The 57,671-nt window shown below is 53.2% G+C and carries 53 protein-coding genes and 2 rRNA genes (2 of these 55 cut by a window edge); 24 read left to right on the top strand and 31 right to left on the bottom strand.

Annotation, left to right across the window (positions count from 1 at the left end; all coding sequences use genetic code 11):
• From IPQ00_06880 to rpsT, 3 genes are all read left to right on the top strand, one after another.
• Positions 1–364 carry the 3' portion of a biopolymer transporter ExbD gene (locus tag IPQ00_06880; GenBank protein MBL0240283.1) on the top strand. The gene continues 107 nt to the left of window position 1, outside the view, so only the last 364 of its 471 coding nucleotides appear in the window; its start codon lies off the left edge, out of view; the stop codon is at positions 362–364.
• A gap of 68 nt (positions 365–432) precedes the next feature.
• Entirely contained in the window at positions 433–1,269 is an 837-nt protein-coding gene (locus IPQ00_06875; protein MBL0240282.1) for a DnaJ domain-containing protein, read from the top strand.
• A gap of 83 nt (positions 1,270–1,352) precedes the next feature.
• Entirely contained in the window at positions 1,353–1,616 is a 264-nt protein-coding gene (gene rpsT, locus IPQ00_06870; GenBank protein MBL0240281.1) for a 30S ribosomal protein S20, read from the top strand.
• Between the two features lie 335 nt (positions 1,617–1,951).
• Here the strand turns inward: rpsT and IPQ00_06865 are convergent, their stop codons facing one another.
• The gene (locus IPQ00_06865) at positions 1,952–2,206 is read right to left on the bottom strand and encodes a hypothetical protein (GenBank protein MBL0240280.1); all 255 of its coding nucleotides are present in this window, start codon (positions 2,204–2,206) and stop codon (positions 1,952–1,954) included.
• Between the two features lie 414 nt (positions 2,207–2,620).
• On the opposite strand from IPQ00_06865, the gene recG reads away from it, so the two are divergent.
• The 7 genes from recG to IPQ00_06830 all read left to right on the top strand — a co-directional run bounded on the left by recG (position 2,621) and on the right by IPQ00_06830 (position 10,468).
• Entirely contained in the window at positions 2,621–4,921 is a 2,301-nt protein-coding gene (gene recG / locus IPQ00_06860) for an ATP-dependent DNA helicase RecG (protein MBL0240279.1), read from the top strand.
• Between the two features lie 54 nt (positions 4,922–4,975).
• Positions 4,976–5,527 (top strand): 16S rRNA (guanine(966)-N(2))-methyltransferase RsmD, encoded by a 552-nt coding sequence (gene rsmD / locus IPQ00_06855; protein ID MBL0240278.1) that lies wholly within the window; start codon positions 4,976–4,978, stop codon positions 5,525–5,527.
• Positions 5,527–6,456: an EamA family transporter gene (locus IPQ00_06850; protein MBL0240277.1), complete on the top strand. Its 930-nt coding sequence runs from the start codon at positions 5,527–5,529 to the stop codon at positions 6,454–6,456. Before rsmD ends, IPQ00_06850 begins: the two co-directional genes overlap by 1 nt.
• Positions 6,457–6,526: 70 nt before the next feature.
• Entirely contained in the window at positions 6,527–7,693 is a 1,167-nt protein-coding gene (gene aroC / locus IPQ00_06845) for a chorismate synthase (protein MBL0240276.1), read from the top strand.
• A gap of 84 nt (positions 7,694–7,777) precedes the next feature.
• Positions 7,778–8,866: a tetratricopeptide repeat protein gene (locus IPQ00_06840; GenBank protein ID MBL0240275.1), complete on the top strand. Its 1,089-nt coding sequence runs from the start codon at positions 7,778–7,780 to the stop codon at positions 8,864–8,866.
• 53 nt (positions 8,867–8,919) lie between these two features.
• Complete coding sequence (locus IPQ00_06835) at positions 8,920–9,429, top strand: transposase (protein MBL0240274.1); 510 nt, start codon at positions 8,920–8,922, stop codon at positions 9,427–9,429.
• Positions 9,407–10,468 carry a hypothetical protein gene (locus IPQ00_06830; protein MBL0240273.1) on the top strand — a complete coding sequence of 354 codons (1,062 nt, stop codon included), beginning with the start codon at positions 9,407–9,409 and terminating at the stop codon, positions 10,466–10,468. Before IPQ00_06835 ends, IPQ00_06830 begins: the two co-directional genes overlap by 23 nt.
• Before the next feature lie 29 nt (positions 10,469–10,497).
• On the opposite strand, the gene purD is transcribed toward IPQ00_06830, so the two are convergent.
• Complete coding sequence (gene purD, locus IPQ00_06825; GenBank protein ID MBL0240272.1) at positions 10,498–11,769, bottom strand: phosphoribosylamine--glycine ligase; 1,272 nt, start codon at positions 11,767–11,769, stop codon at positions 10,498–10,500.
• A gap of 189 nt (positions 11,770–11,958) precedes the next feature.
• Here purD and IPQ00_06820 point away from each other — a divergent pair, with 189 nt between their 5' ends.
• Positions 11,959–12,321, top strand: coding sequence for a zinc-ribbon domain containing protein (locus IPQ00_06820; GenBank protein MBL0240271.1), 363 nt, complete (start codon positions 11,959–11,961; stop codon positions 12,319–12,321).
• Between the two features lie 6 nt (positions 12,322–12,327).
• On the opposite strand, the gene IPQ00_06815 is transcribed toward IPQ00_06820, so the two are convergent.
• The 5 genes from IPQ00_06815 to IPQ00_06795 form a co-directional block, all read right to left on the bottom strand.
• On the bottom strand, positions 12,328–14,343 hold the full coding sequence (locus IPQ00_06815; protein ID MBL0240270.1) for an amino acid transporter: 2,016 nt from the start codon (positions 14,341–14,343) through the stop codon (positions 12,328–12,330).
• A gap of 343 nt (positions 14,344–14,686) precedes the next feature.
• Positions 14,687–15,955: a matrixin family metalloprotease gene (locus IPQ00_06810; GenBank protein MBL0240269.1), complete on the bottom strand. Its 1,269-nt coding sequence runs from the start codon at positions 15,953–15,955 to the stop codon at positions 14,687–14,689.
• Positions 15,956–15,977: 22 nt separating this feature from the next.
• On the bottom strand, positions 15,978–16,178 hold the full coding sequence (locus tag IPQ00_06805) for a hypothetical protein (GenBank protein ID MBL0240268.1): 201 nt from the start codon (positions 16,176–16,178) through the stop codon (positions 15,978–15,980).
• Positions 16,179–16,253: 75 nt separating this feature from the next.
• Positions 16,254–17,231, bottom strand: coding sequence for an SLBB domain-containing protein (locus IPQ00_06800; protein MBL0240267.1), 978 nt, complete (start codon positions 17,229–17,231; stop codon positions 16,254–16,256).
• 310 nt (positions 17,232–17,541) lie between these two features.
• The gene (locus tag IPQ00_06795) at positions 17,542–18,489 is read right to left on the bottom strand and encodes a hypothetical protein (GenBank protein ID MBL0240266.1); all 948 of its coding nucleotides are present in this window, start codon (positions 18,487–18,489) and stop codon (positions 17,542–17,544) included.
• A 143-nt stretch (positions 18,490–18,632) separates the two neighbouring features.
• Between IPQ00_06795 and IPQ00_06790 the strand changes: the two genes are divergently transcribed.
• On the top strand, positions 18,633–18,800 hold the full coding sequence (locus IPQ00_06790; protein ID MBL0240265.1) for a hypothetical protein: 168 nt from the start codon (positions 18,633–18,635) through the stop codon (positions 18,798–18,800).
• Between the two features lie 8 nt (positions 18,801–18,808).
• Entirely contained in the window at positions 18,809–19,054 is a 246-nt protein-coding gene (locus IPQ00_06785) for a hypothetical protein (GenBank protein ID MBL0240264.1), read from the top strand.
• On the opposite strand, the gene IPQ00_06780 is transcribed toward IPQ00_06785, so the two are convergent.
• The 3 genes from IPQ00_06780 to IPQ00_06770 all read right to left on the bottom strand — a co-directional run bounded on the left by IPQ00_06780 (position 19,045) and on the right by IPQ00_06770 (position 21,029).
• On the bottom strand, positions 19,045–19,821 hold the full coding sequence (locus IPQ00_06780) for a 3',5'-cyclic-nucleotide phosphodiesterase (protein MBL0240263.1): 777 nt from the start codon (positions 19,819–19,821) through the stop codon (positions 19,045–19,047). The genes IPQ00_06785 and IPQ00_06780 overlap by 10 nt on opposite strands.
• A gap of 29 nt (positions 19,822–19,850) precedes the next feature.
• Complete coding sequence (locus tag IPQ00_06775; protein MBL0240262.1) at positions 19,851–20,612, bottom strand: SDR family oxidoreductase; 762 nt, start codon at positions 20,610–20,612, stop codon at positions 19,851–19,853.
• Positions 20,613–20,813: 201 nt separating this feature from the next.
• A complete protein-coding gene (locus tag IPQ00_06770; protein MBL0240261.1) occupies positions 20,814–21,029 on the bottom strand; it encodes a hypothetical protein in 216 nt (71 codons plus the stop codon).
• 348 nt (positions 21,030–21,377) lie between these two features.
• Here IPQ00_06770 and IPQ00_06765 point away from each other — a divergent pair, with 348 nt between their 5' ends.
• The 7 genes from IPQ00_06765 to IPQ00_06735 all read left to right on the top strand — a co-directional run bounded on the left by IPQ00_06765 (position 21,378) and on the right by IPQ00_06735 (position 29,597).
• Positions 21,378–22,067 (top strand): hypothetical protein, encoded by a 690-nt coding sequence (locus IPQ00_06765; protein MBL0240260.1) that lies wholly within the window; start codon positions 21,378–21,380, stop codon positions 22,065–22,067.
• Entirely contained in the window at positions 22,028–22,699 is a 672-nt protein-coding gene (locus IPQ00_06760) for a hypothetical protein (protein MBL0240259.1), read from the top strand. Before IPQ00_06765 ends, IPQ00_06760 begins: the two co-directional genes overlap by 40 nt.
• A gap of 50 nt (positions 22,700–22,749) precedes the next feature.
• Positions 22,750–24,507 (top strand): HAMP domain-containing protein, encoded by a 1,758-nt coding sequence (locus IPQ00_06755; GenBank protein ID MBL0240258.1) that lies wholly within the window; start codon positions 22,750–22,752, stop codon positions 24,505–24,507.
• Between the two features lie 93 nt (positions 24,508–24,600).
• Positions 24,601–25,923: an amidohydrolase family protein gene (locus tag IPQ00_06750; GenBank protein ID MBL0240257.1), complete on the top strand. Its 1,323-nt coding sequence runs from the start codon at positions 24,601–24,603 to the stop codon at positions 25,921–25,923.
• Between the two features lie 42 nt (positions 25,924–25,965).
• The gene (locus tag IPQ00_06745; protein ID MBL0240256.1) at positions 25,966–27,165 is read left to right on the top strand and encodes an amidohydrolase family protein; all 1,200 of its coding nucleotides are present in this window, start codon (positions 25,966–25,968) and stop codon (positions 27,163–27,165) included.
• A 336-nt stretch (positions 27,166–27,501) separates the two neighbouring features.
• A complete protein-coding gene (locus IPQ00_06740; protein ID MBL0240255.1) occupies positions 27,502–29,082 on the top strand; it encodes a peptidase S10 in 1,581 nt (526 codons plus the stop codon).
• Positions 29,083–29,108: 26 nt separating this feature from the next.
• Positions 29,109–29,597, top strand: coding sequence for a hypothetical protein (locus IPQ00_06735; GenBank protein ID MBL0240254.1), 489 nt, complete (start codon positions 29,109–29,111; stop codon positions 29,595–29,597).
• 78 nt (positions 29,598–29,675) lie between these two features.
• Here IPQ00_06735 and IPQ00_06730 read toward each other — a convergent pair whose 3' ends face one another.
• From IPQ00_06730 to IPQ00_06695, 8 genes are all read right to left on the bottom strand, one after another.
• A complete protein-coding gene (locus tag IPQ00_06730) occupies positions 29,676–30,155 on the bottom strand; it encodes a MogA/MoaB family molybdenum cofactor biosynthesis protein (GenBank protein ID MBL0240253.1) in 480 nt (159 codons plus the stop codon).
• 68 nt (positions 30,156–30,223) lie between these two features.
• Entirely contained in the window at positions 30,224–31,111 is an 888-nt protein-coding gene (locus IPQ00_06725; protein MBL0240252.1) for a DMT family transporter, read from the bottom strand.
• Positions 31,112–31,153: 42 nt separating this feature from the next.
• Positions 31,154–32,668: an efflux RND transporter periplasmic adaptor subunit gene (locus IPQ00_06720; GenBank protein ID MBL0240251.1), complete on the bottom strand. Its 1,515-nt coding sequence runs from the start codon at positions 32,666–32,668 to the stop codon at positions 31,154–31,156.
• On the bottom strand, positions 32,665–34,023 hold the full coding sequence (locus IPQ00_06715; GenBank protein MBL0240250.1) for a TolC family protein: 1,359 nt from the start codon (positions 34,021–34,023) through the stop codon (positions 32,665–32,667). Before IPQ00_06715 ends, IPQ00_06720 begins: the two co-directional genes overlap by 4 nt.
• A gap of 4 nt (positions 34,024–34,027) precedes the next feature.
• Positions 34,028–34,384 carry a cupredoxin domain-containing protein gene (locus IPQ00_06710; GenBank protein ID MBL0240249.1) on the bottom strand — a complete coding sequence of 119 codons (357 nt, stop codon included), beginning with the start codon at positions 34,382–34,384 and terminating at the stop codon, positions 34,028–34,030.
• Positions 34,381–37,503, bottom strand: a complete 3,123-nt coding sequence (locus IPQ00_06705; protein MBL0240248.1) for an efflux RND transporter permease subunit — start codon at positions 37,501–37,503, stop codon at positions 34,381–34,383. The genes IPQ00_06710 and IPQ00_06705 overlap by 4 nt, the downstream gene beginning before the upstream one ends.
• A 15-nt stretch (positions 37,504–37,518) precedes the next feature.
• Complete coding sequence (locus tag IPQ00_06700; GenBank protein ID MBL0240247.1) at positions 37,519–37,956, bottom strand: FixH family protein; 438 nt, start codon at positions 37,954–37,956, stop codon at positions 37,519–37,521.
• A 156-nt stretch (positions 37,957–38,112) separates the two neighbouring features.
• Entirely contained in the window at positions 38,113–38,490 is a 378-nt protein-coding gene (locus IPQ00_06695; protein ID MBL0240246.1) for a hypothetical protein, read from the bottom strand.
• A 297-nt stretch (positions 38,491–38,787) separates the two neighbouring features.
• Between IPQ00_06695 and IPQ00_06690 the strand changes: the two genes are divergently transcribed.
• Positions 38,788–39,438, top strand: a complete 651-nt coding sequence (locus IPQ00_06690; GenBank protein ID MBL0240245.1) for a four helix bundle protein — start codon at positions 38,788–38,790, stop codon at positions 39,436–39,438.
• A gap of 175 nt (positions 39,439–39,613) precedes the next feature.
• Entirely contained in the window at positions 39,614–40,609 is a 996-nt protein-coding gene (locus IPQ00_06685) for a Fic family protein (GenBank protein MBL0240244.1), read from the top strand.
• Between the two features lie 454 nt (positions 40,610–41,063).
• Here the strand turns inward: IPQ00_06685 and IPQ00_06680 are convergent, their stop codons facing one another.
• From IPQ00_06680 to glnA, 9 genes are all read right to left on the bottom strand, one after another.
• Complete coding sequence (locus tag IPQ00_06680) at positions 41,064–41,219, bottom strand: FeoB-associated Cys-rich membrane protein (GenBank protein ID MBL0240243.1); 156 nt, start codon at positions 41,217–41,219, stop codon at positions 41,064–41,066.
• Between the two features lie 124 nt (positions 41,220–41,343).
• Positions 41,344–43,341, bottom strand: a complete 1,998-nt coding sequence (gene feoB, locus IPQ00_06675; protein MBL0240242.1) for a ferrous iron transport protein B — start codon at positions 43,339–43,341, stop codon at positions 41,344–41,346.
• A 22-nt stretch (positions 43,342–43,363) separates the two neighbouring features.
• Positions 43,364–43,585: a ferrous iron transport protein A gene (locus tag IPQ00_06670; protein MBL0240241.1), complete on the bottom strand. Its 222-nt coding sequence runs from the start codon at positions 43,583–43,585 to the stop codon at positions 43,364–43,366.
• A 159-nt stretch (positions 43,586–43,744) separates the two neighbouring features.
• Positions 43,745–45,265, bottom strand: coding sequence for a DUF3108 domain-containing protein (locus tag IPQ00_06665; GenBank protein MBL0240240.1), 1,521 nt, complete (start codon positions 45,263–45,265; stop codon positions 43,745–43,747).
• Positions 45,266–45,281: 16 nt separating this feature from the next.
• On the bottom strand, positions 45,282–46,019 hold the full coding sequence (gene pyrF / locus IPQ00_06660) for an orotidine-5'-phosphate decarboxylase (protein MBL0240239.1): 738 nt from the start codon (positions 46,017–46,019) through the stop codon (positions 45,282–45,284).
• A gap of 27 nt (positions 46,020–46,046) precedes the next feature.
• On the bottom strand, positions 46,047–46,334 hold the full coding sequence (locus tag IPQ00_06655; GenBank protein ID MBL0240238.1) for a 2-nitropropane dioxygenase: 288 nt from the start codon (positions 46,332–46,334) through the stop codon (positions 46,047–46,049).
• Between the two features lie 18 nt (positions 46,335–46,352).
• Positions 46,353–46,961 carry a hypothetical protein gene (locus IPQ00_06650; protein ID MBL0240237.1) on the bottom strand — a complete coding sequence of 203 codons (609 nt, stop codon included), beginning with the start codon at positions 46,959–46,961 and terminating at the stop codon, positions 46,353–46,355.
• Positions 46,951–47,547 carry a GNAT family N-acetyltransferase gene (locus IPQ00_06645; GenBank protein MBL0240236.1) on the bottom strand — a complete coding sequence of 199 codons (597 nt, stop codon included), beginning with the start codon at positions 47,545–47,547 and terminating at the stop codon, positions 46,951–46,953. The genes IPQ00_06650 and IPQ00_06645 overlap by 11 nt, the downstream gene beginning before the upstream one ends.
• Positions 47,548–47,616: 69 nt before the next feature.
• Positions 47,617–49,038 (bottom strand): type I glutamate--ammonia ligase, encoded by a 1,422-nt coding sequence (glnA, locus tag IPQ00_06640; protein ID MBL0240235.1) that lies wholly within the window; start codon positions 49,036–49,038, stop codon positions 47,617–47,619.
• Between the two features lie 239 nt (positions 49,039–49,277).
• Between glnA and IPQ00_06635 the strand changes: the two genes are divergently transcribed.
• The gene (locus IPQ00_06635) at positions 49,278–50,558 is read left to right on the top strand and encodes a beta-lactamase family protein (GenBank protein ID MBL0240234.1); all 1,281 of its coding nucleotides are present in this window, start codon (positions 49,278–49,280) and stop codon (positions 50,556–50,558) included.
• A 56-nt stretch (positions 50,559–50,614) separates the two neighbouring features.
• A complete protein-coding gene (locus IPQ00_06630; protein ID MBL0240233.1) occupies positions 50,615–51,871 on the top strand; it encodes a M20/M25/M40 family metallo-hydrolase in 1,257 nt (418 codons plus the stop codon).
• Positions 51,872–51,940: 69 nt separating this feature from the next.
• On the opposite strand, the gene rimO is transcribed toward IPQ00_06630, so the two are convergent.
• From rimO to IPQ00_06610, 4 genes are all read right to left on the bottom strand, one after another.
• The gene (rimO, locus tag IPQ00_06625; GenBank protein ID MBL0240232.1) at positions 51,941–53,314 is read right to left on the bottom strand and encodes a 30S ribosomal protein S12 methylthiotransferase RimO; all 1,374 of its coding nucleotides are present in this window, start codon (positions 53,312–53,314) and stop codon (positions 51,941–51,943) included.
• Between the two features lie 360 nt (positions 53,315–53,674).
• Positions 53,675–55,846, bottom strand: a complete 2,172-nt coding sequence (locus tag IPQ00_06620; GenBank protein MBL0240231.1) for a DUF3488 domain-containing protein — start codon at positions 55,844–55,846, stop codon at positions 53,675–53,677.
• 121 nt (positions 55,847–55,967) lie between these two features.
• Positions 55,968–56,083 (bottom strand): 5S ribosomal RNA (gene rrf / locus IPQ00_06615).
• Between the two features lie 123 nt (positions 56,084–56,206).
• Positions 56,207–57,671: ribosomal RNA gene (locus IPQ00_06610) — 23S ribosomal RNA — on the bottom strand (it continues 1,421 nt past the right edge of the window).

Raw genomic sequence — 57,671 nt, 5'->3', positions numbered from 1 at the left:
CATCCCGTCGAAACCGATTTCGGACGACTCAGTTCGCCCGCACCCCGATACGCTCGTCGTATCGGTTGACGGCACCGGCGGACTGCGGCTTAACAAAGAGACCGGTCTGGGAAGCATCGACAACCCGGCACAGATGATCGAGCGTCTCCGTGAGACCTTTACGGCCAGGGCCGCAAATGGTTCCCTTTCGGAAAGCCACGCCGATGACTCCGATCGACCCTTTGCTGATCGGATCGAGCGAACTGTATTCGTCAAAGCTCCGAGCACCATCGAATATGGCAAGGTTGCCCGCGTCGTCGATCTGCTAAAGATCGCGGGAGCTTTCCCGATCAGTTTGCAGATCGATGATTTAGATACTCCGTAACGAAGTCCTACGGTCGGCCGTGTTACAATTTGTTTTTCCGGGCGGCTCAGCCGTCTTTTCGGGAAAATTTGCGATCGGCACACCCGCTTCGTTCGATGGTCAACTACTACGACATACTCAAAGTCTCGCCGCAGGCGTCCAAGGCCGACATCAAGTCCGCTTATCGGCGGCTTGCCCGTAAGCTTCATCCCGACTCCAAGGATGGCTCCGAGGAGACCGCTCTGAGGTTTGCCGCCATCGCCGAGGCCTACGAGGTACTGGGCAATCCGAAGGATCGGGCGCTCTACGATCGCCGACTACTGGACATCCAATACAGCGACCCGAGCGCGGATGACAGCGTTTTCACCTCCGGCAACCGACACGCAAAGCGTTGGCGGCAGATGGTTTACGAAAAGCGATATAACGACATCATCGACCGAATGCTGGCCGAGGAGCGGCTCGAGGCGTTGGCGTTCCAACGGGTCATTTATCCGATCGTCGGCCTTTATGTAGCGGCAGCGATGTCGACGGCCTTGAGGCCTATGATATTCATCTCGACCGGCGTTATCGGAAAGATAATTATGGTCTCGCTCTTCGTCATTGGATTGATCCACCTCGGCGGACGTGCCCGTGACGGTTTTCTTCGATATACGGATGCCGAAGACAATATTCACGATTCGATCCTCGACGGTGCCGAACGCACGCACAAGCCATATTCACGGATATTAACAGTAGGAGTGTTGATCGCCGGCTTTCTGATTTGTCTGGGCATCGGCTATCTCATCGGAACTCAGGTAACATTTATGTCGCAGATCTATCCGGATATGTTCTCGACCGAATTCGAGCCTGAGTTCTTTATGTATCCGCCGATCGTCGCCCTATTTGTCGACATTATGCACACTCTTGTTTTGAAGTTCGAAAAGTGATCATTCGTACGCCCACCGGCATTTGACAAATATGTTCACGGTCTATACAATTTGGAGTTTGTCTTAACTGACTGGAAATAAAGATGGCTAATCATAAATCAGCAGAGAAACGCGTTCGCCAGAATGCCAAACGTAAAGAGATCAACCGCAGCAATCGCAGCAAATTGCGCACGTCGATCAAAAAGCTTCGCGGAGCCGTTGCCGGCAACGACAAGGCGGCAAGCACCGAGCTGCTTTTCCCGACTGTTTCGCTGATCGATAAAGCGGTAAACAAAGGGATAATCCACAAGAATACGGCAGCCCGCCACAAGTCGCGGCTGACCAAACACGTGAACGCACTAAGCTAGGTTCACTGCGGCGTCGGAGTCTCGCTCCGATAGTTCTATCGCCAAATTTGTATCGAGAGGCTGTCCTTACCGGACAGCCTCTTTTATTTTCCACACCTTATTTCTCAACTCGATACCTTCCCCCAACCTGGACGAAACTTCCGGAGCACCGTAGCTTGATCTATGTTTTTGGATTACCGAAAAATGATTTACGTTATAGTGCTAAGGTCGCAGTTAAAGCTGATCAGCAATTTTGCAGAATAGACGTCGCAAATTGAGGATTTTTGATCTACGGCAATGATTGAGTCCTCCGGCCAAAACGGCCAGATTTCTCGGCCAACTTGTACGAATTTGCGTCATACTAACGGCATTTTAGGAATCACGTCTTTAAGGCTAATAGGTGAGAGAATGAAAATAGTAAATCGAGCGGCATTGGCTGCTATCATTGCAGCATTTTCCTTCGGATTGTTCGCTTTCGAACCAAGTCCAACGGAAGCGAAATTAAGCGTATCCCCATCAGCGACACCGACACCGCGGAAACTCAAGAAGCGTGTCGCCCGACATCCCGGAGTTTTTGACGAAGGATATTTACCATTGACGGTTAAAGCCAAAAGTAGACGAAAACGGCATAGTCGACCGATTCGCAGAGTTAGATCAAAACATCACTCGGTGAATTTCAGTGATTCTATAACCCGCGAATCAGCTCGAGTGTGACAAAAAAGATCGATTTGGATAAATCGCGATGTTGCGGCCTCTGGCAGCCGTAAAGTTACTGCTGGTATTGGAAGCGATAATTTAAAAGATCATCGAATTGATCTGAATGTTCAAATTCGATAGGCGACCTTTTGTCCGCCATCACCGACCGGTCACGCTTGTTTGTCCTACATCGTCGGCACCGGTGTTCCCTTCTTTTCGCGCATTGGTGTATTCGGCCACTCGCGAACGATCCCTAACGCCACGGCGGCCCCGATCTCGTTGCTGAAAAAAGTCCTTTGCAAAGCCACCTCTGTGCTAAAATTCGCTCAATGGGGCTGACCATCTCAACACCAATTATTGACCTGCATAATTACGGCATCGGAAAATTGTCCGCTCTAACGGCACGTAAACTCGCCGTTGCGGTCGCCGGTGTTGCGGCAAAGGTCGACGTTAACACCGTCACGGTCGAAGATCTGCTCAATTACTATCCCGCTCGCTATGAGGACCGTTCAAATTTTATCTCGATCGACAAACTCGAAGAAGGAATGGAGGCAGCGGTTGAGATATACGTACGAGGCTCGGGCGGCAAGCAGGTCGGCCGCAACCGCGACCCGCGAAAACCACCGCTCTTTATTTTTGAGATCACGGGTGGAGATGCCGAGAGACTCTGTAAACCGGTCGTCGTAAAATGGTTTATATCGGGCCGGAGTGCCAAGGCGATACTCGAGTATTACACCGAGCGATTTGCACGAGGCACTCGGTTTGTAGCTTACGGCCTCTGGGAGTTCGACGAACGTAAAGGAACATTCGCTCTAAAACTCGCAAAGCCCGACGAACTCGAGATACTTCCCGCTTTGGGGACCGAACTTTTTCCCGACAAAGCGGCCAAGTCCAAAAAGATCAAACGAACCCCGGACGAGAATGACGAACTCGACGAAGATATTGCAAGTCCCGAGTTTGCCACCGTGCATACCGCACGCCGCGTGCCAGTGTACCGCAAACTAGGGCCATTCCAGACCAAACGCCTTCGTGAGATAGTGCATAGCGTCCTCGCCAAGCTTGATCGAGGCTCGATCGCGGATGGATTGCCATTGGAGGTTCGCGATCGTCACAGCCTTATCACACGTGCCGATGCAGTTGCAGATATCCATTTTCCGCCGGAGAGTTCGACTATCGCCGAGTACGAGATGTTTCGCAGTGCCGCTCAACGCCGCTTAATATTCGACGAGTTTTTTTGGCTTACATTTTCTATGCAGCTACTCCGCGGCGGCCGTCGGCGGGAAACGAAAACCACCGTGATCGAGGTCAGTGAGGCGATGAAAGGCCGGCTCAAGAACATCACGCCATTCGCCCTCACCGGCGCTCAGAAACGCGTTGTCGGCGAGGTCTTTGGCGATCTCAAGTCCGGCTCTATGATGAATCGCCTGATCCAGGGCGATGTCGGCAGTGGTAAGACCATCGTCGCGTTTTTAGCGATCTTTGCAGTAATGGAAAATGGCTATCAGACCGCATTGATGGCTCCGACCGAGATTTTGGCCGAACAGCACTTTCGCAATGCCGTTAAACTTTTTGCCGATACCGGATATCGAGTGGAACTGCTCGTCGGCAGTACGCGAGCCGCACAAAAGCGAAAGATCCACGCGGATCTCGCCGCCGGCGACATAGACTTGGTCATCGGCACGCACGCGATCATTCAGGACGCGGTCAGTTTTGACCGCCTCGCACTGGCAGTGATAGATGAACAGCACCGTTTCGGCGTGCTTCAGCGTGCTCAGCTCACCGCAAGCGGTATGAACCCCGACATTCTGGTTATGACCGCGACGCCGATACCGCGATCACTGGCGATGACTGTCTATGGTGATCTCGACGTTTCAATAATTGATGAGCTCCCGCCCGGCCGAACGCCTATCAAAACTGTTGTGGTCGGCGAAGACAAACGCGACGGCGTTTATCAGGGTATCAAACGCGAGATCAAACTCGGACGTCAGGTCTATATCGTCTATCCGTTGATCGAGGAGTCAGAGAAATTAGATCTGAAAGCCGCCACTATAATGTATGACGACCTTCGTTTGAATCGATTTCCTCAATACACGGTCGGGCTTCTGCACGGCAAGATGAAGTCCGCCGATAAGGAAGAGATAATGCGTGAGTTTGTCGCCGGCCGACTCGACATTCTCGTGTCGACCACCGTCATCGAGGTCGGCGTCGATGTCCCCAACGCATCGCTGATGATCATCGAGCACGCTGAGCGCTTTGGGCTCTCGCAATTGCATCAATTGCGTGGACGCGTGGGACGCGGAGCCGATCAGAGCTTTTGTGTGCTGCTGACGGACTTTAAGAAGACGGCAGTGGCAAAGCAACGGCTCGGAATTATGGAAGCGACGTCCGACGGCTTTAAGATCGCCGAAAAGGACCTCGAGATACGAGGACAAGGCGAAATTCTCGGCACGCGGCAGTCAGGCTTGCAGAGCTTTAAGATCGGCAACATCGTCCGGGATCTGGACATTCTGATCGCTGCCCGATCTGAGGCCGAAACGTTTCTCAATGAACATCCCGACTCAGAAGCGACGAGGACAATGATCAGGATCGCCCGGACCGACAAAAAGGTCCGACTTGGGACCATTGCTTAACTCATTTGCACGACGGCTTTGCCCTAACAATTCGATTTTTCTACACTTTAACCTATGCGAGTGATCTCGGGTATTTACGGCGGCCGCGTTCTAAAGAGCCCCACCGACAGCAAGACGCGGCCAACCTCCGACAGGCTTCGCGAAACTCTCTTTAACGTATTGGCTCCACGGATCGACGACGAAACTCGATTTTTGGATCTTTGTGCCGGAACGGGTGCGGTCGGGATCGAAGCTCTTTCGCGAGGTGCTGAGTTTGTAACGTTTGTTGATCGCTCGAAAAAGTCCTGTTCACTGATCGAAGAAAACCTCGACAAACTCGGTGTGCCGGAATCACAGACCGAGATCCTCGGCCTCGAAGCCGACAATTTTGCCGGCCGCGATCATCCGACCGGTTGGGATATCGCTTACTTTGATCCGCCGTATGAATCTGACTACGCGATCGTCATTTACGAATTCGGACATAATTCGACATTGCTCAACGAAGGCGGAATCGTGGTCGTCGAACATCATTCTAAAAAACACGTACCCGAAGAGGTCGGCAGCCTGCGTCGCTGGCGCCTGCTCAAACAAGGCGAGACGACCCTGAGTTTTTATACCCGCGACTAATGAAAACCGTTATAGTTTGGCTAATTCTGTGTCTGATATGGGGCACTACCTGGATTTTTATCAAGGTCGGCCTCGAAGACTTGCCGCCGATCGCATTCGCGGCATCGCGGTTTTTGCTGTCGGTGATCGTACTCTTTGCTGTGATCCGATTTCAAAAGATCATATTGCCGCGGACGTGGCGAGAGTGGCGTCTAATCGCTATCACCGGCTTGCTTCAGTTTTCGGTAAATTACAGTATGGTCTTTTGGGCGGAACAGCACATCACGTCCGGCTTGGCAGCCGTGCTGCAGGCGATGATCACTGTTTTCGGGCTGATACTGGCGTGGGTCTTTTTGCCGAACGAACGTATCACAAGGCTTAAGGTATTTGCGGTCATCGTCGGTATCGTCGGAGTCGGAGTCATCTTCTACGACCAACTCAAGGTGCAGAGCCTTCTAGCTTTTTTCGGATGTGTTGGCGTCGTCATCGGTTCGTACGCGGCGGCTCAGGCGTCGATCCTCGTCAAGGCCAAGGGCGGTGCCTTTCATCCGGCGTCATTGCTCTTTTGCCAGATGATCTGCGGTTTACCGGCGATCCTCATATACAGCCTTTTGGCCGAGGGCAACCCGCTGTCGTTTCATTGGACGTGGCGGGCGGTCGTGTGCGTGCTCTATCTCTCTCTGGTGGGGACAATTGCTGCATTTTGGCTATATTATTGGTTGCTCGGCAAGATCGAATCGACCAAAGCGATGATGATCTCGCTGGTCACGCCCTTGCTAGCCGTGGTGATCGGTTGGATCTTTCTTGACGAAGTGCTGCCGCCCCAGACCATCCTCGGCGGGATTCTGATCATAGGCAGCATCGGTCTGATCGTGTTTAAGAAAAAGTCTGTGCCACTTGCGGTCCAGCGTGAAGATCTTAAAACGGAAGTTAACGCTGATAAAGGCTGATGTGACAGAATAGTTGTAAATCACCGAACCGTCTTTGTTTAGTGGCGTCGATCTGCGATAAATACTTCTTATGTTCTTCAAATTTACAACTTCCGGCGAATCACACGGTAAGGCTCTGGTTGCGATAGTCGAGGGCGTCCCGGCGGGATTGCCGATCGATGTTGCCGCGATCGATCACGAGCTTTGGCGTCGGCAACAGGGTTACGGACGCGGCGGACGTATGAAGATCGAGACCGATAGCGTCGAGATACTGTCGGGCGTCCGTCACGGCAAATCGCTTGGGTCGCCGATCGCCCTGATGATCAAAAATGACGATTTCGTCCATTGGGAAGACGTAATGTCCGCCGAACCGCTTGATGAACAGCCCAAAAACCCTCGGATCGTGACGCGACCGCGTCCCGGCCACGCCGATCTGCCCGGCGGCCAAAAATATCAGACACGCGACCTCCGTGATATTTTGGAAAGGGCGTCGGCGCGTGAAACGGCGGCCCGCGTCGCTTGCGGTGCCATTGCCAAACAGCTGCTTGCGGCGTTTGGGGCGGAGGTCCGTAGCCACGTGATCAAGCTAGGCCACGTCCAGGTCGTCCCCCTTTGGCGTTCGTGGGATGAGATAGTCGCTATTCCGTCCGATTCCCCGCTAAACTGCGTTGACGATTTGAGCCAGAGCGAAATGATCAAGCTTATCGACGAAGCCAAAACAGTGGGCGACACGCTTGGCGGCATCGTTGAGGTCGTCGCCAAAGGGTTGCCGGTCGGCCTCGGTTCGCACACCGCTTGGAATGAGAAGTTGGACGGCCGCATCGCTCAGGCACTGATGTCCGTACACGCGATCAAGGCCGTTGAGATCGGCACCGGAGTCGCTAACGCCGGTAAGCTTGGCTCGGAGGTCCACGACGAGATATTCCATAACGCATCCGGGTTCACTCGCCCGACGAACCGTGCGGGCGGCCTCGAGGGCGGCATCACAAATGGCGAGGAACTCCGCGTTCGAAGCTATATGAAGCCGATATCGACACTTCGCAGAGCTCTCAGCTCGGTCGATATAGACACAAAGGCTACGAGCGACGCTGCCTTCGAACGCTCAGACATCACGGCAGTTCCGGCCGCCGGAGTCATCTCCGAAGCAATGCTAGCCGTCGTACTCGCAAACTCAATGAGAGAGAAATTTGGCGGCGACTCGCTTGCCGAAATGCGGAGAAATTTTGACAGCTACGCGGCATCGGTCGCCGATTATTGATATTTTTCCGTGGTGGGAACTTTTTCAGATCTATGGCATCTTAGTTAATGCTCGCCCAAACTTTTGATTATAGGAGTCCGAAAAATGAGAAAGCTAATTTTCCTGATCCTCGCTGTTTGTGTCCTGGCGATGGCCGTGACTGCACAAAAGCTGCCCAAACCGACGCTTTTGTCTGCGCCGCTGTCCGCTGAGGAAACCAAGATACTCAACGCCGGTATCGTTCACCACGACGCCAAACGGTACGATGACGCGATCGCCCAATACGATAAGATCCTTGCCGGCAATGCCGATGCGACTATCGCCCTGTATGAAAAGGCACTCAGTCAATACGCCAAAGGTGACCGCGAAAAGGCAATGGAAACCGCCTATGTCGGAGCCAAATATAAGTCCGACGAACTCGCGATGTTTTACTCGATAATGGCAAACTGCCTCGATGACGTCGGCAAGAGCGATGATGCCCTAAAGATTTACCGTGAGGCCGAAAGTATGTTCAAAGGCGACATCGGAATGGCCCGGCATCTCGCGAGCGTTTACTACAACATCGGCGTCACACTTGTTCGGCAAAAGAAATATGCGGAAGCCCGAGCTGAACTAAAGAAATCGGTCGAGACCAATTTTTCGTACGCGAGCCCGCACTATCTACTGTCGGTGGTCTATCAGGGGACAAAGTACAAGATCCCCTCGTTTGTTGCCGCAGCCCGATTCCTGACACTTGAATATAATTCCCAGCGTGCCAAAACGGCGGCCTCGATCCTCACCGATGTGCTGAAACCCGCGGGCAAGGACCCCAAAACCGGAAGCATTAATATATTTTTGGATCTGAACGCCCCGACGGACGAAGGCGATTTTGGGATGTACGATCTGCTTTTGGGAACATTGACCACTTTTAAGGACGAAAAGGACAAGAACAAGACCGAAAATCAGATCTTCGTGGATGCCGTCGGCACAGTCATCGGTCTTTTGTCCGAAGATAAAAAGCTCAAATCGACGTTTATCGGAAAGGAGTATGTTCCGTTTCTGACACAACTCAAAAAGAACGGGCACCTGGAATCATTTGGATATATGGTGTTGTACATCAGCGGCAAAGAGGACGCGATGAAGTGGCTTGACGCGAATAACGTGAAATTCGGAGCGTTTCTGGAGTGGGCTAAGGCGTATCAGCCTGCGAAATAGCGAGACGTGTCAGTACCACCTGCGGTAGCGGGTGGGGATGTGATTGTTTGCATATGTGGAACGACTCGAACCACCCGCTCGCTTTCTTGATCACATTCCGGTGTTATGGAACTTGGCTTCACGGCGACGAGCGCGGATCGATCGATCGGCGTAATAACATTTACGGCGATGCAAAGATTGCGGCGAACGATCATTGGAAAGTGATAAGTTCGAATAGAATGAAGCAGCGGCCCGTTCGGCTAGATGCGGCCAGTCGCGATGCTGTCGAACGGGCAGTTAGAGATACTTGCGAGCGGAGGAAATGGAAACTGTACGCCACTAACATCCGCACCAACCATATTCACGTAGTGACCACAACCGCCGGAAAACTGCCGTCGGTCGCTCTAAACGCATTTAAGGCAAATGCAACAAGATGCCTTAGGGAGTCCGGACTTTGGCTATCGGATAGAAGACCTTGGGCGGACAAAGGGAGTGAACGCTGGCTTTGGACCGACGACCATATTTTCAATGCCGTCGAGTATGTCCTTAAGGGTCAAGGAGATGAATTACCCAAATTTGATTAGATCTGCAAAGCTAAAACCCCACCCGCTACCGCAGGTGGTACGGACTCGTCGCTTGCAAGCCTCAGCAGAACTTCGCCCGCTACCGCAGGTGGTACTGACTCGTCGTGCTCTCGGTGTACTTGTAATTACTTTTCTGGTCGCTCTTCTCGTAACTTCTTGCTACACACCTGAGGATACCCCGGCGTCAAATATGGCCGCGGCCCGTGAGGCGAAAAAGGAACGCAAGGAGCTCCGCGATAATCTCCCTAAGATCGCTCCATTCTTTAAGACGATGGCAAAGCCGGAATCTTTCGATTGGCTAGCCTCGCACAACGAACCCGGCCAGACATTTGAGGAGTATCTGGATGCTGATCCGGTAAAACCGACTACGGAGCGACATACGATCTACGTTCTGCCGCTCGGCACTTTTACGCCGCAGCAGAAAAAGATCGTGGATATTTCTGCGGGATATATCGAGGCATTTTACGATCTGTCGGTGAAGATGCTGCCGTCGCACGCGATCAAACGGCCGCTTCGGATCAAGGACTCTCGACGAAATCCCTACACCAAAGTTGAGCAGATCCGATCCGGCTATATTCTCGACGACGTTCTGAAACCCATGCTACCCGCCGACGCGGCGGCACTGATTGCCTTTACGCCGGACGACCTCTTTCCGGATGCGTCGATGTCGTACGTTTTTGGCCAAGCAAGCCTGGAGAATCGCGTCGGTGTCTGGTCGCTCGCCCGTCTGGACGACAATGCCGACTTTGCCACTTTTCTACGCCGCACACTCAAGATCGCGGCACACGAAAGCGGACATATGTTTTCGATGCGGCACTGCACCAAGTACGAGTGCGTGATGAGCGGCACCAATCACCTCGGCGAAACAGACCGCCGCCCGATAGACGCTTGTCCGGAGTGCACCGCGAAGATCTGTTGGCTCTCAGACGCCGATCAGGCCGCCCGGTATGATAAATTAGTGGTTTTCTGCCTTAAAAACGGGCTTACAAAGGAAGCTGAAGATTTCAAACGCAAGGCCGATGCGGTCAGAAAGGCCTGACTGGCAAAAAGCTGCCGATCGTGTCCCGGCTACTTACCGATATCCCTGCGAAACTGCATTCCCTCAAATTTTATCTTCCCGGCGGCGGCGTAGGCTGAGGCTAGTGCCGACGTAAGATCGTCGCCGGTTGCCGTTACCCCAAGTACTCGCCCACCTGCGGTATAAAATTCGCCGATGGCCGAGGCCGACGTCCCTGCGTGAAATACCTCTACATTTTCCATCGCTGCTGCCTCGGCGACGCCGTAGATCAGATCGCCGGTTCGCGGTTTTGCCGGATAATTCTGGGCGGCGAGGATAATACAAGCCGAATTACCCTTGCGCCAAGAGATCTCCAGTTGGCCGAGCGTGCCATCGATCATCGCTTCGCATATATCGATCAGATCAGTTTCCAGCCGGATCAGGATCGACTGCGTTTCCGGATCACCAAAGCGCACATTGTATTCGAGCAGTTTCGGCCCGCCGTCGGTAAGCATTAGCCCGAGAAACAATATTCCGCGAAAGCGAAACCCTTCCGTCTGACAACCTCGCAGCGTCGGCCCAATGATCGAATCTGCGATCAAAGCCAATTGATCGGGGGTCAAGAGGGTTGCGTCGGTAAACGTGCCCATACCACCCGTATTTGGCCCTGTATCGCCTTCGCCGATTCGCTTATGGTCACGGGTCGGTGACATAAGGGCAAAGTCCTCGCCGTCCGCAAACATCAGCAGCGACACTTCCCTGCCGAACATACACTCTTCCAGCACGATCTTTTCGGCTGCGTGTGCTCCGACCAGATCAGCCATCTCATTTATGGCGGCGATTGCGACAGCCCGATTTTCGGCAACGACGACGCCCTTTCCGGCCGCAAGCCCGTCCGCCTTGACCACGACGGGGACATTTTCATCGCCGAACGCACCGCTTACAAGTTCCGATACCGCGGCCGCGGGTGATAATGCCGTCACGTATTTGGCCGTCGGAACCCCGTGCCTTGCCATAAAGTCCTTGGCAAAGGCTTTACTGGCTTCGAGACGGGCGGCGGCGGCGGTCGGGCCGACGATCCGAAATCCGTGTTTTTCAAATTCATCGACGATGCCCAACGCCAAAGGCGTTTCTCCGCCAACAAATGTCAGATCGATCGAGCGATCACGGGCAAAAGCCGTCAGAGCGGCAATATCGTCCGGCTTGATATCGACACACTCGGCAAGCTGTGCAATACCGGCGTTACCGTTTGCACAGTACAACTTGGTGATTTTCGTGCTTGTGCTGAATGCCCTGCAGATCGCGTGCTCGCGTCCGCCCGAACCGATCACTAAAACTCTCATAATTCGATACTACTTCACTCGCCCCGTATTACCATTTTGCTTGACACGATATTCGCTTGGTTGTAATGTCATTTCCATCAACCTTGAAAAACTCGCGCCAGCGTCAATTGGCAATATGGTCTCGCCGGCGCATTCAACTCGGCCGCTTTAGTTCAAAATAGCGGCAATGACGATAGTTGATCAGCGATTATGAACGACGCCGATCCGAAAATAGTTAGGGAGACCACTGAGTTCGACGATAAGCCGATACCTTGCGTCGACTGTCATAGGGAGTTTGTCTGGACGGCCGGCGAACAGCTATTTTATCGCGACAAATGCCTCCAGAATCCCCCGAAACGCTGCAAACCCTGTAAAAAGTTAAAGAATGCACGTCTGGCTGCGATCGAGAATGCTCAGGCGACCGGATACAAGCGCTACGTCGAGGTTGCCGCCGAATGTGCGTGTTGCTCGATCATAACGACGGTGCCGTTCTACCCGTCACAGGGTCGGCCGATCTATTGCCGTGCTTGCTTTCTTAACCAAACGGAATCGGGCAAAGGCTCCGGTGCCTGACCGCCTCTAACCGCCCACGTGCACGCTGGGGCGCATTTCCGGATCGGACTCAGCTTGCCTCAGGATCTCTCGTGTTACAGGTGCCGTATCGCCTTCGCCAAACAAAATATATCTGGCTAGGTACATTATCGGATTTCCCTCGCTCCATCCAAAGTACACGTGCGGTATCTTGCCTTTGGTGTCGCGGATGTACAGCAGAAAAGCAGCGATCGCATTCGGCACGGCAGGTGCCTGCGTACGCAGTACCTTGTAGCCCTCGATATCCACGCCGCGAATAAACAGCTTGCCCTTAAATTCGGACGAATCTCCGGGCTCGATCTCGTAAAACAGTACGGGATCAGACGACGGAATATGGTTATCGACGCGTTTTTCGTGCTCCTTAAATCGATATTCCGTCACGTCGCCGGTCTCACGCCGGTTCGTCACGATACGAAACTCGCCTTCCTCGTCGAGTTCGTCCAGAAATGCCTTGGCCGCGTCGTCCAGTTCGATCTTATCGATCCGTATCTCTGTAGAGCGCATCGCCCGTGAGATGAATGATGCCGCAATAATACCAAAAATGAACATCGAAGCGATCTTGATGCCGTCCGGCCGTTCGATTATGTTAGTTATCGTCGTATAAACGAACACAGCCGAGATCGCACCGAATCCCAACGTCCAACGGCTATGTCGCCGCCGTGCCGATAGTGTCACAGCTATCGCCGCTGAGGTCATTAGCACCAATACACCGGTTGCATACGCACCGCCCTGGGCATCGACGTTAGCTTCAAAAAACCACGTGACCGCAAAACAAATTCCGGTAAAAACAAGCACAAGCGGTCGTGTCGCCCTCGCCCATTCGGGTGCCATACCGTACCGCGGCAAATACCGAGGTACGATATTAAGCAGTCCGGCCATTGCCGAAGCACCGGCGAACCAGAGGATCAGGATCGTGCTGAGATCATAGAATGTGCCAAAAACATCGCCCATATAACGATGTGCGATATATGCGAGTGCTCGGCCGTTAGCTTCGCCCGCCGGTTTTACAAATCTCGATTCGACCTGCTCCGGACTGCAGGCACAGTGCAGCGGAACTCCGTGTTCACCTGCCGCAGCACCGCACGAAACTTTCGGGCAGAATTCATCTGCCGGGATCATCACGCTGGTGACGAAACTACTGGCGATCAACATTCCGCTCATTATTAACGCCGCCGTCATCAGCAGTTTGCGGGTATTGGCGATCCGGTTCGGGCTCTTGACGAGCGGCATAACCGCAACGCCGGTCTCAAACCCTGAGAGTCCGAGCGCAAGTTTGGGAAATACTAGGAGCGAAAGCCCAACGATCACAAAAATTCCGCTATAGCCACCGCTGGTCTTGGTAGCGAACAATGCCGTTTTCCAGTCCGTGATCATTTCGGGATGGTTGAATGCCTCGAACAGCCCGACACTGATCACGACCACGTTAAGCATCAGATAGACCGCGACCAGAAAAACCGCAATGCCGATCGCTTCTTTGAAACCCTTCAGGAATACCAATCCCAAGCCCAAAAGCAACGCCAACGTCACAATCACCGGGTGATCGAGGAACGGTACAGTCACTTTTACAAATGGATTTTCGAGAATGTGGGCCGTAGCGTCGGCGGCCGAAAGCGTGATGGTTATGACAAAATCTGTAGCGACAAAACCTAGTAGTACAAGGACGAATAGCTTGCCTTTCCAACGTGAAAGCAGGGCCTCGAGCATCGCGATCGAGCCTTCGCCCTTCGGACTCTCTTTGGCAACGCGGCTATAGATGGGCAATGCACCGAACAGCGTCAGAAGCACCAGTACGAGTGTGGCGACCGGCGATAGCACTCCGGCCGCTAGAAAGGCGATCCCGGGCTGATATCCGAGTGTCGAGAAATAGTCGACACCGGTAAGACACATCACCTTCCACCAGGAGTGCTGCTGATGCCGACCCTCAGGCTCCGATGGCCCCTCCATCTCAGCGACGCTACCGCTGTAGAGCCATTTCTTGAAACGCCCTTGAATTACTGTCTTCATAACCAAAATCAAAAATACCGCAGAGCCGTAACCGGCCGCGGCATATTTCGGGTAGAGTTTATAATCACCAATTGATCAAGTGAAACCCTTCTGTCACCTACTAGGCTGAACCAATGTATGATTCTACGCCGTTATACTAAGAGGTCAAGCGGTGAAACGCCTGATCGGTCGAAATAGAAGAGGGCGACGTCTCCCACACCGTCGCCCTCGCGCTACACGTCCTCACAGCGTGTAACATGTTCACCTTTTGGGGGGTGAACAACCCTGATTATGCACAATCAATATCAAAAAGCAAACAATCTGTACCTGACGCCTCGTAAAAAATGTACCGAATAACTCTGCTCTATCGCCCATTCCCGGCAGTGACCGTCATTGCGCCTACAAGAGCATCGATCGCTCCTGTTCGGTCAGCAGCAAAGATCGAATAGTTTCCCATCGGAGCGGCCTCATTGACGGTGATATCAAAGCTGATCGCCGTGATCCCATCGCCATATTCCAGATCGCGAATGGTCGAGCGGTCTATGGAAAAGTACGGCGAAGTGGCAAAAACATTCAGGCCGTCTGCCTTGAGCTTATATCCACCCATAATCACATTGTACGTTTGCCCCGGCGTCATTCTCAGGGCAGAATCGCTGAGCAATCCGTTCAGCCCGAGTGCAACGATCGAAAATCCGCGATTCTGGCGCTTGGTCCGTTTGGAGATGGATGCTTCGACCGTACCGAATTTGATCTCGCCGATCGAGTTGATCGAGTACTCGGTCGTTCGCCCTGACGGCCGTGCAAATATCGAGACAGTTTCCGCGTCGATCCCGCCCAGTTTGAACGTGCCGTCCGGCACGGCTGTCGTTTCAGCAACGACCCGCCCGTCCCCGGCCTCCGCCCATATTTCAGTCCCTGGCACGCCCTTCGGCGTCGCCGACAGCCTGCCGCTGACCGTACCGCAGCAGGTGCTGCTGTCCGCTTGCGAATACAGTTCACGCAGATTCGCCGCGTCAACCTCAGCGATCTCTCTAACCAAAATGCCGGGGATGCCGAGCGAACCGTTCCTTGCCGTCGTGGGGTACATTATCGACCCAACGACGTTAGAATGGCGCAGGCCGAGCAGATGGCCGACCTCGTGTGTGACGGTCGATTCGAGGTCAAATGCCCCGTACGTTCCATCGGTCGAGAACTGTTGTGTCGGATTGAGTACGATGTCGGCTTCGGTGATAGAACCTTTTCGGTTGTAAAATATGCGTGTTTTCGCAGCAGCATCAAGGTCATTCCGGCCGAAAATAAGCATATTTTCGGCATTCGGAGCAACAGTGATCAGATTCACACCATCACCCGCAAAACCCGGCCCACTTGAGCTCTCTCCGTCGGTCAGCACGATGTCAAACTTGATGCCCGAACGGCTTTCCCACACCCGAATACCGCGTTCCACGGCGTCAAGGGCGTCGGCACCGTTGATATTGGCAGCCGAGACGAGTGACCGCGAGATCGCGATCCGGATCGTTTCCGTGTTCCAACGTAATTTCTTTTGCGGTATCGTTCCCAACGGTTCGCCGAACGCAGTCTGGGCGACTACGAGTACGGCAAAGCCGATTACAAGATATTTGCGAAAGATAGCCATCCTTAAGATCGTGGCCCGAAAACTATTCGCCCTGATCGAAACCTATGTTTTCGAGATCCGCAAAGGCCACAACAAGCAATAGAGCAGTAAGTGAAAACGTCGCGAGTACATAGAGCACTGAGATCTGCTCAAAATAGATGAGCACGCCGACCACAATGCCGACCAATACTGCCCAAAGAAGAGCCAACTTTCGCCGGCTGATTTTTTGTTCTTTTTTTGCCATAACGCTTAAGTATATGATTGTCACACTCCGTTGACAACCAAAATCGTAAGTATAGTTGAATTTACAAGCTTTTGGCTATTCGACGATCCTGAGCGGCAGGGTCAGCAGAGCCTTCGTCTGTGTTCCTGTCAGAACGGGCGGATAACTGCGCTTTCCGCTCCCTTTTTGGCCGACTTCCACAATATCGAGTGGCCGCAATTCGATATCAGGCGATGTTCCCGCCGCGATCTTGTCGATATCGACGTCGATCGAACGCGTTTCGCCACCGTCGCGCCGAAATATGACGATGTTTTGCGTGTCAGCTTCTTTCGCCAGTCCGCCGGCGGCGGCGATCGCCCTCGTCACGGTCATTATTGTCCGGGCACCGATGTTTCGCGGATTATTGACACCGCCGATCACGTAGATCGGAGTCGTGCCAAGCACCGTGATCAGATCACCACTGTTAACGATCGGATTGGCTGCCGATTTTCCACTTAAAAGATCTGCAATTGTGATGACCTCGACCACACCCGCGTTGCCCGTAGGTGCCTTCGACCCGACACAGCTTAGATTTGGCGGGCGAAATAAACGTATCTCACCACCGGCGTCGTCAGTAATTCCACCGGCCAGCACGATCAGCTCTAAAAGCCTTGCGGGGCGCCGCATCTGAAATCGCTGCGGCAATTTAATCGCTCCATCGATAGTGGCGACCGCTCGATTCGACCGATCGATCACGCGTACGATCACCACCGGATCACGCAGCAAACGCTTATATACTTTTACCACGTCGGCCGCTATGTCCGACTCGCTCCGGCAGAGTCCGTAAACCGGATCACCGTATGTATTTAGTCCGTCAAGAAATCCTTCGGGATTTAGTCGCCCCCGCCAGTCAAATTCGAAACCGCCTTCGACGTCGAGGTCGATCAGATCGCCGTAATGGACCAGTTCAGGCGTCGGCGTCGGCGTCGGCGACAATTGTGCCCGCGAGACGGTGGCCATTGATGCAAAGGTCAGCCCCAAGCCGACAACGGCGATTATCCGGCTCAAATGCTTCAGATTGACTCGGGATCTCATTCGCGACTCAGTGTTAAATGGTACTAGACTTTAGTCACGCTGTGGGGTTGTGCGTTTTGTTGGCTTCTTTCTCGTCGGGCGTGCGCTGACCGTACCGGGCACGGCAAAGCCGAAAAACTCCCAGTTACAGCCGTCGCACAAAAGGTTGTAACGAAAGATGCATTTTGACAGGAACGGCGTGGGACGGTATCCGCGCCTGATCCGATCGCTATGACATTTGGGGCATCGTTGGGAAATCATCTTTTAATCGGATTGTAGTATTTATCGTCAACTACTCAGGAGACCATCTTACGGTCTTTCGAGCGTGACTTCAATCTTGCTCAAGCTGTCGGAGTCGTTCGATCGCCGTATTTATATGATCTGCCGCGATGTCGCGGTCTTCGTTACTGATATTATCGCGGCCCAGATAGAACAAAGCGTCGCGGTAATGACTGCGGGCTTCTTTATAATCGCCTTTGAAAGCCGCACGCTCAGCGCGTTCGACCCAGTGGGCCACTTTGATCGAAGCGACCAGTTCAACGATGACTTCGCGCGACTCGATCAACGCAGGTTCCGCCGGGTAAAAGCTCATCGCCGAGTCGATCACGTTCATCGCCGCCTGAGCGGATTCAACCTTTTCCGAAAACTTGGCACGGCTTTTCGCGTCCTGCGTCAATTCCCTCGCCTCTATCTCCGCCCATTGCAGGACGTGATAACGATGAAATTCGCGAACTCTGTCGCGGCTTTTACGCAGCGGTACAAGCCGAGGCGAACCCGTACCGATCAACGAGAGTTCGCGTTTGTTTCGGGCCAGATAGTCGCCGCACAACTCAAATACTTCGCGATGCGTGGCCGAAAATTTACCAAGCGTTCTGGCAGCACTCGATTTTTTGGCAATATCGGAAAGGATCGCTTCGTTCTGGCCAAGCGTTAGTTTTTCTGAATCTCGATCGTTGCCGAGTCGCGAATAAACTTCTCTGAGTTCTCGGTCAAAATTTCGCTGAGCAGTGACGTAACGGTTTCGGGCTCGCCTCATCACCCATTCTCTGAGAATGACCGCACCGAACAGCACCGCACTTGCTCCGATCCCGGCCGATATCCAGGGCGTTTCATCGCCGCCGTCGTGCAGAATTCCCCATACCAGAAAGAAGAATGCGATCACCACGGCCATCGTCAAAGCATAGTAGTTCGAAGCCGGCAGCCACATCGGGCGACGCGTCGGCGACATTTCAACCGCACCACTTTGTCGAATTTTCGAGATAGGCTTATTCCCTTTCAAAACCGCACCGATAGGACCGTTTGACCGACAATTTACGTCCTCTAATAGTGAATTCTTTGTTAAATATTGTCAATTCCGAAGCAATAACGCTATTTCTGCAGGTGTGGGAATTCGGGCCCGATGCATTTTGCTATAATCACGTAATGGCAAAACGGGAAAAAAAGAAAAAAAGCGAAACCGCGGTCTTTGACTCGATCAGAAAGCCGGTTGCCCCACCGTCACAGAAACTCGGAAAAGAAAAACCGGAGATCAAGATCCATCCCGCCGAACGAAAAGTTAAATACAAGCGCCCCGTTGAAACGGAAGATTAACGATCACAATGAGCTTTTTTAATAGACGCAAGCAGCAAAATAAGTCCACGAACGTGTGGGCCCGCCAGGGAATGCTCGTCACATTTCGTGCCGAGATAATGCCGGGGAAATTACGTGAGGAACGCACTTTCCGTATCGAGAGCGTTATGCCGAATGGCCGCGTTATTCTCGAAAATTTCCTTGGCGAACATCGCGAGGGAGCATTCGAAGCGATCAACTTTTTGCGGGATAAGGCGAACGAGCCTCAGAATTGATAAATGCGTCGAGGCTCAGCAACGATCACATCGTCGATACCGAGGGCATTCAGTTCGCTGACCACCTGTTCGTGAAACATCGGTTTGATATTGACCACATAGATCGGCACGCCGCGACGCTTGAATTTCGTAAGTTCCCGTGCGAGGCCCGACGGCGTCAAATGATGCGAAACGCCTGCCAGATCAACTAACTCATCCGGAAACGCACACTCGACAAATACTGCGGCTAGTGAGTCCTCGACTGAGAGCTTTGCCCAAACATCATCAGTCTGCGCCGTATCGCCCGTGATGCCGATCGAAACAGTTCCGTCGGAAACGATAAATCCCATACTTTCCGGTATGTGATTTACCGCGATCGGCATTATCGACAGGTGTGCAGTGTCAAACCCGACTCCATTCTCAAACGGCACGTACGCCATCACCGGTCCGTATTTATTGGTCAATTCGGAGAACCGCGGGTATATCGTCCAATTGAAGACGTGTTCCTCGAGGGCGGCGATCATCTCACTCGATGCGTGTATGCGGACGGGTTCCGTCAATGTTGAGTACAGATCGTCAATGAATGGCGGCAAACCGGCGATATGATCTAAGTGAACGTGGGAAATGACTACATCGCGAATTTGCGAACGCTGAAGATCGCTGCAGGCATACGCGAGGCATCCGGCATCGATGGCCACCCGGTCGTCGATCACGAGACACGATGAATGCTGCCGCTTGGCGGCAGTACCGTCCGCTTCAAATGTGCTTGGCAACGATTGGATCTTCATTGATCAAATCCGAAATTGAATATTAGTCGTCAACGGGCACAGGTTTGTCCGCGGCCGCCGTCGATCTCATACGTCGCACCGGTGATCCAACCGGCCTTGTCCGAAGCCAGAAATGCGATCAACTCAGCAACTTCCTCGGGCTTGCCGGGGCGGCCGATCGGATGCGTTTCCTTAGCGTGAGCCAGAAATGCCTTATAGCTTTCCTCATCCATCCCGCCCCGCAGGTGGAGGTTGGTAATTACGACGCCCGGATTTACCGCATTGACCCGAACGCCCTTTGGAGCCAGTTCGAGGGCGGTGCAGCGTGTCAATTGGTCGATCGCCGCCTTTGATACGCAGTAAGCCAAAATACCCGGAAAGGAGCGCGTACCGGCGACACTCGATACGTTGACAATATTTCCCTTTGTCGCCTCGAGATGCGGCAGGCATTTCTGAATAAGATTAAACACGGAGCGGACGTTGAGATTCATCATTTTGTCCCAATCGTCCATCGTTGTATTTTCGATACTTCCGGTTTTGATCACACCGGCCGAATTTACGAGTATGTCGATCTGACCGAAATTCTGCACCGTCTCCGACACCATTCGTTCAATCTGCGAAAACTCATTCACGTCCGCGAGGTGTATCTTGACACTGCCCTTTTTTGCCTTGAGCCCTTCGCTCAGGGCCAGCAGTTCCTTTTCATTTCGGCCGACGGCCACGACCGTCGCTCCGTTCTTTGCCAACAGACTAGCCGTTGCCTTTCCGATACCGCTGCTTGCTCCGGTCACTACCGCAACTTTTCCCTGCATATATATATTTTTAATCTGCTACTATTTGATCTGTCTCCGTAGAATAACAGCGACTCTCACACCGCCGCAAATCGAATAGCATCGGAACCGGTCGGCAAACGCGCAAAAGAAAACAGCCGACCTCGTCGACTGTAAGTAAAACCTATGTAAATTGTCGCTATTGATAGCAGTGAAGGCGGCGCTTTCGCGTCATTGGTCTGTTTATATTTCGTTCGACTGGGCCTGTGCCGCGAACAAGTGTTCGAGGGCAGCCTTGGTCTCTTCGCTCTTGCGCGATTTGAATTCCGTAACCCAATCCGTCACATTTGACACCATTTCGCGTGCCGCGATTCGTGCGGCCTTTGCTCCTGCTATCTTCGGTTCAGCCGCTGCAACTGATGCCTTCTTTACGATCTTTATCTTTGATTTGCCGTTCATTTCGTGTCTCCTCCTTGTTAGGTTATCGTGCGGTTTTACCCAATGTATGGTTTCGCATTTCGCTTCGCTAATAATTCAGTGGCAAATTTGATGCCACAACTATTGACGATGGTTTCGATCGTTTTTGCCTAATGGACTAAAAACCATTCGGTTTCTCGGAATTTTTTGCACAATGCGAAAATTTCCGATCGATTTTTGCGATTTGCCAACGATTGGAATACGCCGACGAATAAAAGGTTGTTCCAAAAACTTTCGTAAATGATTGATTTAGTTGAAATTTAATACTTTTGTAACATCATTTGTCAACACATCTGTGTGTGGAACGCAATTTGCCATACTTTTAAGTGAATGAACCTATCCGAAACATTGGTTATTTATCTCGCCTGCGGGGCACCATTTGGTGTCGAGTACCTCCAAAGACCTACCGACCGCTCATTTGTGTTCGTCGCATTCGGCGTTTTTCTCCGTTTTATTCTGTGGCCCGTCGCGGCAGTTCGGATGCTATACCGTTTGCTCGTTCATTCCTCAGAATTGCTTTTGGAACTGCCCGATGCGGGTGAACAGAGGTTAGCGTTGATCCGCTCGAAGTTTGAGGCCATCATTCATTCCGAGCAGGGTTCGCCAAGGGTTTTTGAGTTTCGCGATACATTTATGCGCTACACCGGACTTGCTCGCTCAGATTCGCGTACCGCCGGCAATGGCATCGCCGAGATCTTTGAGGCGACGGATCACAATGATGTTACGCTTGCGAGTGCCTGCCTCAACCGTAAAAATACGGCCAGGCTTGACCGGCACCGCGAGCAGTCGAGACGCGAGTTTTTGCAATTGATCTCAAATATCTCGACTAACGGTGACTCGCTTAGCCAAATTTTGCAGCTTTCAATGAAAACTGCCGACGAAGTGGGCGATCGCGAACTTGCCGAAAGACTTAGGCTTTCCTACGGCATCGCCGCGGAATATGATTCGACCGGGTTCAGATCTGACCCAACAGGTGAATTATGGAGCACGGGACCACAACACCACTCGATAGCAAACTGAAAACGGCCCTTTTGGACAATACGGGCGACACCGCCCAAACTGAGCGCCGTCTCGCCGCCCTGATCGCCGCCAACGCCGAGACTGACCGGCGAAACAAACTCTATCCGACATTGGCCGTCGAGGCCGAGGTTGTGGCGATGCGTCGGCCGTTAACGCCCGAGGACGCTTTTGCGTACTTCGGACTGATGATCGGCCTGCTCGTTCCGGCGTCGATGTTCATCGCATTCGCACTCGCCTCCTCGGGATATACAGAATGGATCGTATATACGCTGACAACGCTGACGACGATCACGACAACTGTCGCGGGATATTTATTCGGGAAGGTTGTCGGCCGATCGGTCGATAAGATCGCTTCGCGTCCTGGCCATATACGATTTATGCTACTGCTGCTGATCGGTGCACTATGGGGCATCGCCGCCGGTGCGATGGGCGGAGTATTCATCTTTATCATCGGGGCGTTTTTCGGTGCAGTACTCGGCGGTATTGTCGGATCGATCGCGTTGCCGGCCTTCGCCCTGCCGTACTATGCCGTCCGAAAGGGCGATATGATCGACACCCGCCATTTTCTCCCGCTCGCGTTCGGAGTGACGTTGGCCATCTGCTCGCTGGTCTTCGGCGCATTCTTCCGCTAGTTGACGGGCTGGATTTTGCATTCGTTCTCCGACGATTTACTATCTAGCCAATGCTGGTGCTGCTCCACCTATTTGCGCTTTTTCTGCTCGTCACGCTGGGGTTTTATGTATTCGTGGCAAATCCGCGAAACCGAGCTCACCAGACATTTGCCGCATTCATCGCCTTTCTCGCCTGTTGGATCACAAAGGACCTGATCTTTTGGAATTTTTATCCCGTCGATCAAGCGTCGGGCTGGTGGGTTGCGGCAAGTTTTGTCATCGCACTGTTGATGCAATTTGCGATGGTGGTGTTCGCTTGGGTCTTTCCTGAGAATGCTCGTACGCCGCGGCAGCGTGCCGCTGTTTTGTTCGCACCGTCGTTATTTCTCGTACCTGCGGCGGCTTTTGGGTTGCTCTGGCATCGGGCCGGATTTGAAGACGGCCGTTTTGTCATCGATCTTTCGCCGCTCGCGTATGCCTTTGTCATTTATGTCTATGTTGTCTATTTTTACGGAGCGGCGGTACTGTTTGGCAAATACCGTCGATACCGCGGCACGCAGGCCGGACAGCAGGTCGGGGCGATCATTTGGGGCCTCGCCATCACGGGCGTACTCAAGACCGTCGCCAACATCATTCTTCCCTACTTTGGTTACTACGGCCTTCTGCCGCTAAGTGCACTTTTTGTATTGCCCGGTGTAGTGATCTACGCTTACGCGATCCTAAATTTCAGACTATTCTCGCTACAGTCCGCGTTGACGCAATTTCGCCTCTTTCCGATCACATACAAAGTAGCATTGATCATTGCATCGGTCGCGATCATCAGCTTTTTGCTTTTCCAGATACCGATCGCTTGGTGGGCGTTTCGGAACGGGATGGATTACGAGGCGTGGCGGCGTTACTTGGTCTTCAGCGTGATCTCGGCTCTGGTGCCTAATCTGTTGCTCGTGCTCTTGATCCTACGGACGATCTCGCGGCCGCTTCAGCGGATCACACTCGCGGCGGTCGAGGTGGCCAAGGGCAGTTACGGCACCGAGGTCGATATGCGGCCGACAAATGACGAGATCGGATTGCTTGCGGATTCCTTCAATGAAATGAGCCGCAAGATGGCGGCTGACATCGACCAACTCCAGCATCTAAATGCCCATTTGATCCGCACGGAAAAGCTCGCATCGATGGGAACGCTCTCCGCGGGCGTCGCGCACGAGGTGAACAATCCGCTTGCTTCCATCTCGTCACTCATCCAGATGCTGCAGGCAAAGGGTGATCTGCCCGGCGATGCCCGCGAAAAACTCGATCTGATCGCCGCTCAGGTCAAGCGGATCTCGCAGGTCACGGGCGACCTGACCAATTTTGCACGCGCTCGTCCTGCGGCACGTTCGGCGGTTGACGTCGGTAAGGTGGTTGCCGCCGCATTGCGGCTTGCGAGTTTTGACGATTCGTTCAAAAAACTCGTCGTCCACGCCGATTTAGGCGAAAGTTTGCCGGTGATCCACGCCGATGCGGACCAGATCCAGCAGGTCGCACTCAATCTGGTCTTAAATTCCCGCGATGCGATGCCCAATGGAGGCGATCTCGCCGTCCGCGTCTACGCAAATAGCGCCGACGTCGTCATCTCGATCGCCGATACGGGCAAAGGCATTGATGCCGATACCGCCGAGCATATTTTCGACCCGTTTTATACCACAAAGCCCGCCGGAAAAGGCACGGGCCTCGGCCTCGCCGTCTGCTACGGCATCATCACTGCCCACGGCGGTAGCATCGAGGTCGCCCAAAACTCCCCGACCGGAACGATATTTACCGTTAGCATTCCAATCTCTGGCGAAATCTAGCTTTTTCACGGTACAAATGTTGACAGTGCCGTAAATAAATTGCACCTTATCAATACAAACCGCTCTAATTTCAAATAAAAAGGGGATCGTTAAATGAAGAAGCTATTTCTCAGCATCATCGCCGTCGGCCTGTTTGCCGTTGCCGCCGATGCTCAGCAAAGACCGATCGCGTATATAAACGCGAAGATCATCCCGATCGTCGGCGAACCGATCGAACAAGGCGTCTTGCTCGTCCAAAACGGCAAGATCGTCGCTGTCGGTGATGCCGCGACGGTCAAGTTACCGCCTGACGCGATCATCGTGGACGCTAAGGGTAAGGTCATTATGCCGGGCCTTGTCGATTCACACAGCCACGTGGGCGAGGGCTCCGGAGCCGATGGCTCGAGTCCGATCCAGCCCGACGTCAGGCTGCTTGACGGCCTCAATGTTCGCTCATCGAGCCTACAAAGGGCTCAGAGTGGCGGCCTAACGACCGTCAATGTAATGCCCGGTTCAGGTCACCTCGACAGTGGTCAGACGCTCTACATCAAGCTCCGTGACGACGCTGTTAAGGTCGACGATATTTTGATCTACGACGCCGCGGGCAAGATTATGGGCGGCATCAAGTTTGCCAACGGAACCAATCCGATCCGTCCCGGCGGCGGCACTTTTCCCGGCACACGGGCAAAATCCGCGGCGCTTGTCCGCGACCAGTTCATCAAGGCTCAGGATTACCGCGATAAGATAAAAAAAGCCGGCACCGACGCCACCAAACTGCCCGCACGCGACCTTGCGATGGAGGCCCTCGTCGAGGCACTGGACGGCAAACGGATGGTCCACTTTCACACGCACCGTGCGGACGACATTATGACGGCTATCCGTCTGCAAAAGGAATTTGGCTTCCGCCTCGTTCTTCAGCACGTGTCCGAGGCGTGGAAGGTCGCCGACGAGATCGCCAAAGCAAAGGTTCCGGCGTCAATAATCTTCATCGATTCGCCCGGCGGTAAACTCGAGACGATGGATGTTTACGCTATCAATGCTGCGGCCCTCGAAAAAGCGGGTGTGCTGACCGGTTTTCACACCGACGACGGCATCACCGATTCGCGTTGGTTCCTGCGCTCGGCCGGGATGGCCGTTCGTGCCGGAATGTCGCGTGAAAAGGCACTCTATGCTCTGACGATGGCAAACGCGATAATGCTCGACCTAGACAAACGCATCGGTTCGCTCGAAAAGGGCAAAGATGCAGATTTCATAGTGCTTTCGGGTGACCCTCTGAGCATCTACTCGCACGTTCTTGAGACTTGGGTCGAGGGCAAAAAGGTCTTTGACCGATCGGATCCGGCCGATTATCTCATCCAGGTCGGCGGCAATGGAGCCACGACCGATCGTACAATGCACACCGATTGCTTCGACGGAGATATTGGAGGTGAGAATTAAATGAATTTCAAACTAAACGTAAAAAGTAGAAGTGTAAATGTAATGAAATATCTCCTCACTCTGTGCTCTCTGTGCACTCTGTGGTTAATTCTCGCGGTCGCTGCCGCCGCCCAGATCGCCGTCAAGGGAGAAACGGTCTGGACTATGGCCGGCGAACCGATAACCAATGGCGTAGTGCTGATCAATAACGGCAAGATCGAGGCCGTCGGGTCAGCCGACTCCGTCACGATACCGGCGAATTACCGCATAATTACCGCCAAGGTCGTCACCCCGGGCTTGATCGACGCTCACACGGTCATCGGGCTCAATGGATATCTCAATCAACCCCACGATCAGATGGCTCTGGACGGTAGCGGCCCGATCCAACCCGAATTGCGTGCGACCGACGCCTATAATCCTAACGAAAGGCTCATCGAATGGGTCCGCGAGTTTGGCGTCACGACCATTCATACGGGCCATCAGCCATCGGCACTTATGCCCGGCCAGACGATGATCGCCAAAACCTGGGGCAACACGGTCGATGAAGCCGTGATCGTCCCGACGGCGACCATCGTCGTAACGCTCGGCACCAGCGGACTCGCCGGTGCGGGTAAATCGCCCGGAACGCGAGCTAAGGCCATCGCAATGCTTCGTGCAGAATTGATCAAGGCTCAGGAAGCTGCCAAAAAGCCCGACGCTCCGCGTGACGTCCGTTCGGTCGCAATGGCATCGGTCATCAAGGGCGAAGTGCCGCTGCTGATCAACGCGAATAAGGCTCAGGACATCATCAGTGCCCTTCGCATCGCCAAGGAGTTCGGCGTCCGCATCATCCTCGACGGTGCTGCCGACGCTCAACTTGTAATGTCGGACATTAAGGCCGCGGGCGTCAGCGTCATAGTCCATCCGACGATGGCACGGGCGGGTGGCGACACCGAGGGCATGTCGATGGAGACTGCCGCCAAGCTCAAGGCCGCCGGCATTCCGGTCGCTCTGCAGAGTGGTTATGAGGGCTATGTGCCGAAGACGCGCGTTGTACTATACGAAGCCGGAATGGCGGCCCAAAACGGACTTTCGCGGTCCGACGCTCTCGCTCTGATCACGATCGACGCCGCCAAACTGCTCGGGCTCGACAAACGCATCGGATCGCTCGCAGTGGGCAAGGATGCCGACATCGCTCTCTACGACGGCGACCCGCTCGAGTGGACGACGCACTGCGTCGGCACGATCATAAACGGCCAACTCCGCAGCACCACCAAGCGGTAGCCCGCTCGGTCATTGCCGATGTCATTGGCAGAAACCCGCACGGTAGTAAGGGTGTTTCTGACGCGATCGAACGGAACGACGGCTTGAACACAGCACTTCCTACCGTGCGGGTTTCAGCATTTGGTCGCGTCCCCAACGGGGACAACGTTAATAGCCCAGAGTAAGGGCAATGCCGGCCATCCTAAGTATCGGTTCGAGATCGATCTGATCGTGTCGGGCGTTAAGTCGTAGATTCGATAGGCGGCGATCTTCGGTGTCTGCTATCGTTTTGGACGCAAACGTGTGCTAATCTCGTTTCGAGTTTCAGACAACGATATCAACGAGTAAAACTGAATTATGATCGCGACATTGATTTTGCCGTTCTTACTCTTTTTTCAAGCGACGCCGTCCGCTGCAGCCGTCACAGCCAAGCCGCAGGAAACGCCGCAGGCCGTCAAACAGCCCGTCGCGGAAGAAGCTCCGACCGTCACCAGACACTCGGTCCGCATCGGAGCCAAGCAGCTTAATTACACCGTTACCACCGGATTTATGCCGCTCAAAAATGCCGTCTCCGGTGACACCGAGGCACGCATTTTCTATATGGCGTACACGCTCGACAACGCGCCCGAGCGGCGGCCGCTGATGTTTTCATTCAATGGCGGGCCCGGTTCGGCCAGCGTCTGGCTGCATCTCGGGGCTCTCGGCCCGCGTCGCGTCAAGATGCTCGACAGCGGAATGTTGCCGCCGCCGCCTTACGAATTAGAAGACAATCAGCAGACGTGGCTGACAGAGACCGACCTGGTCTTTATCGATCCGGTCGGCACGGGCTACTCGCGTGCGGTCAAGCCTGAACTGGCAAGTAAGTATTTCGGCGTCGAAGGTGATATTGCTTCGATCGGCGAATTTATCCGTCTCTATTTGGTTCGCAGCGAACGTTGGTTGTCGCCGCTATTCCTGGTCGGCGAATCATACGGCACGACGCGAGCCTCGGGACTTTCCAATTATCTTTTTGATAAAGGGATCGCACTCAACGGCATTCTTTTGATCTCGACGGTTATGAATTTTCAGACACTCAGGTTTGCTGAAAATAACGATCTTCCGCTCGTCCTGATGTTGCCCTCGTACACCGCGACCGCCTGGTATCACAAGCGCCTGTCGGCGACGATGCAGGCCAGATCGATCGAGCAGGTAACCCAAGAATCGAGGCAGTTTGCCGCTAACGAGTTTATGCCCGCAATGATGCGGATCGACACGCTCCCGGACGCGGAACGCGGCGAGCTTGCCGACAAATTCAGCTCCCTTACCGGCCTCAGTCGCGACTTTATCGAACGCGCAAATTTCCGCGTCGATCTTGACAGATTTCAAAAGGAATTGCTTCGCAGCGAACGCCGCACCACCGGGCGACTCGACAGCCGATTTAAGGGCATCGACCGCGATGCTGCCGGCGAATCGCCGGACTCAGACCCGAGTATGAACGCGATCCGCCCGCCGTACACCGCCGCATTTAACGCATACGTCCGCGGCGAACTCGGATTTAAGACCGACACCGAGTACTACATTCTCGGAGGCGGCGTTTCGAGCCCGTGGAATTGGAATGTCGCCAATGGATACGCCGACACCAGCATCCGTATGAAGGACGCGATGGCCAAGAACCCGTATATGAAGATATTTATGGCTCAGGGTTACTACGATATGGCGACGCCATTTTATGCTGCCGAATATACCGTATCAGCGATGAATCTCGACCCGACGCTTCGAACAAATATTTCATTTGCCTATTACGAAGCGGGACATATGATGTACATCGAGAAAAAGTCGCTGGCCAAGCTAACCGCCGATGCCACGGCATTTATCAATAGCTCGACACACAGATCTATACCGAAATCTTACGGCAACCCTCCAGCTTCATTTTGGAATAAAAAGCCCTCTAATAAATGAATTGGGCCGGATCGATGATCAAACATATGAAATCAATTATTCGCTACGCGGCGATCGCCGCAGTTGTATTAGGTATTGGCATTTCGGCTGTTTTCGCCCAAAGGGCGAAGCCGAAGGCCCCCGTTTCGAAGACACCGGATTATAGGATCGCAACGCTCAAGGTTATGAGCTATAGTTCAACGACCGGCAAGTTAGATGACGTCATTCCGGATGACGCCGAACCGAAAAGCTTCTTTAACGACCTCGACACCTCACTATTTGTTTGGGTATTTGTTCAGGGTGAAAAGGGTTCGTTTGAAGCCGGACGAATGGCAAATGTCGTAGTTACCGCAGGGAGAAAAGTGGTTGCGAGCCGAAATGTCCAGATCGGGATCCCGAATGATGACGGCCTGTACATAGTGCCGGTATTTGTTTACGGCCCGTTGTGTAGCGACGTCAAGATCACAGCCAAACTCACGGGTCAGAAAACCGCATCGCTAACGACGGCCAAAGTTCCCTTTCTCTGCGGCGAATAGTGTTGAGCTATTTCTAGTCGCGAGCAGGCGCTAAGTGACGAGTGCATTATTCACGTGCTCGTCCGAACTTGTTTGCGGCTAATGTCGTGCTTCGCCCGCGATCAGATCGATCGCGTGTACGAGCACCGGGCGGATCACTTCGAAACATTCCGCTACGCCCTTTGGCGATCCCGGCAGATTCACGATCAGAGCCTTTCCGCGAATACCGCACACGCCGCGGGACAACATCGCCATCGGATGCTTTGACGCACTTTCTCGCCGCATCGCCTCGGCCATTCCGGGTGCCTCACGCTGGATCACCGCGAGTGTCGCCTCCGGCGTGTTGTCTCTCGGTGCGAATCCGGTGCCGCCGGTCGTGATGATCAGATTAACATCGCCGCCATCAGCCAGGGCGACCAATGTCTCCCGCAATTGTTCGGGTTCATCCTTTACGATCACACGCTCAAAGATCTCCGCCCCGGCCGCCTTGAGTAATTCAACAAGCCTGTCACCGGATAGATCATCATCACCCGTCCGCGTATCACTAACCGTCACAACCGCTGCATTTATCGAAGTCATATAATTTGCCGTTAGCCTCAGCATTTCGCTTGATCTCTGTGCCCTCTGTGTTCTCTGTGGTGAAGCTCCTACCCCGCTGTCGCTTCGATTTCATCGAGTCTGCTCTGCCGACGGCCGTACACAACACTCAAGAGAACGCCGAAAACTACCAGCACCATTCCGGCCAAAACCATCAATCCGTGCGTTTCGCCGAATACGATCCAACCGATCGCGAGTGCATAAACGAGACCGGTGTAATTAACGATCGCCACGCCGGCGATGCGTTCGCGTTGCAGGGCGTCGGTCAGGAATACCTGCCCAAGCTGCGAAAATACTCCGATCAGAAACAAAAACAGCCAATCCCATCCAGTCGGCATTTCCCATACAAAAAACAGACTTATAGCTCCAACGATCGCACCGATCAGTTGGAAATGCAGCACGACCGTCAACGGATGCTCTTTGCCGCGAAGACTCCGCACCAGATTATACGCAACGCCCGAGCAAAATGCTGAGATTATGCCAAAGATCAGATACTTAAGCTCGATCCGCGAGTCAAACTGCTCGATCAGCAACACGCCCGAAAACGCAATCGCGTAAAAGAACCATTGCGTCGGCCGCACACTCTCTTTCAGCACAAATATCGCGATCGTCGCGGTGAATATCGGTGAAAGGTATTGTATCGTCTGCGCCGAGGCGATCGGCATTTGCTGCAGTGTGACAAAAAAGAAATAGAGTGCCGTCGTGCCAAAAACTCCGCGAAGTACCAGCATCAGGTGATTAGTCCCGAGCAGGTTCGCCTTCGCACGCTTTAACCCCCAGACGCAGAACGCCGTCGCCACGATGCACCGAAAAAAGACTGTCTCCATCGCCGGAATATGAGCGACTTGCTTGACGAAAGCATTCGCCATAAAGAACGAGATCGTCGACAAAAACATCGAGCGCACGCCGGGCGTCAGAATTTGGGTATTTTCCGCCAAACTATGAGGTTAGATTTTTTGGACAAAAGCCGCAACTCCGAACTAGTTTCCGGGATGCAGTTTCAGCCATTCGGCCCGCAGCAGAAAGCTGCCTTCGGTGACGATCCGGTCGCCGACCTTTAGGCCTTCGAGTACGACAAAGCGGCCGCCGGATTCGCTGCCGAGCCGAACGAATCGAAGAGCGAAAACGTTCGCCTCACTCGTCGCGGCAAAGACCATTTGGCGATTGCCGATCATTTGCACGGCAGATGCAGGGATAACGGGAGCGGTCGATTCCGCATTGCCCATCGACGCAAACGATGCATTGACGTACATCCCGATCTTGAGCATCCGGTCGGGATTGTCGAGCTCGACCCGAACTTGCACGGTGCGGGTTTGAGGATCGATATTCGGATCGATATACGCCACGCTGCCGCGAAATACACGGCCCGGATACGCGTCGCTGGTGACACTTGCTCCGCTGCCCTGCCGGAGTTTCGCAAGATCATTCTCATAGACCTGAGCAATGACCCAGACCGACGAAAGGTCAGTCACCTTGAGCAGGTCTTTGTTAGGCTCAACGATCACACCGGGGTTGATATTGCGCTCCGTGACCGTACCGGAAACCGGTGCGGTCAGAGCGATCTCCGACGATATCTGCGACGGTGACCGGAGGGCGCTGACGCGGGCTCTTGAGAGCCCGAGCAGGACAAGCTTTTCGCCGGCCGTCGCCCGCTCCACCTCGGCGTTTCGCATTTTGACCGCCGCCAGTTCAAATTCACTGCGTCCGATCGGATTGAGCCTCGCGACCTCGATCGCCCGTTTATGATTTTCGCGGGCCTGCGTCACCTCGGCCTCCGCAGTTTTCATCTTTGTCGTCGCCTGTTCAAACTCTTCGCGGCTCGCTGCCCCGATCGCCAAGAGCTTTTGTGTTCGTTCGTGTCGCCGCAAGTTTTCGCTCAGCTCGGCTTCGGCGATCTTTAGTTTGGCGGCCGCCATATCAAGTTCTGCCCGGCTTACCGGATTGAGTTCGGCGAGCTTTGCCGCACGATCGTAAGCTTGTTTCGAGGTGGCAACCTCGGTCGCCAGAGCAATATACCGCGACTGTGCGGCGGCGAGTTCGTCACTGAAAACGACAGCGACCGTCTGGCCCTTTGACACGCTTTGCCCCAATTCGACGTTGACCCGCCGCACGACGCCGCCTAGCAGTGAGATGACAGGCGTTTCGCGATAACCGTTCGCTTGCACAACGCCGGTCGCGGCGACGCTCTGGGCTTCGGCCGACATTGTCTCGCCCACTGAATCGATCTTGATGCCCGCCCGCTCGACCTGTTCCGCCGGAATCGTGAGCGTTTGCTCGCCCGCAGGCATTGAGGTTTCCGGATCGCTACCACCGAAAGTTACGGTTTTCGGCGTCGGCACCGCCTGGCCGCCGGCCCCGGGCCAAAATAGATAGCCAGCACCGAGCAATATAAGCAGTGCAAGAAACGCTCCACCTATGACCAGCGGTTTATGGTTCGACGGCTTCTCGGCCGTGATCCCCTGTGTTTCGATCCGGTCTATTTTCTCGTCATTCATTTTTTTATCAGTTCTGCCGAATTTGCCGCCCGCAATATCTCAACGCGGGCCAGATATGTCGCCATTTGCAGATCGATGAATTCATTCTCGATCTCGATGTAGCGTCGCTGCTCTACGAGATAAGCGACCAGATCACGTGACCCGAGTTCGTACGTTTGCCGTATAACATCGAGGTTTGCATTCGCCTGCTCGCGTACGCCCGCTCGAAATATCGCCATTGCCTTCGCTGTGCTTTCAAATCTTGCATATCCCACCGCGATCTCGCGCCGGATAACCAGTTCGCCAAACTCACGCCGATTTCGAGCGGCCTCACGGTCGGCGGCGGCGGCCTCGATCATGCCTTGATTGCGGTTTCGTACTGGCAGTTCGAGCGTGACGCCAAAGGTGAAAAAATGCATCAGATCTTCGATCGGCATCAGATCGCCCGCGTTCGTGAATCCGTTCAGCGGAAAGCCCGACCGCATTCGCTGATAGCCGGTCTTAAGGCTAGCGTCGATTCGTCCGTCCGCCTTGGCGAGCTCGATCTTTGCAGTCGAAAGTTCCTCGATCGAACGCATTGCCGCAAGGTCAGGTCGCGTCAGCAGAGCCACTGCGGTCACATCCGCGATCGGCGGCAATGCGTCGATCATATTGTTAAAATCACCGCGGATCCGAAGCGGCTCTTCCGGCTTGAGTCCAAGTAGATTACGGAGTTCGAGCAGAGATATTTCGGCTCGACCCGCTTCCGTTTCGCGTGTCGAACGCAGTCGATTGACCTCGACCAACGTCATATTTTCTGCGAGAGGAGCGGTCTTGCCCTCGGCGACGCGTGCGTGTACGAGTTGTAGCCCTTCGATGGCGGTCGCCAGTATCTCGTCCGCAAGGCCCAGTTTGAACGCCGCCGCAAGCGACTCGCCAAATTTTATCCTGACGTCCGCCGCCAGCATACGTTCGCGTTCCTCGACGGCCTTTTCGCGGATCTCGAGTTCACGCTCGGCGACCTTTACTCGTGCGGACCGTCGACCGCCAAGCTCAAGCGGCAGCATACCCTCGACCATCAGGCTGTTATCCATTCCCTTGATCTGACGAGTACCGCTGATATCAACGCTCGGATTGGCACGCAGTCGGGCTTGTCTGATCAACGCTCTCGCGGCGTCCCGCTCGTTTCGAAGTGCGGCAAGGTCGCCGTTGCTGTCGAGTGCCGCCCGAACTGCCTCATCCGCCGTCATTCCATTTGCCTGATCGAGATACCTTGTGGCGGTGACCACCGGACGTGAGGCAGGCGGCGAAGCCTGTGTCCACGCGCACTCCGCCCCGACGGCAATGACCAGCAATACCATCAGCAAACGGATCCATCTGTGATTCGAGTTGGACATCTGTTTACCGCACGATCAATTTGCCCCGCATCATATTCATCCCGCACGTAAACCCGATCGTTCCGGTCCGCTTTGGCCTAAATCGGACAACGACCGCCTGATTCAAAGGCAGCGGTTGATTGATGCCGTGGTCCGGAATCACGATTTCGGTGCCGCAGGTCTTTTCGGTTAGCCTTATAAACGTCAATCGTGCCGGCACACCGCGGCGAAGTGGCACGCTTGCCGGCGAATAGCCCGTTTCGGTGATTTCGATACGTGCCGACTGTGACCGCGGTCTAATTTTCGACTGGGCATTCGCCGCCGACGCAAGCACCGCCAGGCTAAACACCACCAACGCTGATCTCAAATAGATATTTTTCATAACTCCTCGTGTTCCTTTTTCAATTTTCTTTCGTGGATCCAATAAAAGATGACCGGTGTCACGACCAACACGTGCAGGAGGCTCGACACCATTCCGCCCAAGACAGGCGTCGCAAGCGGCTTCATCACTTCCGCACCGGCACTCGTGCTCCACATTATCGGCAGCAGACCGGCAACGACCGTCGAAACCGTCATCACTTTCGGCCGAAGCCTCAGCAGTGCTCCCTCGATCACCGCCTGCATCAGATCAGCCTTTGTCAGTTTGCCGAGTTCCCTTTGCTTGGCCTCGACCGACTCATTGAGATAGATGACCATCACAACGCCCGTTTGCACCGCCGTGCCAAAAAGTGCGATAAAGCCGACCCAGACCGCGACCGAAAAGTTGTAATCGAGTGCCCACAAGAGGTAAACGCCGCCCGTCAATGCAAACGGTACCGCCATCAGCACGTGCGCGGCCTCGATCACCGAATTGTACGTCAGATACAGCAGCCCAAATATCACGATCAGCACCATCGGCACGACCAACAACAACCGCGAACGAGCACGCTGTTGATTCTCGTATTGGCCGCTCCAGTTGATGTAGTACCCTTCGGGCAACTGCACCTGATCCGAGATGGCCTTTTTAGCTTCATCCACAAAACTGCCGACGTCTCGGCCCCGAACATTGAGCAGCACCGTGCCGCGCAAAAGTCCGTTCTCGCTTGAGATCATATTCGGGCCCAACACGGTCTGTACGCTGGCGAGTTGGTTGAGCGGGATGGCGTTGCCGTTCGAGGTGATGACCGGGATCCGGCCGATCGCATCACCATCCTTGCGAAACTCCGGAGCATACCGCACACGCACCGGAAATCGCCTTCGCCCCTCGATGGTGACAGCGAGGTTCGTCTCGCCGATGCCGGTCTCGATGACTTGCTGGATCGTCATCACGTCGACGCCGTAGCGAGCGGCGGCCTGGCGGTCGATCTTGATGTCGATATACGGTGCTCCGCCGATCTGTTCGGGATAGACGTCGGCACCGCCGGGCACGGTCCGAGCGACATCGGCGACCTTTCGCGAAAGGTCTTCGAGTTTGTTGAGGTCATTGCCAAATATTTTAATGCCGACCTCGGATCTGATGCCGGTCGATAGCATCTCGATGCGGTTGATGATCGGCTGTGTCCAGATATTGGTCACGCCCGGCATTCTCAGTGCATGATCCATCTCCGAGATCAACTTTTCGCGGGTCAGGCCGGGCCGCCACTCTGACTGCGGTTTGAGGTGAATGATCGTCTCATTCATATTGACCGGTGCCGGATCGGTCGAGCTTTCGGCTCGGCCTGCTTTGCCGACTGCCAGTTCAACCTCGGGTATCGTTTTCAGGATCCGATCCTGTTTGCTCATAATTTTGAGAGCTTCGTCGATCGAGATCGCCGGATCGGTCACCGGCATATACATCAGATCGCCCTCATTGAGCTGCGGCATAAATTCATTGCCGATGCTCGTCGCCATCAGGACCGCACCCAGAAAAAGTACAAACGCGGTCGCCACGGTCAATAAGCGGTGCTTTAGCGCGAAAAGCAGCGACGGCTTGTAGATCGCGTGCAGAAACCGCATCACCGGATTGGATTGCTCCGAGTGAAATTTGCCGCCGAGCAGAAATGTGCAGAGCACGGGCACGAGCGAAACCGCGATTATCGTCGCTCCGACCATCGCAAATGTCTTGGTAAACGCCAGCGGATGAAACAGCTTGCCCTCTTGCCCCTCGAGTGCAAAGACCGGTATGAACGCCAAAATGATGATCGCCATCGAAAAGAAAACGGGCCGCCCGACCAGCTTTGTCGACTCAAGCACGGTGTCCCAAACGGCTTTTCGATCCTTCGGGTCGACCTTGTTCTTCTCCAGGAACCGAAACGCGTTTTCGGTCACGACAATGCCGGCATCGACCAGCACGCCGATCGCGATCGCGATCCCCGAGAGCGACATCAGATTAGAACTGATGCCCATAAAATGCATAAACAGGAACGACAAAAGCACCGATAGCGGCAGCGGGATCGTCACGATCAGGATCGAGCGAAAATGGGCGAGAAACAGGATATGTGCCAGCGTGACAAGTATCAGTTCCTCGATCAGGGCGGTCTCAAGCGTACCGGTCGCCCGCTTGATGAGGCCTGTTCGGTCATAAAACGGTACGATCCTGACGTCTTTCGGCAGACCGACCTTGAGTTCCTCGAGCTTTTTCTTGATGCCGTCGATCACGTCGAGCGTATTTACGCCATAGCGGGCGATCACGACACCGCCGACCGCCTCCTTGCCGTCCTTATCGAGGGCACCCGTGCGAAATGCGTCGCCGATCTTGACCTCCGCGACATTTTTGACATAGATCGGCGTGCCGTTTGCCGAGCCGATAACGACGTTTTCGACATCGGCGGTGGATTCGATCAGACCGATCCCGCGAACGACGGTCCATTGCCCCGCTTGCTCTACGACGTTGCCGCCGACGTTGTTATTAGATCGCTGAACGGCCTCGATCACGGTCGAGATCGGTATGTTGAGCCCGCGCAGTTTATTTGGGTCCACATCGACCTGATATTGCTGTACATAGCCGCCGACGGACGCGACCTCCGCGACGCCGGGCACCGAATTGAGCTGATATCGCACAAACCAATCCTGCACGGTCCGCAGGTCACGCAGGCCGACCGTGTCACTCTCGAGCGTGTACCAGAAAACCTGCCCGACGCCGGTCGCGTCCGGCCCGAGTGTCGGCACGACACCATCCGGAAGTTGCTTGGCGACCAGATTAAGCCGCTCGAGCACGCGGGTCCGGGCCCAGTAGAGTTCGACGTTGTCCTCAAAAATGACGTTGATCATCGAAAAGCTAAACGCCGAACTCGCCCGCACGACCCGCACGCCCGGCATTCCCTGCAGGCTTGTGACCAGCGGATACGTCACCTGATCTTCGACCTCCTGCGGCGAGCGTCCCGCCCAGTCGGTAAATACGATGACCTGGTTGTCCGAAAGGTCGGGGATCGCGTCGATCGGGGTATGGATCAGTGCCCAATACCCCCAAACGCCTGCGCCCAGAAACAACGCGAGCACGAGCACGCGGTTTTTCAAAGACCATTCGATGATGCGGTTGATCATAATGCCTCAGGCGAACTATTCGGCCACGAGTGGGATCATCGTCTTGCCCTTTCCGGCCGGCCCTTCAAAAGCGATCTGAGCCTGCCAGTCGCCGAGCATACTGATCCGGACCTTGCCGCTGTAAACGCCCGGCGTGCCGGTTGTCGTGAGCGTCGCCGCCTCGTTCATCGCGGCCATCGAGCCCATCTCCGGCATATGAAAGTTCAATGACGCGGCCCCGACATCCACCGCCTTGCCGTCCGCGTCGGTAAACGCCATATTGAGGTCTTGCTGGCCGTTCTTAAGCTTGCCGCTCTCGCTCGACAGCGTCACCGTCATCCCCGTGCCGATCGGCCCGCTCTTGATCACCTGGCCCTTGACGGGGTTTTCCGCAGTCGGTTTTGCACCCGAGCCACACGCCGCTGCGAATGCCGCCAGGATAAGCATCGCCGTAAATATAATTGTTCTCTTCATAGTGTTTTTCTCCGTAGTTTGATCTTAAAACGCAACAAAAAGCCCGCCAATGCGCACGTCCGCTGGACGCACCAAAGGCGCGGCTTGTGTATTATGGCAAAGTGCTCACCCGGCGGACGTCTGCCCGCAAAAATAGGCGCACTTCGCCATCAGAAACTAGATTCTAAAGGAATGGTGTTGGAGGTATCTGGGGCTTGAGGACGGAGCAAAAGCCCGCGTCTCATAGTTGGACGAAGCCGGCAATTCCCTGCCGCCGGCCGCAAACATCTCGGCGATCTGCCTGCGGATCGAGTCCGTGACATTGATCGAACCGACTGCAAGATTGACCGAAAACGCAGACGAAACCGGTGCCGGGTCCGTGCAGTTAAGTGCACAACACAACCTCGCCATCGTCACCTTGGTCGAACTGTCGCGATGCTTTGCCTTAGGGCAGCAATTCATCATCCCGGCCTTCTCCTCGTGCATCGGCATGCCCGAAAGCACCCCGCCCGCCAGAGCGAAAATAACCAAAAATGATGCAAACCACCTCTTCATCCTCACCCACCAACTATATTCGCCCCAGCCAAACCTGTCAAGCACTTTCAAAATTGCATAAACCGCCCGACCGTCGTAAAAAAATAAATCAAACTTGCTTCCCGATTCTGATATCATTACCATTCATCTCAATTACAACCGATTCTGCCGTATCCCGAAACGCTACTTCGCGCGATCCATTCGACCCCGTGTCTGGAGGCAGAAACTATTAAGCAGTGGCTCGCAATCTCGGGTGACGAACGGATGCAAGAGTTGGCCGATCCATTCGCGGTCGGTTGATATGTCTAGGTGGACTTGATGAAAAAAAATGAAAAGCCTGAGCAACTGATACCGCCGCACGGTGGTTATCGGAAACTGAAGAGCTTTCAGGTGGCTCAGTTGGCGTATGACGTGACGGTCCGTTTTTGTGACAGGTACATTGACAAACGCAGCCGGACGCATGACCAGATGGTGCAGGCCGCCAGAAGCGGCGTCCAGAATATTGCCGAGGGCAGCCAGGCCAGCGGAACTTCGAAAAAATTTGAGCTAAAGCTAACGAGCGTCGCCCGGGCAAGCCTCGAAGAACTAAAACTCGACTACGAAGATTTTCTGCGGCAACGCCGCCTGCCAGAATGGCCCCGCGACGATATACGCCGGGCAATGCTGATCGACAGCAGGCCCAAAACGGCTGACGATGTGGCGGAATGGGCGAGGAAGATTAAAGAAAGTGGACAGAGTGGACTAGATGGACATAGTGGACAGGATCGGGAGTCCATTGAGTCCACAGCGTCCACAATGTCCACCTTTCCGGAGATCGCCTCTAATGGTGCTCTGGCACTGCTCGCGGTGGCGTGCAGCCTGCTCGACCGACAGATCGCGACGCTGGAAAAGGGCTTTGTTGAGGAGGGCGGTTTTACCGAGCGGCTTTACCGCGTCAGAAAGGCGGCAAGAGGAAGAGGTAAGAGTTAGTGGACAAGAGTGGACAGGGTGGACGGTATGATTGTCCACTGAGTCCACTCATCCCACAGAAAACCTATGAACGAGGCCGACACCCGTGCAGAACTGGCTTCGGCCCGCTCAGCCACCGATAGCAAAAACACTTGACTAATAACTTGACTTATGCTTGACTTATGGGATGAGCTTTGTGCCACAGTTCACGATTACCGCACAGCTTCTCTCTCTGAGCGAGAAGGTGGCTCAGCTTCGCGAACGCATTCAGTCGGCTGCGGTCGAACTGTCGTGGATACCGGCACTTCAAAAGGATACGCGTGTCCGTAATGTGCACGCGTCAACGGCCATTGAGGGCAATCCGCTGACGCTCGAACAGGTCAGAGCGCTGGAAGAGGGCCGCACGTTGACAGCACCGGGCGACCGCTCACAGCGTGAGGTGCTCAATTATTTCGCCGGCCTGCGTTATGTGGAGCTGAGTGCACGGAAAAAACGCATTCATCACGAGCACCTTTTTACCCTGCACCGAATACTTGCCGACGGTGTTATGGACCAGGGCGAAGCCGGACGGTACCGCAGTATCTTTGTTCGGGTCGGCGATCACATCCCTCCGCCGCCTGAGGATGTTTCGGGCCTGATGATGGAGCTTCTGGATTGGTGGAATAAGGAATCGACCGAAATATCGCCGGTGATAAGCTCCGCCATTCTGCATCACCGGTTCGAGTCGATCCATCCTTTTGCGGACGGCAACGGGCGGACGGGACGTGCTCTGGCCCTGTGGGAACTGTATCGGCGAGGGTTTGATACACACCATATCTTTTCGGTGGACGAATTCTACTGGGAAGATCGTCCGGCATATTACGCCGCTCTATCGAAGGTTCACAGGTCCGGCGACGATCTGACCGGATGGCTCGAATACTCGGCAACGGGCCTGGTGAAAACGCTTGAGCGGGTTTGGATCCGGGTTCAGGCCGTCAAAGGCGAACCCGGCAAAAAGCTCGTCCTGCGTCCCCGGCAGGAACAGCTTCTGCGTTTGCTGGCGGATCACGGTAGTATGTCACCAGCCGAGATCTGGGAAGCACTCGGAGTCTCGCGCCAGGGGGCGATGGACCTGCTACGGCCTTTGATAGAAGCCGGGATGGTCGAAAAAACAGGCGGCAAAAAGACCGGACGTTATAGCCTGCGAAAGTAATGAACGAGGCAGATACAAGAGCAGAATTGATCGAACCACAACTCAAGGCAAGCGGCTGAGGCGAGGTCGCCGAAATCCGCTCTACTTTCATCGATTTTCAACAGTTCCTCTATCAACGCAAGGTCGCATAAGTTTTGATCAGAACCGAATTGTGGACCACTTGACCCATTGCGGTCCTTTGGGGCAGGGCAGTTTTGGGGAAGTGTAGGTTTTATGCGGGTTTGGGGGCGGTTTTGGTGGTCCATTTTGTAGTCAAATTGTCCCACAAAGGGCGGTTTTTGGGACAAATGGGGCAGAAAAGGACTGTTTTTGGGGTGGATTTCGGGTGTTTTTAGGGCAAAAGCGGTGGTTTTTGATCGGAAATCGCAGTTTTTGGTGCCGATTTTGGCGTTTTTAACTCCGACAAATCGTACGGTTTAGCTCACATAGAGCTTTTTGGAAGGACGCATCGGTGCTAGGACTTCGGTTTATGTGTCGTTTCGCCGCAGCCACAATCGTGGCTACAGTCCGATTTGGTGGAAAATGATCTACGCTTGTGCCAGAGCGTAACCGCGCCGTAAAAGGCCGCTGCGGCTATGATGGCAAAAACGATTATCGTCTGTATAGACATTCTATTGATCAGTTGTCGCTGGCTTCTAATAAGTTGCCACTAACTAAAGCTAACGGCAACCTATAGATCTCTGCGTTAACTAACGCTCGAAGCTTTACGCTAAGGCCGCAAAGGCCTGAATCCGCTATCCAAAGCCAAGCAATCTGCCGCCCTGATAGGTCAGCAAGGCCGCGATGTAGGCGAAGCCAGTCATATAGACCAGCATAAATATCGGCCATATCCACGAGTTAGTCTCACGGCGCACCACTGCCAGCGTGGACATACACTGCATCGCCAATACAAAGAAAACCATCAGCGTCAACGCGGTCAGTGGCGTCCACGTCGGGCGTCCGTCGTCGGTCTTGGCGTCGCGTACGGCCGAGATCAGCGTCTCGGACTCTTCGTTTTCGTCCTTGCCGACGTTGTATATGATCGAGAGCGTCGAGACCAGCACTTCGCGGGCCGCAAAACTCGCGATCAGCGCAACGCCGATCTTCCAGTCAAACCCAAGCGGAGCAATCACCGGTTCGATCGCGTGACCGAGCTTTCCGGCGTAACTGTGCTTTAACTGTTCAGACTCCGATAGCGGCGTGTCGGCGGCGACTTCCCCGCCGGTCGAATCAGTTTGCACTTTCACACTCACGTTTCCGCCTGTGGGGATCGGAGCCGGGCCGTTTCGCGGAAAATACATCAGTGCCCAAAGTATGATCGAAATCGCCAGGATCACCGTACCCGCACGCTTGAGAAACAACCACGCCCGCGTCACCATATTCTGAAACACCGTCCGCAGATTGGGCAGACGATACGGCGGCAGTTCCATAAGGAACGGCGGTGGCGGTGCCTTTAGGAGCGTGCGCTTTAGGACGAATCCCGTTGCGATCGCCGCGATGATGCCGATCGAATACATTATCAACATCAGCAAAGCGCCGATCGATACAAACCCAAAAACATATTGGCCGCCGAAAAACGCACCGATCATCAGCGTGTACACCGGCAAGCGAGCCGAACAGCTCATAAACGGAGCGATCATTATCGTCGCAAATCGATCACGCCGACTCTCGATCGTACGCGTCGCCATTATGCCCGGTATCGCACACGCAAAACTGCTGATCAAAGGCAGAAATGCCTTGCCGTGAAGCCCGACACGCGACATTAGTTTGTCTAGCAAAAACGCCGCCCGCGACATATAACCGCTGTCCTCAAGCAACGATATAAACAGAAATAGCAGTAAAATCTGCGGCAAAAATACCACAACGCCGCCGACGCCCGCAACGATGCCGTCCGCCACCAGATCCGCCAAAATTCCCGGCGGCATCTCCGCCCGAACAAAGTCGCCGAACGCCCCGAATCCCTTTTCGAGTAGATCCATAGGCAAACTCGCCCACGAAAATATCGTCTGAAAAACGACCAGCAAGATCGCTACCAGAATTATCAATCCGAAAAAGCGGTGCGTCAGGACACGGTCGATCTTGTCAGAGACGCGATGGCTCTTCTGATCGCTGTGCCACGTGGACTCTTGCACGGCGTTGGAAATGAAATTGTACCGGGCAAAGATCTTGCCGTGCGAACCGTCTTCATCGGTGTTGGCCGTGATCTCGTACGGCACGTCCGGCACCGTTCCGATCACCGAGGCAACCTTCTCAGCAAGTTCGTCGATGCCGCGATGGCTCTTGGCGTTTACCGATACGACCGGCACCTTCAATAACGCCGATAACATCTCAACGTCGATCTCGTGCTGCTGCTTTTCAAAAACGTCGATCATCGTCAGTGCCACAACCACCGGCACTCCAAACTCAAAAAGCTGCGTGACGAGATAGAGATTGCGCTCGAGATTCGTCGCGTCAACAACCGCTACGATCACGTCCGGTTTTGGCACCGAAGGCAATTCGCCGGTGATTATCTCACGCGCGATCTGCTCATCCAGCGAGGTCGCATCCAGGCTGTAAAGCCCCGGCAGATCGATCAGATTCGCCGCCGCACCACCCACGCTCCACGGCCCCTCTTTGCGCTCAACCGTTACGCCGGGATAATTCGCGATCTTCTGCTTCAGGCCGGTGAGAGCGTTAAACAGCGTCGTCTTACCGGCATTCGGATTGCCGGCGAGTGCGATCGTTAATGTGGATGTGTGAACAGATTGGTTCATTGATTGGCCAGTCCCTGCCGCCTCAAATGATGACCTCGATCGCATCCGCCTCCGTTCGACGCATTGCGAGACTGTATCCACGCAATCGAACTTCGATCGGATCGCCAAATGGGGCCGTCTTGATCACCCTAACCTCAACGCCCGGAACGACACCCATTTCCATCAAGCGGCGCGTGATGCCGGAATTACCAACAACCGCGGTTACGCGAGCGTCTTTACCGATCGGGAGATCGGTCAATGACATATGATCCGTTGTTGTTCCTTTCAATTTGTTCATTTTACGTATCGACCGACCAACACCATCATAGAACGGCTGCAAGTAAGAATCATAGAGTAATTGAAAATGAATTTCAATTACGGAACGCGTCGATTTTGCCTAAATATGAAAATAAATGCTGGAAGTTTATTGAATATTTGGAATTATTAGATCAGCTTGAAATGTCCCGACAGAAAACCGCAATGGCTTTCGTCCTCGCTCCGTACTAAGCCAAACCTTTATGGCCAGTTGATCCAATTGCGGATTTCCCGTGTTGACCGTGATGAGTTGGGCAGGCAGTTTCACTCCGTTGATCGAGATCATTTCCGGATTCCCCGGCCGGAGCGTGAATATATACGGACGATCCATCCAGTAAACCGCGACACGCGTGTCATTCACCGGATTTCCGGGGCTTTTGCTCGGATCCAGGTTAAATGAACGCATTGCATAAATTAGGGAGACGAGACTATGCGTGCCAACCGGAGCGTCGATAGTGTTTGGGCCGCCTACCTGGATCGCGCCGGTTTTTGGGTCAAAGGTTACTGTCTGGTTAAACGGTCGAAGTACGCCTGAAAATTTCAATTCCGACTGCAGAGGTGCAAGCGTTTCAGGGTTTACGCGGGACGAAAGCATATCGCCGAGTCCGAATGTCTTATTTCCCTGGTCAACGCCCGAGACAATCGCTGTCAGCAACAAACTGTCTCGATTTTGAAACAAAGTTCGCTCCTTTGCTTCGAATCTGACAATGCCGATGGCATTTCCGGCTGACGACAGTTTGTACTCTAAAACTTCGCCCAAATTGAATGCCAGTTCGGCCAGAAGCGGTTGATTTGATACGTATGGTGCCGGAGACGGTTGCGGTCGCGGCGGCTGTGCAGGGCGCGTAGTCCCGGCCGGAACCGGTGTTGGCCTCACTTCTGGCTGTGCAGGCACAATGTATTGCACATTTGAAAGCTCCACTCGAAACGTTCCCGTTGAAGTCCGAAACCTGACCATTATGGGTAAGCGTCTATCATCGGCACTCAAATTTATAGTTACGTTCTTAATGCCCTTCAGAACAAAAAAACTGCTGTTAATGACCGAGACCGTCGAATCGAATTCGCCGGCCGATATTTTCACTTTTTCCGGTTTGGTCGGCTGAACGGTTACCGCGTGGGATTCGCCATTTTCCGTTAAAGTAAAACTGCCCGAACCTCCAGTCGCTCTGATCGCATACACCAAGGAAAGTAGATCGTTTCCCATCGCCGGCGACGACAGAAAGTTCTCGACGGTATCGACCGGAACCACGACATTACTTTTTGTCCGCTTAACCATTAACGGCATTCCGGTGTCAGCGGCGACAAAGACGGTGCGGTTTTCGTCGATCAGCGATAAAGCTGCGCTTACGATCTGGTAGGTTTTCAACCGGCCGTTGATCTCAAAAACCCGCTTTCCGCCTAGCATCCCGGTGGAGAGTACTTGGGTTTCAAGGTACGCTACATCTTGGAAAGTTTCGTATGAAACGCTGTAACTCAACTTCTCGCCTACCCGAAACGACGTTTCCTGGCCGGCGGTGAGTATGGTTGCAGATTGAGCCACTGCCAGGCCTGTAAAAATAGCGACCGCAAATAGAAATGCGATCGGGACTACCAAGAGTCGTGATGGTCGGGTAATTGGGCAGGAAGTCATTAAATACTAGTCGAATCTATGAAAGAATTTCGTACACCGCTCTTAAACGGTCAGAAGCTTCGGTTATTGGACGGCCGACGACAACGTAATCCGATCCGTTTGCCATAGCCTCAGCAAAAGTAGTTACACGCTTTTGATCGTCTTTCGTTGCAGTGTTCTGACGAATACCCGGCGTAACCACAAGAAATCCCACGTCGTTGACGGCTTGGCGAATCGTTTGCACTTCCATTGGCGACGCGACTACGCCGTCAAATCCGGAAAGTGCAGTCAATTTGGCAAGTTCCGCTACCTGCGTTTCAACATCCCGAGATATGCCTATTTCATTTAACGTTAGGCTGTCAGCGCTTGTGAGAACGGTTACAGCAATGAGTTTAGGCGTTTCGATCGAGTTAATGATGCAGAACTCCCTCACGTCGTCTGAGGTTCGAATCATCATTTCCCTGCCGCCCAATGCGTGCACATTGATCATCCACGCTCCGGTCCTTGCCGCTTCTACCGCAGCCTTTGCAACTGTGTTTGGGATATCGTGAAACTTCAGATCTAGAAATACCTTCGCCCCGATATCGACCAACTCACGGACGAATGCCGGCCCTTCGGCTGAAAATAGCTGAAGTCCAATCTTAAAGGCTCCAACCTCATCTTTTAGCTCATTTACCAGAGAAAAGGCTTCTCGCGAACTCGACACATCGAGAGCCACGATAAGCCTCTCTCTTGAAGAGATTTCAAGACTGTTGGATGTAGAAGTTTGGGTCATTTTAACCGGAGTAGTAAGAATTATGTACTAATCCATATCGAGCGGATTTCTGAAAGGTATCCCTGTATCCTTGTCGGCACGCTTCAGTGCCTCCTTAAATTTCTCGTCCAACAATCGTTCGCGGTCTTTTACCGAAGACATTTCTTGAGCGAACAACTGATCTCGCATATCTTTTTGCTTAGACAATTCTCCTTTGAGATCCTCGAACGAACCCAATACTTTCTTCTGGACCTCGTGTGAAAGTACCGCGCCGGTTTGTGCGTCAATGGTTATAGTTGCCTCGCAGCACGGACAAATAATGTTAAATCTTTCCATATCAAAGCTGACTTCGGATCATTGTGGCTTCCTGTCGGTGGGGGCCGTCCCTTTTGACCCGGTATCCGTCTTTGGTGCCGGCGGTTTGATACCGGCGAGTTCGCGGATCGTTGTCAATGATACCGCGTTTATTTGAGGTATCTTTGAGCCGTCCAACGAAATCTTCCTGCCATTTTTAAGGATGATCGTGACCTTTGATCCGGTTGGGTAGGTCTGCTTCACCAATTTCGCAATGTTTTGGTCAGACCGGAATGTCCTAGTCTCCGTTGCTACTCCGGAACGGTCCATTATTGTGACAATCGAAGAATCCTCACTAGCCTCAACCGCCATCGGTTTCAACGGAGGCCCGGTTGCCGGAACATCAACGATCTGCCGTTTTTGAGGACCTACGTTGCCTGCGGGAGGTGTATTAACGTCGATATTCGACTGATTTGCCGGACCCGTAATTCCAGGTATCGGTGCTTGGCCCGCCGGTGGGGCAACAGATGTCGGAGGAACCGTATTCCCGGCGACAACAGGTTGATTTTGAATTGTATTACCCGCTCTATTTACTGTCGGCGACGCACCGCACCCTGCAGTTCCCACTGAGATAGCACCAACCAACACAAAGCTAAATCTAATCTTCATCTCGTTTTTCCAATCTACGGCAAAGTCGCTGTTTAACCGCGTCCCATTCGTTCTCTATGATACTGAAATAAACCGAATCGCGAAACCGCCCCGACTCGGTGATCATATGGTTTCGCAATATTCCCTCTTCTTTTGCACCCAACCGCTTTATTGCCTTCCGCGACCGCCGGTTGTTCGCATCGGTCTTAAACTCGACGCGTATACATTTCCATTGCTCAAAGGCGTGGGAGAGCATTAACAATTTCGTCTCGGTGTTAACTGACGTCCTTTGCCATTTGGGCGTTACCCAAGTCCAACCGATCTCCGCTTTTCGATTGGCCACGTCAATATTGCCAAACCGCGTCGCCCCAACGATCATTCCGCTATTTTTGACAACGGTCACATAAGGTACTGATGCCCCGAGGTCTCGTTCCACAAGCGCTCGTTTGACGTAGCGTTCCATATCTAAGGCATTTGCGATAACACTCGTAGTCCATTTCCAAAGTTGGCCATCTAGCCCCACGTCACAGAGCGCGGGGATATGATCCACTCGCAATGGCTCGAGCTTCACATTATCGCCAATGATCGGGACTGATTCGACTTTCATCTCTCAAAGGATAGCAAAAAAGGGCAGATCGTTCGATCCGCCCTTTTGTCCAATGCAATTGATATCAGTTTAGATATCGTAATACATAGAAAATTCGAGCGGATGCGGACGCTGCCGAAGTGGTGCGATCTCGTTCTCGCGTTTATATCTTATCCATCGTTCAATTAAGGAGACCGAGAAGACATCGCCCTTTAACAGAAATTCGTGATCTTTCTCCAATGCATCCAAGGCCTCATCAAGACTGCCCGGCAACGACGGTACATTCTTAAGCTCTTCCGGCGGAAGGTCGTAAATATCCTTATCAAGCGGTTCGCCGGGATCGATGCGATTCTGAATCCCGTCGAGACCCGCCATAAGTAGCGCAGCAAACGTTATATAGGGATTGCAGCTAGGATCCGGCGGTCTAAATTCTAGGCGCTTCGCCTTCGGCGAGGATGAGAACATCGGAATGCGAACGGCCGCAGACCTGTTTCTGGCAGAGTATGCGAGATTGACCGGAGCCTCAAATCCTGGCACCAGACGCTTGTAGCTATTCGTTGTCGGTGCTGCAAATCCGATTAACGCAGGAGCGTGCTTCAGAAGGCCGCCGATGTAAAACTTGGCCATTTCGGAAAGTCCAGCGTACTGATCTCCCGCGAAAAGTGGCGTGCCATCTTTCCAAAGCGACTGGTGACAATGCATTCCGGAACCGTTGTCGCCATAGATCGGCTTCGGCATAAAGGTCGCGGACTTGCCTGCCGCATGTGCCGTATTTTTCACCACGTACTTAAATAACATTACGTTGTCGGCCGTGTGCAAAAGATTCGAGAATTCAAAGTCGATCTCGCATTGGCCGGCGGTTGCAACCTCGTGATGATGGCATTCAACATTGATCCCAACTTCGCCGAGGATCGATGAGATCGTGTTTCTGATATCGATCAGTGTATCGAGCGGGGCCACCGGCACATATCCCTCTTTCGGGCGGATGTGATAACCATTGTTTCGGCCGAGATCGCCGGATTTCCGTCCCGAATTCCAATGCCCTTCTTCGGAATTGACCATATAACCCGCCGAATTCTGATCGTTGTGATACCTAGCCTCGTCAAATATGAAGAACTCAGCTTCGGGACCGACAAAAATCGTGTCCGCGATGCCGGTGAACTTCAAATAGCTTTCGGCACGCTGCGCGATCGACCGCGGGTCCAGCCAATATCCCTCCTTTGTGATCGGGTCGACCGCATTAGCGATCAGGCAAAGCGTCGTATCCTCAGTAAACGGATCGATCCAAAAACGTGAAGGATCCGGAACAAGGAGCATATCCGATTCGTGAATGGCGGCCCACCCGCGCAGACTAGACGCGTCAAAGCCAAATCCATCCTCAAAGCTATCCTCAGATAGCCGTTCGATCGGATACGTTAGGTGGTGCCACGATCCGATCAGATCCGTAAATCGAATAGACACGAATCGAGCCTCCTGATCAGCGGCATAATTCAAAACATTCTTAGCGTTCATAATTCTCCTAATAGTCTATATATAATGATCGAAGCTATTACAATAGATTTTGGTGGCAGATGGATGACCCATCAAAAATGAGAGTTTAGCTCAACGATTTGGCATTCAAAAGGTAAGCTACAAACCAACACGCCATTTAATACTTTTCCTACATTTTTGTAGGATTAGTTTTTGGCGACCTAATTGATGGAGCTCACTGAGATTTGTATATATAATCGTTTTCGCACGCGGAGAAACTTATGAAAGCTAATAGATACCGAATTTCGATCCCGCTCGCGGTCACCGTCATATTATGGTTCGCGAGCGTCTCAGTTGCACAGCAGTTGCCCAAGGCGAAATTAACGGAACTTGGCATTTCAGCTGAAAAGCTTGAGAACCTTTCTACAGTATTGAATAGTTATGTGAAGGACGGGCGTCTTGCTGGCAGCGTCGCAATGGTGCTTAGGAATGGTAAGGTCGTATACCTAAATTCCTTCGGATATAGAGATCTGGAGTCTCGATCACCGATGCGTACTGATTCGATATTTCGCATCGCTTCTCAAAGTAAAGCACTGACCAGCGTCGGAATTATGATAATGCAGGAAGAAGGCAAATTGCTGATTTCGGACCCATTGAGCAAGTACCTCCCCGAGTTTGCGAACACAACGGTTGCCCAGCCAAAGGATGGTGGCGGCTACGATATCGTAAAGGCAAAACGAGCGATCACGATCCGCGACCTCCTAACACATACGTCCGGAATCAGTTACGGCAGCGGTCCGGCTAAAGACAAGTGGGAAGCTGCAAATATTACCGGATGGTACTTTGCCGATCGCGACGAGGCTATTTCCGAAACCGTCAAACGGATTGCAGCATTGCCAATGGATGCTCAGCCGGGTGAAAAATTTATCTATGGCTATTCGACCGACATTCTCGGTGCTGTCTTGGAAAAGGTCAGCGGTTTGCCTCTAGACCAATTTATCTTTGAACGCATCACAAAACCGCTCAAAATGACCGACACGTCATTTTACCTCGGTACTGACAAGGCAGATCGATTTACGACAGTCTATTCAGCCAAGGGCTCGAATATCGAAAAGGCACCTGCCCCTGGCTTAGGTGTCGGACAAGGTGCGTATCTGACGGGTCCCAAAAAAAGCTTTTCCGGCGGTGCCGGCCTTTTGTCGACCGCAAATGATTATGCACGCTTTTTACAAATGCTTCTCAATAATGGAGAACTTGAAGGCGTTCGAATTCTTAGCCGAAAGTCAGTGGAATTGATGACGGCTGACCATCTAAGGAAGATACCGTATGACCGTGATGGAGTAGGATTCGGTTTAGGATTTTCGATCGTAAAAGATGTCGGAGCAAGCGGAACACCATCGTCAGTTGGCGAATTTGGTTGGGGTGGAGCGTACCATTCGAATTATTGGGTAGATCCAAAGGAAAAATTAGTGGTCGTCTACTTCACTCAGTTGATTCCTGCCGGCAACATCGACGATTTTGGAAAATTGCGGGTTTTGATCTACGGATCGCTCATTGATTAAATCGAGGAAAAACTAAAATGTTTTATTCCAATAAAAACAGATTCGCTACTTGGCCGATGATCGCCGTAGGTATTGCGATGTTTGTCGTTGCAAATTCGGGGCAGACACTTAGTCCGGATGAAAAGAAGATCGTCGACTTCATTGATAGGAACAATGCATCGGCCATTGCTTTACTTGAGACAACTGTCAATATCGAAAGTCCGACAGAAGACATAGCGGGAGTCAAGAAGGTCGGTTCGGTCTATCAGAAGGAATTCGAATCTTTAGGGATGAAAACCACGTGGATCGATTTGCCGCCCGAATTTAAGCGAGCAGGCCATCTCATGGCTGAGTCCACCGGTAACTGCGGCAAGCGACTTTTACTACTTGGGCATTTGGACACCGTTCTTCGGGGCGAACCCTACAGACTCGACGGCACGCGTGCATTTGGCACCGGCATCGGGGATATGAAAGGTGGAAATTTGATAATTATTCAAGCACTGAAGGCTCTACAGGCTGTGGGAGCCCTAAAGGACACTAGGATAATTGTAATGTTTACGGGCGACGAAGAAGATACGGCCGACCCGATCGAGGCGAGCCGCCGCGATATGGTGGCGGCCGCCAAACGTAGCGATGCTGCCCTAAGCTTCGAAGGTACAGTTCTCAATACGGCTACGGTTGGGCGACGAGGGTTTAGCTCTTGGAGACTCGAAGTTACGGCTAAAACGGGTCATTCGGGTCAGATATTCCGCGATGGTATGGGTCATGGCGCGGTATTTGAAGCCGCACGGATATTAAATGAATTCCGTATTGCTCTTAGTAAGGAGAAGTATCTCACATTCAACCCGTCTCTCATCGTCGGAGGAACCACGGTCGAAACCAAAGATGCCGATGGGCGAGCCTTTGGAAAGACCAACGTGGTGGCGGCAAAAGCGGTTGTAAATGGCGACCTGAGGTTTATTAGCGAAGCTCAAAAACTCTCAGCGCGGACTCGTATGATGGAAATCGTCGCGAAGAGCCTGCCTGGGACCACAGCAACGATAACTTTCGAAGACGGCCTGCCGGCTATGTCACCGAATGATGGAAACTACGGGTTACTTGCCGATCTCGACAAGGTTAGCAAAGATCTCGGGTTTGGGGCGATCGAGGCTCTCGACCCGGGCGAGCGCGGTGCCGGTGACATCGCATTTGTCGCTGACCTTGTTCCAAGCCTCGACGGGATCGGCATCGGAGGTTCAAGAGCATCGCACGCTAAGGGTGAATCAGCCGAACTCAGTTCACTACCAATGCTGACCAAGCGAGCCGCATTGTTGATATATCGGCTTACAAGATAAAGAAGTGGATTGGAGATTCGTTAATTCCGGAAACGCCGCAAATGAATTCTTGAGGTCCGTAAACTCTTATTACACGGTGTTCGGCCGTTCTGATTCGACTATCATTCCCACAAGGTCATAATCGTGAGCCGCGGTAATTTTCACGTCGTAGAGCGACCCGATCGACGGCTTGAAGTTCTCCGGCACGTCATTTATCAAAATGTAGCCGTCTATTTCCTGAGCCTGTCCTTCCAGGCGTCCTTGGAAAAGTAAATCTGACTCCTGCGAGAGACCCTCGAAAAGTACTTTGAACGTCTTTCCGACCTTAGCCTTATTCAATTGATTACTGATCTTGGCCTGCTCTTTCATTAATCGATTTCGCCGCTGTTTGGCTACTCGTGGATCAACCTTGTCCGGCAAGTCAAAGGCCGCTGTCCCTTCTTCGTCCGAGTAGGTAAAGACACCGACGTTATCAAATCTGCAGTTTTGGACGAACTTGATCAGTTCCCCAAAATCCTCTTCGGTTTCGCCGGGAAACCCTGTAATGAATGTCGTACGGATCGCGATTCCCGGCACTTTTGTTCGCACACGTTCGATCAGACGTTCTAGCGAGTCGCGAGTGCCGCCCCGTTTCATCAGTTTTAGGACATTACGCGAAGCGTGTTGCAACGGCATATCCAGATACTTTACAGCCTTCGGTGTCTCGGCAATTGCTGACAGAAATGCGTCAGAGATATGCGTTGGAAATGCGTACATCGGGCGGATCCACTCCAATCCGTCGATCTCACCCAGCGCTCGAATGAGTGCCGCGAGAGCGTCAACCTCACCAAGGTCCTCGCCATATCGTGATGAGTCCTGCGCGATTAGCACGACCTCCTTCACCCCTTGTTTTGCAAGTTCGCGTGCCTCCTCAATGATCGAACCGAAGCGACGCGAGCGAAAACTGCCACGCATCCCGGGTATGGAGCAAAATGCACAAGGGCGGTCACAGCCTTCGGCGATCTTGATAAATGCGGTATGGGCATCGGTCGCCCGAATGCGGGGCGTATGCTCATCATAAAGATATGTCGAGGATTTGTTGCCGATCGGGGTGATGGTCAGTTGATTTGCGTCGAAACTGTCATCTGCCGCATTGAGGATCTCGCCGACCTGTGACGTTCCTATAAAGGCATCGACGTCCGGGAGTTCAGCCATCAAGTCGTCACGGTAACGTTCGACCAGGCACCCCGCGACAATTACGCGATTCGCCTTGCCCTCTGATTTCCAACGCGTGGCTTCGAGGATAGCATCGATCGATTCCTGCTTCGCCGACTCGATAAAGCCGCACGTATTGACAACCACTGTGTCGGCATCCCCGGCATCATTTGTGATGTCGTAACCGGCGGCGGCCAACTGCCCCATCATAACCTCGCTGTCAACGAGATTCTTCGGACACCCAAGACTGACAAAACCGACTTTTTTCATACCATTCGCAAACTGTTAGGCTAGCATAATCCACCCAACGATACTACCTGAGAAAATCCGTACCTGACCCGCCTCAATCCGGGATGTAATAACTTCAAATTCGAAGCGGTTTAGATTTGCCCCGCGGATAGTTACTGCTGGTGACGATCTTAACGAGTCGACTGTTTTGCTGAACCCCGACTTACGCACGACAGAATGACTCTGCCGCTCGCAATCCAAATGTTTCGCGGGTCGCTTTTTTTGCAAATTCAATTGCGGACCAAAGACTCGCAGTTCTTGCCTTCTTAGCGTCGGGATTCAATTCTGACAATCGGTCTTTCCGGCGAAGAATGCAATTTCGATCCGTAAGCTAAACTCGTATCATTTCCCTGCCGCAAGGCTTACAAGAAACTCATTGATCTTCTCGGCTTGATCTTTTGGCAGGTTATCTTTGCCGTAGCGTACACGGTTGTAGGTTTCGGTGACGAAAAGTGCTTCCGGGATGCCGGACTCGTGGGCAAACTCGAGCGGGGTTTGGTGGGGTTGCCGCACAATGCCGCGATCGGCGAGGACCTCAAGCATTCTTTGATAAAACTCGACAATGGACTTGTCGCTCTTGCTGGAGAGACGTCGGCGTAATCGGGTCCATAGCTTTAGCCGGCCAATTCGCCGAATTGACCAAATACAGATCAAGATAATCACAACTGTTCCGACTAGGTAGCTAACGGCCATTCCGATTGCGGCGGCACTCGTCGAAGCGCCTTTGTCCCCACGCACCTCGGCCCACCATTCGGCGACGATTTGTTGGGCTCTAGACAAACCATCCGCGGCCGACGATTGATATTCAGAGAATCCACGCTTGAATGATCTCGCGATCGATGCTTGTTCCTGATTGTCATATGCGACAAAATACTGGATCCAAAACATCTCAAAGGCTTCGACATATTTGCTCAGACCGCTCATCAATGCTGACGATGTTCCCGCTTGCGGTTGTCCTGCAAATGGCGTCGGATCAAATGTGATCCACGCCGCTTCCTTCGGAAAATAGACCTCGACCCACGCGTGTGCATTACGCTGCCTGACGATCGTCACATCGGCGGTGTCGTTATACTCACCTCCGCTAAAACCATTTACGATACGCGTCGCGATTCCCTGCGTCCGCAACATTACCGCCATCGCGGTAGCAAAGTACTCACAATGTCCCTCTCTAACGTTAAACAGAAAGTCTGAGAGCGGTTCGTCGCCGCCGGCCTTTTGTTCAAGGGTATAATTAAAGGTTGATTGCAGATACTTCTCGATCGCAGTCGCCTTTTCATAACGACTGAGTTTGCCGGCCGTGACCGACGTAGCCAGCGAGGAAATTCGACCATCAAGGTTGGACGGTAACTGCAAATATGTGGAATCGTCCGCACGGTAAACTCCATTGTCGTTTAACAGGCGTTCTACCGGAGGAACACTTACGTCAGAAAAGACCTTGTAACTAACCCGATCGTCGGCCCTTTGGAAAGAAATCGATCCGTACGCATCTCTGTTCAACACCGGAAAGTTGCCTTGAACGGCGACTACACGCGGCATCCCAAAAAGTATCGGTGAATCGAGCGGCTCGAGATATATCGTCTGTGCTGTCAAAGTGTCTCGCCCGGTCGCAAAATCAAACTGGATCACGTCCCGATCGCCTCGCACGTACGGCTCCGAAGAAAACCGCTTCGACTTACTCCAACTGCGGTTGTCAAAGGAATCAAGAGCAACTCCCCGCAAATACATCCCGTCCAATGCCCGACCACCACGATCGGATCTAACCCGCATCACAACAGCGTCGTTCTGTTGGATCTTGCCGATTCCACCAAGTTTCACCACATCGGAGAATCCAGACGAGGTCGCTAGGCTAGGCTGGCTTACCCCAAGTCCGGCACTCCCAACCCGTGGTAGGACGAAAAAGAGCGGGAGAGCCACTATAACGGTGAAGATGATCAGAGCGACGGCAACTGTCGGCAACCTATTAACCGAGATCGCAACTGTCCCCGGTTCGGTTCCTTTCGCGGGTGCGTCAGGCGACCCCGCGTGGTGCACCGTCGAAGATGTCTTGCGGATCTCAAATGTGATGATCGCACATACCGAAACCAGAAGAAATAGCACAAATGAACCCAAATACATGGCACTGATGCTGAGCCCAGCAACAAGGAGCACCTGGAAGAAAGCCATCACATAGAGGAATATCCAGTCGCGACCATTCTTTTTCTGCAATAGCTTGATCGCGGTTAGCGACAGTATCATCCGAGCGAGAATCCCGGCCACGGCCGTTTCAGATCCGCTAAACTCGAAAAGCCCAAACCGCCACGCAAGATAGAATACCGGCATCGCTAGCACGATGAGAATCGTCCCCACCCTTTCCGATAGCTGCCACCTGGAATCTTCTAGAGCCCACGCGGCTGCGACCAACGATACAAACAAAATGGTGCTCGTAAGCCCAAACGTCCCGGAAACCCAAAGCGAGAAAAACCCGCACGAAACCACGGCATATGAGATCACTTTGAAGAATCGCTCGAAGTTCATAAGAGACGAGAGGCCATTCACGATTATAGCGTCATATCGGTCAATACAAGAAAAAAGTTCGCCCGGTATGGCAAACGCGAAAAAGCCCACTCAATTGAGCGGGCTTTTTCGTGTGATTTAGATCCGGCGACTTCCTACTTTCCCACAACTGAAAGCTGCAGTATCATCGGCTCCAGTAGGCTTAACTTCCGTGTTCGGGATGGGAACGGGTGTGACCCTACCGACAATATCACCGGAAAACTGAACGATGCGATCCTCGTAAGGACGGCGTCAGATTTTCAAGACTTGATATCTGATAACTGAATACATTGTATATTTCCACAAATTGCTTGAAATTAAATTTGCTAGTCAACAAATTTTATGGTCAAGCCTTGGGACAATTAGTACTGGTCAACTTAATACATTACTGCACTTACATCTCCAGCCTATTACGTGGTGGTCTTCCACGAGTCTCACTGGCAAAATTAATCTTAGGTCTGGCTTCACGCTTAGATGCATTCAGCGTTTATCCATGCTCGACATAGCTACCGTGCGATACCACTGGCGTGATAACACGTACACTAGAGGTCAACCCAACCCGGTCCTCTCGTACTAAGGTCAGATTCCTTCAATTTTGCTGCGCCCACACCAGATAGGGACCGAACTGTCTCGCGACGTTCTGAACCCAGCTCACGTACCATTTTAATCGGCGAACAGCCGAACCCTTGGGACCTTCTTCAGCCCCAGGATATGATGAGCCGACATCGAGGTGCCAAACCCTGCCGTCGATGTGAACTCTTGGGCAGGATCAGCCTGTTATCCCCGGCGTACCTTTTATCCGTTGAGCGACGGCACTTCCATAAGCGACCGCCGGATCACTAACTCCTACTTTCGTACCTGCTCGACGTGTATGTCTCGCAGTTAAGCTGGCTTATGCGTTTACACTCTGCGGCTGATTTCCAAACAGCCTGAGCCAACCTTCGAGCGCCTCCGTTACTCTTTAGGAGGCGACCGCCCCAGTCAAACTACCCGCCTGATAATGTCCCTGATCCGGATTACGGAACTAGGTTAGAGTCCAAACAAACGAAGGGTGGTATCTCACCTGTGGCTCCGCCAAGCCCAAAAGCCTGACATCAAAGCCTCCCACCTATGCTGCGCATCGTTTGCCCGAAATCACTATCAAGTTGTAGTCAAGGTGCACGGGGTCTTTCCGTCTTGATGCGGGAAACCGGCATCTTCACCGGTACTACAAGTTCGCTGTGTCCCTCGTTAAGACAGCTTTCAGATCGTTACGCCATTCGTGCAGGTCGGAACTTACCCGACAAGGAATTTCGCTACCTTAGGACCGTTATAGTTACGGCCGCCATTCACTGGGGCTTCAATTCGCAGCTTCGCCTTACGACTAACCACTCCTTTTAACCTTCCAGCATTGGGCAGGCGTCAGCCCCCATACGTTGTCTTTACAACTTTGCGGAGACCTGTGTTTTTGTTAAACAGTCGCCTGAAACATTTCTCTGCGACCCTGCCATTGGTTGACAGGGCTAACCTTCTCCCGAAGTTACGGTTACATTTTGCCGAGTTCCTGAACGAGGGTTCTCACAAGCACCTTAGAATTCTCATCCCACCTACCTGTGTCGGTTTGCGGTACTGCCAGTGGGGTATGTATAGATGAACGGGAATTTTCTTGGCAACTGGGGTCAGCAACTTGTTCCGGATCCGAAGATCCGTACTTTCGTCCGTGTATTTAGCCTTGTGCAGCCCGGATTTTCCTAAGCTACGGCCTATTTACTTCAACAGCATCCATCAGCTGTCTTGCCTACCCTGTTGCGTCAACCCACATCACATA

Source organism: Chloracidobacterium sp., assembly GCA_016720705.1.
GTDB lineage: Bacteria > Acidobacteriota > Blastocatellia > Pyrinomonadales > Pyrinomonadaceae > OLB17.
The sequence above is the reverse complement of the archived record's forward strand: the minus strand, read 5'-3'. Positions and strand labels throughout refer to the sequence as shown.

What these genes read in the sequence shown, in the direction of transcription:
- rpsT (MBL0240281.1), top strand. Translation starts at nt 1,353, where the DNA reads ATGGCTAATCATAAATCAGCAGAGAAACGCGTTCGCCAGAATGCCAAA.
- recG (MBL0240279.1), top strand. Translation starts at nt 2,621, where the DNA reads ATGGGGCTGACCATCTCAACACCAATTATTGACCTGCATAATTACGGC.
- rsmD (MBL0240278.1), top strand. Translation starts at nt 4,976, where the DNA reads ATGCGAGTGATCTCGGGTATTTACGGCGGCCGCGTTCTAAAGAGCCCC.
- IPQ00_06850 (MBL0240277.1), top strand. Translation starts at nt 5,527, where the DNA reads ATGAAAACCGTTATAGTTTGGCTAATTCTGTGTCTGATATGGGGCACT.
- aroC (MBL0240276.1), top strand. Translation starts at nt 6,527, where the DNA reads ATGTTCTTCAAATTTACAACTTCCGGCGAATCACACGGTAAGGCTCTG.
- IPQ00_06840 (MBL0240275.1), top strand. Translation starts at nt 7,778, where the DNA reads ATGAGAAAGCTAATTTTCCTGATCCTCGCTGTTTGTGTCCTGGCGATG.
- IPQ00_06835 (MBL0240274.1), top strand. Translation starts at nt 8,920, where the DNA reads ATGTGGAACGACTCGAACCACCCGCTCGCTTTCTTGATCACATTCCGG.
- IPQ00_06830 (MBL0240273.1), top strand. Translation starts at nt 9,407, where the DNA reads ATGAATTACCCAAATTTGATTAGATCTGCAAAGCTAAAACCCCACCCG.
- purD (MBL0240272.1), bottom strand. Translation starts at nt 11,769, where the DNA reads ATGAGAGTTTTAGTGATCGGTTCGGGCGGACGCGAGCACGCGATCTGC.
- IPQ00_06820 (MBL0240271.1), top strand. Translation starts at nt 11,959, where the DNA reads ATGAACGACGCCGATCCGAAAATAGTTAGGGAGACCACTGAGTTCGAC.
- IPQ00_06815 (MBL0240270.1), bottom strand. Translation starts at nt 14,343, where the DNA reads ATGAAGACAGTAATTCAAGGGCGTTTCAAGAAATGGCTCTACAGCGGT.
- IPQ00_06810 (MBL0240269.1), bottom strand. Translation starts at nt 15,955, where the DNA reads ATGGCTATCTTTCGCAAATATCTTGTAATCGGCTTTGCCGTACTCGTA.
- IPQ00_06805 (MBL0240268.1), bottom strand. Translation starts at nt 16,178, where the DNA reads ATGGCAAAAAAAGAACAAAAAATCAGCCGGCGAAAGTTGGCTCTTCTT.
- IPQ00_06800 (MBL0240267.1), bottom strand. Translation starts at nt 17,231, where the DNA reads ATGAGATCCCGAGTCAATCTGAAGCATTTGAGCCGGATAATCGCCGTT.
- IPQ00_06790 (MBL0240265.1), top strand. Translation starts at nt 18,633, where the DNA reads ATGGCAAAACGGGAAAAAAAGAAAAAAAGCGAAACCGCGGTCTTTGAC.
- IPQ00_06785 (MBL0240264.1), top strand. Translation starts at nt 18,809, where the DNA reads ATGAGCTTTTTTAATAGACGCAAGCAGCAAAATAAGTCCACGAACGTG.
- IPQ00_06780 (MBL0240263.1), bottom strand. Translation starts at nt 19,821, where the DNA reads ATGAAGATCCAATCGTTGCCAAGCACATTTGAAGCGGACGGTACTGCC.
- IPQ00_06775 (MBL0240262.1), bottom strand. Translation starts at nt 20,612, where the DNA reads ATGCAGGGAAAAGTTGCGGTAGTGACCGGAGCAAGCAGCGGTATCGGA.
- IPQ00_06770 (MBL0240261.1), bottom strand. Translation starts at nt 21,029, where the DNA reads ATGAACGGCAAATCAAAGATAAAGATCGTAAAGAAGGCATCAGTTGCA.
- IPQ00_06765 (MBL0240260.1), top strand. Translation starts at nt 21,378, where the DNA reads ATGAACCTATCCGAAACATTGGTTATTTATCTCGCCTGCGGGGCACCA.
- IPQ00_06760 (MBL0240259.1), top strand. Translation starts at nt 22,028, where the DNA reads ATGGAGCACGGGACCACAACACCACTCGATAGCAAACTGAAAACGGCC.
- IPQ00_06755 (MBL0240258.1), top strand. Translation starts at nt 22,750, where the DNA reads ATGCTGGTGCTGCTCCACCTATTTGCGCTTTTTCTGCTCGTCACGCTG.
- IPQ00_06750 (MBL0240257.1), top strand. Translation starts at nt 24,601, where the DNA reads ATGAAGAAGCTATTTCTCAGCATCATCGCCGTCGGCCTGTTTGCCGTT.
- IPQ00_06745 (MBL0240256.1), top strand. Translation starts at nt 25,966, where the DNA reads ATGAAATATCTCCTCACTCTGTGCTCTCTGTGCACTCTGTGGTTAATT.
- IPQ00_06740 (MBL0240255.1), top strand. Translation starts at nt 27,502, where the DNA reads ATGATCGCGACATTGATTTTGCCGTTCTTACTCTTTTTTCAAGCGACG.
- IPQ00_06735 (MBL0240254.1), top strand. Translation starts at nt 29,109, where the DNA reads ATGAAATCAATTATTCGCTACGCGGCGATCGCCGCAGTTGTATTAGGT.
- IPQ00_06730 (MBL0240253.1), bottom strand. Translation starts at nt 30,155, where the DNA reads ATGACTTCGATAAATGCAGCGGTTGTGACGGTTAGTGATACGCGGACG.
- IPQ00_06720 (MBL0240251.1), bottom strand. Translation starts at nt 32,668, where the DNA reads ATGAATGACGAGAAAATAGACCGGATCGAAACACAGGGGATCACGGCC.
- IPQ00_06715 (MBL0240250.1), bottom strand. Translation starts at nt 34,023, where the DNA reads ATGTCCAACTCGAATCACAGATGGATCCGTTTGCTGATGGTATTGCTG.
- IPQ00_06710 (MBL0240249.1), bottom strand. Translation starts at nt 34,384, where the DNA reads ATGAAAAATATCTATTTGAGATCAGCGTTGGTGGTGTTTAGCCTGGCG.
- IPQ00_06705 (MBL0240248.1), bottom strand. Translation starts at nt 37,503, where the DNA reads ATGATCAACCGCATCATCGAATGGTCTTTGAAAAACCGCGTGCTCGTG.
- IPQ00_06700 (MBL0240247.1), bottom strand. Translation starts at nt 37,956, where the DNA reads ATGAAGAGAACAATTATATTTACGGCGATGCTTATCCTGGCGGCATTC.
- IPQ00_06695 (MBL0240246.1), bottom strand. Translation starts at nt 38,490, where the DNA reads ATGAAGAGGTGGTTTGCATCATTTTTGGTTATTTTCGCTCTGGCGGGC.
- IPQ00_06690 (MBL0240245.1), top strand. Translation starts at nt 38,788, where the DNA reads ATGAAAAAAAATGAAAAGCCTGAGCAACTGATACCGCCGCACGGTGGT.
- IPQ00_06680 (MBL0240243.1), bottom strand. Translation starts at nt 41,219, where the DNA reads ATGTCTATACAGACGATAATCGTTTTTGCCATCATAGCCGCAGCGGCC.
- feoB (MBL0240242.1), bottom strand. Translation starts at nt 43,341, where the DNA reads ATGAACCAATCTGTTCACACATCCACATTAACGATCGCACTCGCCGGC.
- IPQ00_06670 (MBL0240241.1), bottom strand. Translation starts at nt 43,585, where the DNA reads ATGTCATTGACCGATCTCCCGATCGGTAAAGACGCTCGCGTAACCGCG.
- IPQ00_06665 (MBL0240240.1), bottom strand. Translation starts at nt 45,265, where the DNA reads ATGACTTCCTGCCCAATTACCCGACCATCACGACTCTTGGTAGTCCCG.
- pyrF (MBL0240239.1), bottom strand. Translation starts at nt 46,019, where the DNA reads ATGACCCAAACTTCTACATCCAACAGTCTTGAAATCTCTTCAAGAGAG.
- IPQ00_06655 (MBL0240238.1), bottom strand. Translation starts at nt 46,334, where the DNA reads ATGGAAAGATTTAACATTATTTGTCCGTGCTGCGAGGCAACTATAACC.
- IPQ00_06650 (MBL0240237.1), bottom strand. Translation starts at nt 46,961, where the DNA reads ATGAAGATTAGATTTAGCTTTGTGTTGGTTGGTGCTATCTCAGTGGGA.
- IPQ00_06645 (MBL0240236.1), bottom strand. Translation starts at nt 47,547, where the DNA reads ATGAAAGTCGAATCAGTCCCGATCATTGGCGATAATGTGAAGCTCGAG.
- glnA (MBL0240235.1), bottom strand. Translation starts at nt 49,038, where the DNA reads ATGAACGCTAAGAATGTTTTGAATTATGCCGCTGATCAGGAGGCTCGA.
- IPQ00_06635 (MBL0240234.1), top strand. Translation starts at nt 49,278, where the DNA reads ATGAAAGCTAATAGATACCGAATTTCGATCCCGCTCGCGGTCACCGTC.
- IPQ00_06630 (MBL0240233.1), top strand. Translation starts at nt 50,615, where the DNA reads ATGATCGCCGTAGGTATTGCGATGTTTGTCGTTGCAAATTCGGGGCAG.
- rimO (MBL0240232.1), bottom strand. Translation starts at nt 53,314, where the DNA reads ATGAAAAAAGTCGGTTTTGTCAGTCTTGGGTGTCCGAAGAATCTCGTT.
- IPQ00_06620 (MBL0240231.1), bottom strand. Translation starts at nt 55,846, where the DNA reads ATGAACTTCGAGCGATTCTTCAAAGTGATCTCATATGCCGTGGTTTCG.